Consider the following 54,746-nt stretch of genomic DNA (forward strand, 5'->3'; position numbering starts at 1 on the left):
GGGCCACTCAGCGCGGAGGGCCGATTCGAACTTCTTGAGCAGCACCGGGATGCCCTCCGCGCGGCGCTTGCGATGGCCGATCGGGAAGTCGATGGACACTTTTTCGGTCGACGAGCCATCCTTGAAGAACACCTGGATGGCATTGCCGATGTAGCGCTTTTCGGGGTCGAAATAGTCCTTGGTGAACTGCGGATTTTCGACCACGGTCATTTTGTCGCGCAGGGCATCGATGCGCGGGTCGGCCGCGACGGAATCGTTGTAGTCGTCGGCCGTGAGGCGACCGAAAATGAGGGGCACGGCCACCATGTACTGGATGCAATGGTCGCGGTCGGCGTAGTTCGCCAGGGGGCCGGTCTTGTCGATGATCCGGCAGCCCGCTTCCTGGGTCTCGATGACCACCCTCTCGACCTCGTCGAGGCGGCCACCAACCTGGGCGTGCAGCTGCATGGCGCACTCGACGGCCGTCTGGGCGTGGAACTCGGCCGGGAAGCTGATCTTGAACAGCACGTTTTCCATCACGTAGCTGCCGAAGGGGCGCTCGAACTCGAACGCGTTGCCCTTGAAGGCGACATCGTAAAAGCCCCAGGTCTTCGCCGAAAGCGCGGACGGGTAGCCGACGACATTGCGGTAGACGGCGTTGATGGCATGGGTGACGGCGCGGCGGCAGGCGTCGCCGGCGGCCCAGCTCTTGCGCGGACCCGTGTTCGGGGCGTGGCGGTAGGTGCGCAGGGCGCCGTTGTCGATCCAGCTGTGCGAGACGGCCGTGGTGATCTGCTCCTTGTCGCCCCCCAGCATGGCCGTGGTGACGGCGGTCGAGGCGAGGCGAACGAGGATCACGTGGTCCTGGCCGACGCGGTTGAAGCTGTTCTTGAGCGCATAGCAGCCCTGGATCTCGTGCGCCTTGATGGCGTACCCCAGCACGTCGCGCACGGTGAGCGGCTTGCCCCCCTCCTTCACCGCCTTGCGGGACAGGTAGTCGGCCACCGAGAGGATGGCGCCGAGGTTGTCCGACGGGTGGCCCCACTCGGCCGCCAGCCAGGTGTCGTTGAAGTCGAGGTAGCGGATCTGCGTGCCGATGGCGAAGGCGGCCTGGACCGGATCCAGTTCGTGCGAGGTGAACGGCACGCGGGAGCCACCAGGGAGGACCGCGCCCGGCACGACAGGGCCGAGGTGCTTCACGCAGTCCGGGAATTTCATCGCGAGTGCCGAGCAGGCCAGCGAGTCCAGGAGCATGTAGCGCGCGGTGTCGTAGGCCTCCTGCGAGTCGATGGCGTAGTCGGCCACGTAGTTGGCGATGTCCACCAGCGGCTGGTCCGGATCGGGACGCGTGGCGGAACGGATGTCGTGTGCGCTCATGGACTTCACTCGCGGGGGGTTGGGAAAGCCGGCGATTTTAACCGGTGACCCCCGGTCGATGTCTTGCCGCGCTGCATCCCAACGGCGACAATGCGCCCCACTACCACCCGAAGGGGAGTAGTTCCGCGGGCCTCCCCGGCCCGCGCACGACGATCGTCAGGACGGGCGCCCCACGCGCCCCGGTCGTCGCGGCGGCTTCGCGCCGGGAACGAGACTTTTGCGGTGACGACGGGCGCGCGTACCCGTCGCCGCCGCATGGGTCCACCCGCGCGCAAAGGCCTACGTACCGCATGGATTTCCTGACTCCCGAGTTCTTTTCCGGCCTCGCCGCCATCATCCTGCTCGACCTCGTGCTGGCGGGCGACAACGCCATCGTCATTGCGCTGGCGGCCCGTAACCTGCCGCGTCACTTGCAGAAGAAGGCCGTCTTCTGGGGCACCTTCGGCGCCATCGCGATTCGCATCGCCCTCACCTTCGCCGTCATCTGGCTGCTCAAGCTGCCCGGTCTGATGCTCGCGGGCGGCATCCTGTTGCTGCCGATCGCCTGGAAACTACTGAAGCCAGGCGAGCACGATCCGAACATCGCCCCCGCCGCCGGCTTCTGGGCGGCCATCCGCACGATCGTCGTGGCCGATGCGCTGATGGGCCTGGACAACGTCCTCGCCATCGCCGGCGCGGCCAAGGGCCACATGGGACTCGTGGTGCTCGGCCTGGCCATCAGCGTGCCGCTCGTGGTCTGGGGTTCGACGCTGATCCTGAGACTCATCGAGCGCTTCCCCATCATCGTCTACGTCGGCGCGGGCGCCATCGCCTGGACGGCCGCGAGGATGATCGCCCACGACGGCCTCGTCGCTCCCTGGTTCCAGGCGCGCCCGTGGGCTCCCTGGCTGCTCGACGCGGTACTGGTGCTGGGCATCTGCGTGGGTGGCTGGCTGTGGGCGCGCAGGGCGCAACCAAGGAGCGCCTGACCGCTCCAAAAAAAGGCCGCCTTGCGGCGGCCTTGGGCTCCCCGGAACGGGAGAGACCTCAGAAACGGAAGCGAACGTACGCCGCCGGCCCGTGGACCTTCATGTCGAGGTTCAGGTCGTAGTTGCGCTTGTCCTGGTGCAACGCGATGCGGGTGTATGCGTATTCGGCACCGAAGCCGACGTTCTCCCACGGGAACCATTCGACACCGACCGCGGCGTCCCAGATGTGCCCGTTGAGCCGGCCGCCGTTCTTCTTCACGCCGTTGGCGTTCACGTACATGCGCCACTGGTCGTTGAAAGCATGGCGCCAGCCCAGCTGCAGGTTCGGTGCCCAGGCATTGGTGCTGGTGCTCGACCCGTCGGAGAAGGTCTGGCCGTTCACCGTGGCCGATCCGTAGATGCTCGCGTGTACCTTGTAGTACGCCGCGCCCAGGCCAACGCCGAAGACGTCGTCGCCGGTGCCGAACCACCACTTGTACGCGGCGCTGCCGAAGGTGAACTTCAGGTCGCCCTTGACCCGGGCGGAAGCATCGATCGGGTTGCCCAGGAAGTTGATCTGCTCGGAGAGCGACTTCGAGTGCGAGCGATCCACCTGGTAATAGTCGAACGCGAAGCCCTGGTGTTCCCCGATGAGGAAGTCGAGACGAACGCGCGGCTCCAGCTTGTGCTTCTTGAAGTCGAGGTCATCCTCGAGGTTCACGTCGCCACTGGAATTGAGCACATTGGTGTTGGCACCGATCGTCGTGTCGTTGTTGGTGTAGTAACCGCCGACCCAGACGCTGACGTTGTCCAGCGCGCGCGATTGCGACTTCTTGTCGCTGTCCTGCGCATGCGCGGCAGCACCGAAGGCGGCGAGCGAAGCGATGACCAGGCCCGCGGCGAACTTGGTATTTCGATGTGGACGTGTGCGCATTAAGAGAACTCCCTGCAAGGTTTTTGTTAGTACCCCCGGGGAGAAATCTTAATAAGGCCTTACGTGTGCATTCCGTGCACGGGAACCTTACCGAACGACTGCACGTTCAGTTTGCGTCATGTGAAACAGTGGTGAACGCGGACGGAGCGGGCGCTTACAGCGTGATCGGCACGCGCACCGTGATCGTCGTATCCGGTGTGTCGCGCGTGATGCCGACGCCGAGTGTCACGTTCAGTGTTTCCTTGTCGTTGAAACGGTACGAACCGCCCACCAGCAGCGACGCAAGGGTGGAACGCGCGGACGCCGGCAGCGGGTGGTCGTTCTGCGTGGTACGCCCCACGAAGGCCTGGTCGTAACCGATACTGATCGACGCCTTTTCGTTCAGCGAAAGCCCCATGCCGATGCTGATGTCGGCGATGTCGCCCGCTTTGACGTCGCCAAGGAACTGCTGTCCCGCGCCAAGTACATTGCGGCTGACGTTCTTGCGCTCGAAGTTGTGCAGGTAGCTCAGGTTGCCGAAGAACACTACCGGGTCGGACGGATACAACCAGGTGACGCCGAGCTGGGCGGAGTAAAAACCCGTGCCCGTCGGACTGCGCAGCGGCAGGCCCGTACCCGTGAAGTTTTCCACGCAGCGTGTCACGCAGTCGCTGGTCACTTCGAACGGGTCGCGGCCCGTGCGCGACTTGGCGCGGAACCAACCGATGTAATACGGCTTGTCGGCGCCACCATCGTTGATCTGGTAGCGCAGCGTGGCCTCGATATCGCCGAGCCCCTTGCCGCTGGTCGTGAAGAGGCGATCCTGCGCGGTGCCGGTGAATATCTCGCGACTGATCGTATCCGTGTGCGTGTCCACGTACGGGACGCGCACTTCCAGTTCCATGCGATTGGTCAGGCCATAGCGGAACGCCACCGCGCCCGTCTGTGTCGTGGTCTTCACCTGCCGCACGTCGACCAGGCCGATGAGGATTGCCGGTATCACGGTGTAGCCGACGAGCGCCACACGATCACTCGAGGAGTAGCCGTACTGGTAGGAGGGTTCAAGTATCAGCTTGCCGCGCGGCGTCAGCACGCCGGGCTGGTCGAAGATGGGCGCGACTTCCGGCGGACGTTCGTCCTGCTCGGGCCGCCTTCCGACCGGCTGCGTGGCGACGACCGGCGCCGAACCTGGCGCCTGCGGCGCACCGGGCGGTGGTGCTGGTGGCGGCTCCTGGGCCGGGTTTGCCTGCGCCCGCGGGTCGGACAGGGCCGACGATCCGCCACGTGCCTGTTCCAGTGCGTTCAGGCCGATCGCCTGGCGCAGGTCGTTGTACTGGATTTCCTGTGCGGCCAGTTCGCGCTTCATCTGTTCGAGTTCGGCGAGTTGCTCGGCCATGCGGCTGCGCATCGCATCGATGCGCCTGCCCTGCGCGTCGATTTTTTCGCGAAGCACCGGATCGATGGAGGACTCCTGCGCGAGACAGGCGCCCACCCACATCGGAAGCACGGCGAGCGCCAGCGCGCACGTCCTTGCCTGCATCACCCTGCCATTGCGATACATGCGTTAGTTCCCCCGGAACTGGATCACCGCGTCGTGGACCGACTCCGCCAGCCGCAGGCTTTCCAGCGTGCGTGCCGTGTTCACCGATGCGTCGATCGTGGTGGTGGCCGAAATGGCCTGGTTGTCGAGCGAGTTCTGGACGATCAGGCCCGGGAGCCCGGACGACGACGGAAGCGTTGCCGTGACCGCCTGCGGCAAGGCCTGCATGGGCGTGGGCGTCGACGTGGCCACGGAGGCCGGCGGGGGCGCGGCGGGCGTTCCCGCGTTCGTGGCGGACGGCGGCGTCGCGGCAGGTGTCGTGGGTGCGGCGGTAGCGACGCCGCCGGCACCGTTGGTGATCACCGTGGTCCGCAATGCGTCGCGCAGCGCGGTCGCTTGCTCCGCGCTCATCTTGGCGATGTCGGGGATGCTGATGGTGGTGCGCATCGTCTCCATGCCGTTGATCAGCACGGTGCGCTGCAGCGCGAATGACGCGCGCAGGTTGTCGCCGAAATCGTAGCCGCCGCGGATGCGGTCCAGTCGCGCGTCGGAGACGGCCCGGTTCACGGGGAAGTCGGCCGCTCCAGCCGTGGCGCAGACGCCACTACCGAGCATGACGGCGATGATGAGCAGTCGGGTTTTCATATATCCCCCGGTCCGCGCTTGGGCATGACGAGGGGACCGAGCCCGTTACGCTCGATGCCTTCGCCGATGGGCGCCGCGGGAGCGACTGCCCAATCGCGTGGGCTGTTGAAGATGGCGCGATCGCGCCGGTTGTGGATCACGAAGACCACCTGGTTCGTCCATAGGGCATCGAACCGGCGCTTCGACATGGCACGCGTGCCGCGGGCCGGATCGCCGACCAGCACGCGTCCGTTCTTGTAGCCCTTCACCACCACGAAATGGTGGTAGCCCCGCTCGTTGATCAGGACGATGGCGGGAATGCCTTCGGCATCCAGGCGTTCCAGCGGCACCTCGAATCCGTCGGCATCGAAACCGCGCGAGGCGAGGAAGCGCTTGATGTCGAGCAGGGAGAATCCTTCCTTCCCGATCTTCGCGCGATCGCCATGCGTAAACATGATGTCGAAGGCAGCCTGCTCGTCGACCGGATAGCCGTACTGGAACGTGAGCAGCGTCGCCACGGCGGCGGAGCCGCAACTGAAGTCGTACTGCTGCCGGATGGTGTTCCGGAAGCGTGCCTCCTTGAGGCTCGTCATCTTCATCGGGTACGACGTGCCGGAGCTCGTCTGTACCTCCGCCCTGCCGGCCATGGCGCACGGAACGGCGGCTAGCGATAGCAGGCCAATGGCGAGGGCATGGACGAATCTCACGGATTCATCCGCAGGTTGACGATGGTGTTGTTCTGGATGAGCACGTTGTTGCCCGAGTTCTGGATCACGGTGGGCAGGCCGGCTGAATTGCTGAAGGCCGAATCGCCGACGAAGTTCGAGCCACTGTAGGTACCGTTGGCCTTGTTCTCGCTGACGGTGCCGTTGGATTCCTGCGTGTTGAGGTTGTTGGTGACGTGGGTGTCCGCACCGCCCGTCATGCCCTGCAACTGATCGGCAGGCGTGGGCGCGCCGAAGGACGCGGGTGGCGATTCGCCACGGGACGCTGACTGCGCACCGGCCACGCACGGGGCTGCCAGAAGGGCCAGCGCGACGAGCGCGGCATGGGTTCGGAACATCGGCATGAGTGTTCTCCTGGAGCTGGGGATCCCCGCGGATGCCACGGAGCGCGGCTGCGCCCCGTGGTTTCCTTTCTCGCTACCGTGCCGCGCCGTTACGGCGTGGCGCCGCCCACGCTCAGGTTGGCCTGGACATTCACGCTCTGCTGGATCAACGACGACGCGCCCGAATTGGCCGCGAAGCTGCCGATACCCGCCAGCGTGGAACCCGCGCTGCCCATGTTGTTGGCCATGCTGTAGCTGCCGGTGCCAACCGAGTTGGAACCGCCGCTGCCGCCCGACCCGCCGCTGCCGCCCGTGCCCGATCCGCCGGTGCCGTCACCGCCGGTCGCGCCGGCGCCGCCGTCACCCGACATCGCGGTTGCCGTGCCGCCCGCACCGCCAGTGGAGGTTCCACCAGTGGAGGTCGGCGAGGCATCACCTGACGTGGAGGTCGCGCCCGTGCTGGCGGACGCGCCGCCCGTACCGGCCGTCGATCCGCCGGTTGCCGTGTCGGCACCCCTGCCGCGGCCATTCGCGTTGCCGCCGTCGCCGTTGGAGTTGCCGCCGTCGCCGCTGGTGTCGCCGCCGTAGGCGACGCTTGCGCCGAGGGCATCGCCGCTGCTGGTGCCGGCGTCGCCACCGACCGCGCCGCGAGCACGTGCGTTGCCGCTGTCTCCGCCGTCTCCGCCGGCGCCGCCACGACCGGTTGCGCCGTAGCCGTCACCGCCGGATCCGCCGCGTGCGCCATTGGCGTTGCCGAGGTTCACGGCGATGTTGCCCAGGTTGTAGACGGTATTTCCCGTCACGGTGCCGTTGAGGGTGCTTTCGGCCACTGCCGTGGTCGAGATGGTGTTGAACGAGCTGGTGTTCGTGTTGGTGGTGGTTGAGCTATCTGAATACTGGATGGCGACGGACCGGCGCTGCGCGCTGGCGCCCGCACCTCCGGTCTGGGTGTCATCGGCCATGGCCGGCAGTGCCAATCCGGTGGCGAGGCAGATCGCCGTGGCGATAAGAGTCTTACGCATGGGAGAGTCTCCTGTGAGCGACGCGAAACCCCTGTTTTTCTCGGGATGACCGGGCGCCCTGCCAACGCACCGGGTCCCAACGCAGGAGCAAGTTGCGTGCCTTCCGTCGCGCACTCCGCGAGACGTGCTCCCATGCGGGTTTGGATGCTTTCCTCCAGCTTATGAACGGCGTCCGTTGTAACGGTGCCGATACACGCCGTAACGCCACTGCTGCGTATGGATTCGTGAAGGAGCAGCGCCCCTTGCCGTGGGCGCCGGTTGCGACCATCATTCGAACGATCGTTTGAACGGAGCCTTCCGTGGCCTACCCGCACCTGCTCGCCCCGCTCGACCTCGGCTTCACGACCTTGCCCAACCGCGTGCTCATGGGCTCCATGCACGTGGGCCTGGAGGACAAGGCGAAGGACTTCGACAAGCTCGCGGCGTTCTACGCCGAACGCGCCCGCGGCGGCGTGGGGCTCATCGTGACCGGCGGGATCGCGCCGAACCTCCAGGGTTGGCTGAAGCCGATGTCCGGGACGATGTCGAAGCCCTGGCACGTGGCCCGGCACCGGAAGGTGACCCGTGCCGTGCACGCGGAGGGCGGGAAGATCTGCATGCAGATCCTCCATGCGGGCCGCTACGGCTACCAGCCGTTCTCCGTCGCCCCCTCGCGGGTGAAGTCGCCGATCACGCCGTTCACACCCCGCGCGCTATCCGCCCGCGGCGTGGAACGCACCATCGACGCCTTCGTGCACAGCGCGAAGCTGGCCCGGGACGCCGGCTACGACGGCGTGGAGGTGATGGGCTCGGAAGGCTACCTGATCAACCAGTTCCTCACGGCGCGTACCAACCGGCGCATCGATCGCTGGGGCGGCTCCGCGGAAAACCGCATGCGCTTCCCCATCGAAATCGTGCGCCGGATGCGGGAAACGGTCGGCAAGGACTTCATCATCGTCTACCGTCTCTCGATGCTCGACCTCGTCGACGACGCCCAGGCGTGGACGGACATCGTGTCACTCGGTAAAGGCATCGAAGCAGCGGGCGCGACGATCATCAACACGGGCATCGGCTGGCACGAGGCGCGCGTTCCGACCATCGTCACCAGCGTGCCCCGCGGCGCCTTCTCCTGGGTCACGCGGCGGATGAAGGGCGAGGTGAGCATCCCGCTGGTGACCACCAACCGCATCAACATGCCGGACGTGGCCGAGCAGATCCTCGCCCGCGGCGATGCCGACATGGTTTCCATGGCGCGCCCCTTCCTTGCCGACCCCGAGTGGGTGAACAAGACACGGGCGGCGCAACCGGAATCCATCAATACCTGCATCGCCTGCAACCAGGCCTGCCTCGACCACGTCTTCATGAACCGGCGTGCCTCCTGCCTCGTGAACCCCCGCGCGTGCCATGAGACCGAGCTGGTCATCGCTCCCACCGCTGCACCGAAGCGCATCGCGGTCGTCGGTGCCGGCCCCGCCGGACTTGCCGCGGCGAGCACCCTCGCCGAGCGCGGCCACGCGGTGACCCTGTTCGATCGCGCGGATCGCGTCGGCGGCCAGTTCAACATGGCGAAGCGGATCCCGGGCAAGGAGGAATTCCACGAGACGCTGCGCTACTTCGACCACCGGCTCGATACCGCCGGTGTGCTGCGCCACCTGGGCAGCGAAGTCAGCGCGGAGACGCTCGCCGCCGGCGGATACGACACCGTCGTGCTCGCCACCGGCGTGCTGCCGCGCCTGCTCGACCTGCCGGGTGCCGACCATCCGAAGGTCCTGAGTTATCTCGACGTCCTCCAGGGCAACGCGCCTGTCGGAAGGAAGGTCGCCGTCATCGGGGCGGGCGGCATCGGTTTCGATGTGGCCGAATTCCTTACCGAGGCCGCACCTTCGCCCAGCACCGACGTCGCACGCTGGACGAAGGAATGGGGCGTGGACATGACGATGGCGACGCCCGGTGGGCTGATGCCCGCGCAGCCGGAAAAACCGGAGCGCCAGGTCTGGCTGCTCCAACGGACGGCCGGACGTCCGGGCGGGCGCCTCAACAAGACCTCCGGCTGGGTGCATCGCGCCACGCTGAAGAACAAGCGCGTGCAGATGCTGGGTGGCGTCGGCTACGAGCGTATCGACGATGCCGGATTGCACGTCGTCGTGGACGGGGCGCCGCAGGTGCTCGAGGTGGATAACGTCATCGTCTGCGCGGGCCAGGAGCCGAACCGCGAACTGCACGACACGTTGCTGGCCATGGGCGTCGACGTGCGCCTTGTCGGCGGCGCGGACGTGGCGGCGGAACTCGATGCGAAGCGGGCCATCGATCAGGCGACACGCCTGGCGGCGGCGCTTTGAGCTCGTCGCCAGACGGGTGAGGCCTCAAGAAGGGCTCGGTGGGAGAACGGCTCCCACCGAGCAAAGACGTCGTTACCGCTTCTCGATCGGCGTGTAGGCCTGGTCTTCCGGGCCGGTGTAGTTCGCGCTCGGGCGGATGATCTTGCCGTCCTGGCGCTGCTCGATGACATGGGCACTCCAGCCGGAGGTGCGCGCGATGACGAAGAGCGGCGTGAACATCGCCGTCGGCACGCCCATCATGTGGTACGCGGACGCCGAGTACCAGTCGAGGTTGGGGAACATCTTCTTCAGTTCCCACATCAGCTTCTCGATCTTCTCCGACACTTCGAACAGGCGCGGATTGCCGCCGTCGGTGCAGAGCTTGCGCGAGATCTCCTTGATGATCTCGTTGCGCGGATCGGACACCGTATACACCGGATGGCCGAAGCCGATGATGATTTCCTTGCGCTCGACGCGCGCACGGATGTCGGCTTCCGCATCGGCCGCATCGCGATAGCGCGCGATGATCTCCATCGCCACTTCGTTGGCGCCGCCATGCTTCGGGCCGCGCAGCGCGCCGATCGCGCCGGTGATGGCCGAGTACATGTCCGAACCGGTACCGGCGATGACGCGCGCCGCGAACGTACTGGCGTTGAACTCGTGCTCGGCGTAAAGCACCAGCGAGCGGTCGAGCGCGTGCGAATGCAGGTCGCTCGGCTTGCGGCCGTGCAGGAGGTGCAGGAAGTGCCCGGCGATCGAGTCGTCCTCGGTTTCGGTCTCGATGCGCTTGCCGTTGTGGCTGTAGTGGTACCAGTAGAGCAGCATCGAGCCGAAGCTCGCCATCAGCCGATCGGCGATGTCACGCGCGCCGGTGAGGTTGTGGTCGTCCTTCTCGGGAAGCACGGTGCCGAGCACCGACGCGCCGGTGCGCATCACGTCCATGGGATGCGTGGCGGCCGGCAGCAGCTCCAGCGCACCCTTCACCGGCGCGGGCAGGCCACGCAGGCGTTTCAGCTTGGCGCGATACGCGTTCAGCTCCATCCAGTTCGGGAGGACGCCGTGGACCAGCAGGTACGCCACTTCCTCGAACGAGCCCTTGGCCGCCAGGTCGTGGATGTCGTAACCGCGGTAGTGCAAGTCGTTGCCGCTACGGCCGACCGTGCACAGCGCTGTGTTGCCGGCGGTCACGCCGGAAAGGGCGACCGACTTCTTCGCCTTCGGTGCAGTCGGGGTGGTGGTGGTGTCGCTCATTGCGTGACTCCTTAACCCTTCTTCGAAAACAGTTCGTCGAGGTGACGTTCGTAGGCGTGGTAGCCGATGCGGTCGTACAGTTCCTCGCGCGTCTGCATCGTGTCGATGACGTTGCGCTGGTGACCGTCGCGACGGATGGCGGTGTAGACGTTTTCCGCGGCCTTGTTCATGGCACGGAACGCGGAGAGCGGGTAGAGCACGATGCCGACGCCCACGCTGCCGAGTTCCTCGGTGCTGAACAACGGCGTCTGGCCGAACTCGGTGATGTTGGCGAGGATCGGCGCCTTCACCGCGTCGACGAAGCGCTTGTACGTCGGCAGGTCATAGGCCGCTTCGGCGAAGATCGCGTCGGCGCCGGCTTCGACGCAGGCGATGGCACGCTCGATGGCGGCATCCACGCCGTCCACGGCAATGGCGTCGGTGCGGGCGATGAGGAAGAAGTCCGGGTCGGTCTTCGCGTCGGCGGCGGCCTTCACCCGATCGGCCATCTCGCTGGCCGTGACGATTTCCTTGCCTGGTCGGTGCCCGCAGCGCTTGGCCCCGACCTGGTCCTCGATGTGGCAGGCGGCGGCGCCGAACTTGATGAGGCTCTTCACCGTGCGCGCGATGTTGAACGCGCTGGGACCGAAGCCGGTATCGATGTCGACCATCAGTGGCAGGTCGCAGACATCGGTGATGCGGCGGACGTCGGTGAGGACGTCGTCGAGGGTGTTGATGCCCAGGTCCGGAAGGCCCAGCGAACCGGCGGCCACACCGCCGCCGGAAAGGTAAATGGCGCGGAAGCCCGCCCGCTTCGCCAGGAGGGCATGATTCGCGTTGATCGCTCCGATGACTTGCAGCGGCTGTTCGTCTGCGAGCGCGGCGCGGAAGCGGGCGCCGGCCGAGGAGTGCTGTGCCATCGATGTCTCCACGTAAAGGGAGGCATTTTAGCGCACCGGGGTGCGAGTAGGCCTTGCTGCGCCGCAGCGGAGACGCGGCGCCCCTGTTCGGAGGGCGTCCGTTACCGGTGCATGGGCCCCTGGCACAGGCATTCGCCGTCTTCGTTCGCGTGGCCGAGCAAGGCATCGAGCAGGCTCGCGGTCGGTGTCCACTCGCCGATCGCCGGGTGGATCAGCATGGCCTTGCGCGCGCCCGGGCGACTGTCTTCCAGCACCGAGGCGATCGCGGCGCGCTCATACGCCTTCACCGAACGCACCAGCCCCGCCACGGCGTCGGGCAGCGGCGCGAGCTTGCGCGGCTCGATGCTGTCGAGCGAGATGTCGCACATCGTCTCCACCACATCGGCATCCGGCAAGTCCGGGACGGCACCGCGGTTCCGCGTATTGACCACGATCGGCGCGGGCTTCGCCCCGGTCAGCGCGCTCATGACGTCGATGGCGATACGGTGGTAACCGGTGGCCACGCGGAAGGGGTCGACATCCAGGCTGACGCCGTGGTCGAACGCCGAGCCGCCTTCCGCCTCGAGCTTCATGTACGAGCCCGAGCGCTGGTTGAGGTAAGCCGCGTAAATAGCCACGGCCTCGTCGCCCTGCCCCGCCGCCAGCCGCGAACGCAACGCGGCGAACAGCTCATCGTTCAGCGTCGCGATTTCGGCACCGCGGCTACCGCCCTGGCGACGCTGGTTGGCCAGCGCGCGCTGGCGTTCGTAGTAGAAGAAAAGGTACTCGGTGGGGATGAGCCGAAGCGTGCGGATCATGTCCGTATCGAACAGCGGCGCGAGGTACAGGCTGCGCAGCCGCTCGTCGCTGTCGATCAGCGTGTCGATCCTCTCCTCGCCACGCACGCGCACGCCGCGTACCCAGCCAAGGTGGTTGAGGCCGACGTAATCGCACTCCACGGCGTCGAATGGCTCGTCGAGCGCGCGGGCGATATTGTGGAAAAGCTCGGTGGGCGTGTCGCAGATGCCGACGATGCGCGCCTTGCTGTGGTCGCTCACCGCCTGGGTGATCAGGCCCGCGGGATTGGTGAAGTTCACCAACCACGCGTCCGGCGAAAGGCGTTCGACCAGGCGCGCTTGCTCGATCGCTATGGGAATGGTGCGAAGGCCCATCGCCACGCCGGCGGGGCCGGTGGTTTCCTGGCCGGAATAGCCATGCTCGATCGCCACCCGTTCGTCGGCGGCACGGCCGGCGATGCCGCCGATGCGGATGCTGTTGAGGACGAAATCGGCGCCCTCGATCGTGTCCTCGATCGACGTGGCGCCGCGCAGCCGCAGTTGGCCGCCGCCGCGGCGGACGATCGCCGTGCCGAGATCCACCATGACCTTCAAGCGTGCAGGGTCCGGATCGTAAAGCACCATCTCGGCGGCGCCGAGCGCCTCCGCGGCTTCGTTCACGCCAAACACGACCAGGGGCGAGCGGACGCTGCCGCCTCCCACCAGGGCGATTTTACGATCCGTACGTCTGTTCACGAAGGGTCCTCAACTGGGATGAATGGGGTAGCGCCGCCAAGGCGCCGGCGGCCGTACTACACAGGGCGCCGCAAACGCAGGCGCGCTCCAGTGCGGGGCCAAGGGACTCGTCATCGAGCCAGGCGTCTATCAGGCCGGCATTGAACGCGTCGCCGGCTCCGGTGGTATCCACCACCTCGATCGGCGGCGGTGCCACGCTGCTGAGCGCGCCACCGGCCAACGCGATGGCACCCTGTGCACCGCGCTTCAGCACCGCACGGGACAGGCGGTTGTCCAGCGCCCACGCGATGTATGCCTCGGGGCTGGCTTCGCCACAGAGCAGCTCGGCTTCGGCGGCATTGGGCAGGAACAGGTCGACCTCGCGGCAGGTCGGGATGTTCGACGGATCGCGCAACCAGCTGGGCGAATGCCCCACATCCAGGGATGTAGTGCAGCCGGCGGCACGCAGCAACGGCAGCACGGCCGATGCCAGCTCACGCGACAGCGGCATCGCGAAATGCACATGGCGCGCCGCTGCGAGGTCGGCGACGACCTCCGGGACCGTCAACCACTCCTCGAGCCCTCGATTGGCACCGGGGTAGGTGAAAAAGGTGCGGTCGTCGCGCATCGAAACGCTGACGGTGATGCCGGTCCCGTCGTCCGCCAGCCGAATGCCGTCCATGCCGACGTCGAACTCGCCCAGGCGGCGCTCGAACCAATCGAAGTCGGCGTCGCCGACCAGGCCGACGAGGTGTACCCGGCGACCAAGGCGCGAGAGCCCGCAGGCCGTGTTGACACTGCCGCCACCGAGCTCGCGCAGGTAATCCGTCGCAATCGCCTCTTCGCCGGGGCGAGGCCAACGGGGAAAACCGGTGAAGACGTGGTCGGCGAATATCTCCCCGACGACCGCGACATCCCAGGACCTCAACGGGGAAACGGCCACGTGCGGGTTCTCCGTGCTTGCCAAAGGAAAAGGAGGCTGCCCACCGCGATGGCGACGACCGCGGTGAGCATGGTCGGGACGCCGCTGGTGGCGACGAGGTAAAGCCAGCCAGCGACACTGATGGCGATGGGTAATGGATAAAGCGGCATGCGGAACGCATCCACGATGCGCGGGCGGCGACGCAAGGCCACCACGGCGAAACACTGCGCGATGTACTGGAACAGGATTTGCACCACCATCAGCATGCCGATCAGCTTCTCCAGCGAAAGGAAACAGGCGAACGCCGAGGTGATACCGACGAACAACAGCGACACCGTGGGGAACCCGTCGCGTGGGTGCAGCCGGGCGAACGCCTTGAAGAACTGGCCGTCCGCGGCGGCGGCGTAGGGTACACGCGAATAACCGAGCAGCACGACGAGCGCGGACCCCCAACTGGCGACGAGGATCAGCACCACGGCGATCGTGCCGCCCCAGGCGCCGTGGACGGCCTGCATCATATCGGCCACGACCGCCGTGGAATGCGCCGCCTTCTCCCACGGCAGTACGCCAAGGATGCTGACGTTGAGTCCCAGGTAGAGCACGGCCACCACCGGGATCGAGACGAGCACGGCCATCGGGATGGTGCGCCGCGGTTGTTTCACCTCGCCGCCAAGCATGCACACGTTGTTGTAGCCGCCGTAGTCATACACCGCGATGAGCGATACCGCACCAAGGCCCAGCCAGAAACCCTTGCCCGACGACACCGGCGCATCCATGAAATGTCGCGCCGTCGCCACGTCGAAATGGGTGACGCCGGTGAGGACGATCCATACCGCGGCGACCACGACGGCGAAGGTCACCACCAGGGACAGCTTCTGGATATCGCCGACCTTGCGATAGAGGATCGCCGTATTCAGCAGGCAGAGCGTGGCGGCGATGCATACCCGGCCGCCATCGCCCAGTGTGGGCACGAGGTACCCCGCGTACTGCGCAAAACCCACCGCCGCGGAGCCGATCGACAGCGGGGCCGTGAGCAGCGTCTGCCACAGGTACAGGAACCCGAACAATCGCCCTGCCCGCTCGCGCCCATAGGCCTCTCGCAAATAGTGGTACGGGCCGCCCGATTCCGGAATCGTGGACCCAAGCTCCGCCCACACCAGTCCGTCGCACAGGCAGAGCAAGGCACCGGCGATCCAACCCAGCAAGACCGCCGGCCCGGCCAGCGCGGAAAGCGCAAGCGGAATGGTGACGAACGGCCCGATGCCGATCATGTTCAGCACGTTGGCCGAAAGACCGCCCCAGAACCCGATCGCCCGTGGCGGCGCAGCGTTCGCCAACACGTGCGTATCGCCTCCTCCACGCCATCCCGTCATCCATCCGCTCCCGCTCAGAACGAGTACTTTACGGTGACCAGGGCCGTGCGGCCCGCATCGACGATATCGGAATTGGCCAGGCTGTAGCGTCCGATGTGCGACCAATACTGGTATTGCCTGGTCAGGTTGCTGACCTGCAGGTCGAACTGCAATCCGTTATCCATGGCGTACCCGACATGCAGGTCGACGCGGCGGATTGGCCGCAGCCACAGGTCGTCCCACGGCGCGCCTTGGTTGAGGAAATCGTACGTGGAGATGAACGAGCCGGTGTAGTGGTAGCTCAGGTTCACCGAGAATCCGTACTTCTCATAGAACAGTTCCGCATTGGCCATGGTGCGCGGAGCCTGCTGCAGGCGCTCGTTCTCGAATCCCTCGCGCCCCAGGTCCACGCGCGAATTCTGCTTCGTCGCGTTGACGCTGAAGCCAAGGCCGTTCCAGGCACCCGGCAGGTTCTCGAACTTCTGCCGCACGGTGGCCTCGATGCCGTACACGCGCCCGTCGCCACCGTTCGTCGGCGTTTTCGTCAGCACGGTACCGACGCCCGACGTGTTTGGATTGGCCTGCCCGCCGCCGCTGTCGTAGATGTAGTCGCGCAGCTTCTTGTAATAGCTGGTGAGCGAGAAGAAGCCGCCGTTGCTGGTGGTCCATTCCGCACCCAGGTCCACGTTCGTGGCCTTGATGGGGTCCAGGTCCGGGTTGCCGCGGGTAATCGTGGTCACGCCGTTGGAGACGCTGATCTGCTCGCCGCCGCCCAGTTGGACGAATGCCGGACGCGTATAGCTCTGCCAGATCGACCCGCGGAACACCACGTTGCCACCCGGGCGGTAATTGACGAACAGGCTGCCGAGCGGTTCGTTGTAGAGGGTCCGGTTGTTCGAGAAGTGACCTGGCAGCTCGTTACCGTCCGCGTCCTGCGGCGTCGTCCAGAACGTGTTGTGGATGGAGGTGTGCTCGAAACGCACCCCCGGGATGATCTCCAGCGGGCCCTGCTCGATGGTCGCCATGGCATAGGCCGCGGATACCGCTTCGGTACCGCGCATGGTGTCGCAGTTGAAATTGTTGAAGTCGAGCTGGCTGCAGGTGTCCAGGTCGGACGGCTGCACATGCGCGTCGATCAACGCGGCGACCGCAGCGCGGCTCACGTCCGGCGTCCGCCACGCGTACTTGCCCGGGAAGATCTGGTTGTAATACCCCTTGAAGATGCCGAGGTCGTCCAGCGTGGTCGTGCCATCGTTGATGCCGCCGGTACTCCAATCCCGGTTGGTGAACTCGCGCGAGCTGTCGCTGTACTTCACGCCGAACTTCACCGACTGCACCGGGCCGTCCTCAAAGTCGTAACGCAGGTCGACCTTCGCGCCGCCACGCTTCTGGCCGGAGCGGATACGGGTGACCTCGCCGTAATCGTTGGCCCACATGTTCTGGATGTTGTTGACCGACTCCTGCAGTGCCGGGGTCAGCGCCGGGTACGGGAAATGGCTGCCGCCGTAGGTGAGCAGGGAACTCCGGTTGTACGCGAAGTTGTCCTGCGAGTACTTGTCCTCGCGGCCGTCGATCTCGACGTGTTCGGGACGATCGTTGCGGCCGATGCTCCAGAACACGTTCGGCGAGATCGTCCAGCCACCCGCCGTCTTGTCCGCGCCGAACTGGATGGTGGCGAGATCGGCCCGCTCGGGGTTCGTTTCGAACCAGAAGCGGTTGGCGATGCGCCCGATGTTCGGCGAATACACGCCAGGGGTCGCCGTGGGTACGTAGGTCACGTCCTGCGGCAGCAACTGGTTGTACGTGGTGTTCTGCTCGGTAAGCGCATACGCGTAGGACAGCTTGGCGTAGGCATGGAGCGTGGGATCGACGTTCCAGTCGAACGACATGTTGCCGCCATAGCGGCGCTCGAAGCCCGACGCGATGCCCACGTTGGTGCCGATGCTGGTGAGGTTGTGCTGCGGGTCGTAACCCGGTGCGCTGTCGCCTTCGGCGGTGGCATGCAGGAACGCCCACGACCCGTCGTTGCCGGCACTTTCCGCCGCACCGACTTCGCTGTTCGCGATATTCCGGTAGTCGTAGTACGCGCTGACATAGACACCGAACTGCTTCTCTGCCCCGAACTTGCTCTGCAGTTCACCCGCGATTCCGCCGCCCAGGCCACTGCCACCGTAATCGCGGGCGCGGCTTTCGCTACGACCGCTGGCCGTCACGCTACCGCTGAAATCCTTCTTGAAATCGAAGGCGCTCGGCGTGCGGAAATCGATGGTGCCGCCAATGGCGTCGCCATCCATGTCGGCCGTAGACGTCTTGTTGAGCACGATAGTCTGCAGACCCGAGGGCGGCAACAGGCTGAGCTGCACGCTGCGGCTGTACGGCATGCCCTGGGCGACGTTGCTGCCATTCACGAGGTTCACGTTGTACTCCGACGGCAGACCGCGCACCGAAGCGAACATGCCCTCGCCGCGCGCGGCGCCGTCCACGCCGCCGAAGTAGCCCGTTCCTGTCGTGGTCACGTTCACGCCGGACATGAGGCCCAGCGCCTCGGCCACGTTATGCACGGCGGTGTGCTGCAGGTCGCTGGCCGAAAGCACGTCCACGGTGTTCACCGAGTCCATGCGGATGCTCGTCGCTTCGTAGCGGTTGGCCACGACGCTGAGCGCCTTCATCTGTACCGCCTTGTCCTTCTCGCTCTTGTCTTTCCCCTTCTTGTCCGTGGCCGCATTCGCCGATGGATCCCCGCTTCGTGCCGCCTGCTGCGCGAACGCCGATCCGCCAAGGACACCAAAGGCCGTACATACGGCAAGGACAAGCGCCTTCTTTGTCAGAACATGGTTGTTACGCACAATGCACCCCACCCCGAAAGTGTCGCCGAAGACAGCACGAAGCCCTCCGCCACGTGCTGCGGATATGCCGACCAGCGACCTTCGACGTGCACGAACGGCCTGCCTGCGGTGAGGGCCGCGATCAGGCGAACGTCATGTCATGCCGCGCGCGAACGCGGGACTATCAGGAAAGGTGGCCGATCAGGAGAGCGGATCAGCGGGTATGGCGCGGCGGCGAATAACCGGCGAGGGACTTGCCCCGCGAACGCAGGGCGCTGAGCTTGGCGCGGGAGAGGATCCGCTGGCCGTCGGCATGCACGAAGGGGAACGACGGTTCCGCCATGGCGCAACCCGGGTGTGCTGGATTGTGACTGCGGTGTCGCATGGTCACACCTCGCGGAAGACGCTGCATGCAGTGGCACACGGCGCGTCGGCAACATATAGCTCACCGTAAAATCCGCGTCAACAGGCGGTTTTCCAGCGATTTTCGTGCTGCGGAGCAGCAAACGCCAATGCCCGGGAGGGTGGTGGTTTCAGGTGGGCGGTCGCTGGCCGCAATGCGGACCGTGGGCGATCGCCTTGCGGATCTCCTCCAGCGAACCCGGATCGTCCAGCGTCGACAGGTCGCCGGGTTCGGTGCCCTGCATCAGCGCCTGCAGCGACCGACGTAGCAGCTTGCCCGAACGCGTCTTGGGCAAGGCTCCGACGACGTACACGCACGCAGGGCGCGCAAGCGCGCCGAGCAGCTCCACCACACGTCGCTCCATCGCGTGCGCCACGTCACGCGGATCATCGGTAACACCTTGCTTCAGCGTCGCGAACACAGCTGGCACCTGCCCCTTCAGCTCGTCGGCAATGCCCACCACGGCCACTTCGGCCACCGCTCCGAGCGTTGCCACGGATTCCTCCACCTCGCGCGTGCCGAGACGGTGGCCCGCGACGTTGATGACGTCGTCGGTACGGCCGAGGATGAAGAAGTAGCCTTCGTCGTCGCGTACCGCCCAGTCGAGCGAGCTGTACAGCAGTTCCTTGAAGTGTCCGAAGTAGCTTCGTCGATACCGCTCGTCGTCACGCCAGATCGTGGTGAGGCAACCCGGCGGTAGCGGAGGCTCGATCACCAGCACGCCTTTTTCGCCGGGCGCCTTCTCCTCCCCCGTGCCTTCGTCGATCACGCGCATGCGATAGCCGAACGTGGGAAAGCCAGGCGATCCGGGTTTCACCGGTTTGAGGTCCAGGCCGGGCATCAACGACAGGGCGGGCCAGCCCGTCTCCGTCTGCCAATAGTTGTCGATCACCGTCTTGCCCGTGCCTTCCGTGAGCCAGTCGTACGTGGGACGGTCAAGCGGCTCCCCCGCCAGGAAGATCCATTTCAATGCGGACAAATCGTACTTCCGCAACCATGATGCGTCCTGCTTCTTCAGCATGCGCACCGCGGTAGGCGACGAGAACATCGTTCGCGCACCGTACGTCTCGCACAGCCGCCACCAGATGCCCGGATCCGGTCCCGTGGGAAGTCCTTCGTAAAGGATGGCCGTGCAGCCGCCCATGAGGGGACCGTACACGTTGTACGAATGTCCCACGGCCCAACCCACGTCGGAGGTACAGAGGATCGTCTGGCCCGGTCGCACGTCGAAGATGGCCGTCATGGACACCGCGAGCGCCACCGCGTAACCGCCCACGTCGCGCTGCACCCCCTTCGGCCTGCCTGTGGTACCCGAGGTATAGAGGAGGTAGCTCGGCTCGTTGGATTCCAGCCAGACGACTGGAACGTCAGCGGCGGCGTGCTCATCGCGCAAGGTGGCGTAATCGACGTCGCGACCTTCGGTCCATGCCATGTCGGCATCGAGGCCCCGATTCACCACGAGCACATGGGGCGGTGCCGATGTCGCTTCGCGCAACGCGGCATCCACAAGGGGCTTGTACGGGATCACTTTGCCGCCGCGCATGCCGGCGTCGGCGCAGACCAGCAGCGCCGGTTCCGCGTCGTCGATGCGCAGCGCGAGGTTGTGGGCGGCGAATCCACCGAAGACTACGGAGTGGATGGCCCCGAGGCGTGCGCAAGCGAGCATCGCGAACACGGCTTCGGCGATGTTGGGCATGTAGATGACGACCCGATCGCCCCTCCCCACGCCCAGCGCCACCATCGCGGCGGCGAGTATGTTCACTTCGCGATGCAACTCGCGATAGGTGATCTCGCGGGTGACGCCGGTCTCGGTCGACACGGCGACGATCGCCAGCTGGTCCGGCCGCGCGTCGAGGTGGCGATCGACCGCGTTATGGCAAAGGTTGGTCGTGCCGCCGACGAACCAGCGGCGGAACGGCGGATTCGATGCGTCGAGGATCCGCTGCGGCGGCGTTTCCCAGTGGATCAGCCGCGCCTGATCGCCCCAGAACACCTCGGGCTCGTCGACCGAGCGCCGCCAGGCAGTGTCGTAGTCCACGTTCATACCTCCGGTGAAGCTCCTCCGAGGGTAAGACAGGCACTCCGGTCGTGCCTCTGGACCATGGTCGAAGAGCACCGCCGACAGGGTCGGCGGCGCTTCGGGGTCGCGCCTACTTCTCCTGCCCCGGCCTCGCGACGCCGTACATCTCCCAGGCGATTTTCTTCAACAGCGCCTGGCTGTCGTCGCCTTCCTTGTAGAGGTCGAAATGCGTCTTGCCGGGAAGGAAGCGGATATCGCTCTTCGCGTGCAGGCCGTCCAACGTCTGCTTGAGTAATTTCGCAGAGCCATCGAGGTAGAACGTGTCGGCCGTGCCCACGATCACGTGGATCTTCCCGTCCAGATCGGGCTTCAGCGCCGGCCACTGCGTGCGCAGGCGCTGGGCGATGTCGTAGTGCGCGCGCCAATAGGCGGCGACGTCCGGATCGACGGCGCCCGTGTCGCGGTTGAACATCGGCTCAGGACGACCGTCCTTGCCGCGCGGTGAAAAGACCCACTCGAACGAGGCGAGCTGGCCACCGTACCCACCGAGGACGCGTTCCAGCTTCGCGAAGGTCTCGAAGGTGGCGATCACCTGCCCCTTGTCGCGGACGAGCGGATTCTCGCTGCCATCGGCTTTGCGGTAGGCATTCGCCCCCGGCGCGGTGAGGTCGATGCCGGTGAAATCGCGGAAGTCGCTCGGATCGGGGGACGTCGACCAGGTGCCGCCGAACACCTTCGGATAGCGCGTCTGCAGCCACAGCGTCGCCCAGCCGCCGGACGAATGACCGTTGAGGAACCGGCCTGTCGCCTTGGCGTCCATGCGGTAACGGCCTTCCAGCCACGGGATGTACTCCGTCGTCAGGGCCTGGCCCCAGGGTCCGTTGTTCACCGAATCCGCGAATTCGTGCGTGCCCGTCGGGCCGGACTCGTCGAGCAGCACCCAGATCATCGGCGGCATGTCCTTGTTCGACATGGCGATCCACAGGTTGGCGATGGTGCCCGCGTAGTGATCGAAGCTTCCACCGAAGCCGTGCGTGAGATAGACCGTGGGATACCGCGCGATGCCTTTCGGATCATAGCCAGGCGGCGTGACCACCCAGGCGCGGATCGACTGCGAGTGTCCGGCGAAGGCCGTCAGCAGCGGGCTTTCCAGCACCTCGGCATGGGCGTGCTTGCGCGCCTCGGGCAACGCGTCGCGCACGGCCTGCGGTGCCTTGGGCGAAAGGACCCATGGATCCTTCGCCGGCACGGTCTGGGTCAGCTTCAGCACTGGCAGGCTGCCACCCGGCGTCAGCTTCACCGCCGTGACGTCGCTGACCAGATCGCCGGTGTGGCGCCCGTTGTAGTTGTAGTCATGGCCGACGTCGAGCACCGCCTGGAAAAAGTAGTCGCCGGGCGGCAGCTTGGAAAAACCCGCAGGGAACGCTTCGCCGTCCGTGTCGAGGTCCACCGACTGGCCGGGCGCGATCCAGCTGACTTCCCGCGCCGCGACCGATACCGCCTTCGGCTGGAAAGGATTGGTGTCGACAGCCTCCGGCTTTCCATCCTTCGACGCGGGCGCCGCGAACAGGATCAATCGGCCGGATACCCCTTTGTCGCCGACGCCGTCGAGCGTGACACGGACGATGCGGTGCGCCAGCGGCGCCTCGTCCGCGTGGGCGGCGATGGCGCCGCCGGACAATAGCGCTAGCGCGAGGATCGCACGGGCGGGCAAGCTCTTCATCGGTGGATCCCCTTCTCGGGCCGCGGACGCGCGGCGTGGCAACATGCCCGATCCTGCCACGGGACGAGGAGAGAACGGAATGGACCCGGAGTGGATCAGCCGCCATGCCCTCTCGCTATGGGCGGTGCTGCTCGCGATCGCGCTGGGTGGTGCCGATGTCGCCTGGCGGCGCGCCGTGCGCCGCCGCGAGGGTCTCGACGACGCCGCCCGCAGCCACCTGCGGCCCACCACGGTCGTCGCCGTCGTGGTGGCGATGCTGACGATCGCCTCGGCGATCGCCGTGGAAGTCCGGGAGGCCGCCGGCCTCACCGTCTTCGACGCGGCCTTGGCCAATGATCTGCGCGCGAACACGCCGCGCTCCGTCCTGCAGGTGATCGCCCTGGTTACCCACGCCGGCGATCCGGTCGTCGTCGGCGTCGCCACGTTGTGCGTCTTCGTCGCGCTGCTCTGGCGTCGGCATGTCCGTCTTGCCGGCGCGTGGCTCGCCACGCTCATGGGTACCGCGATCATCAACAGCGCGCTCAAGGCATGGTTCCAGCGCGAGCGCCCGCTGCACGACCACGGCTTCATCGTCGAGCACAGCTACAGCTTCCCGAGTGGCCACGCGTCCGGGGCGATGGTCTTTTACGGCATGCTGGCCTACGTGCTGCTCGTGCTGTGCCCGCCACGTTGGCACCGGACGACCGTGGTCGCGGCGGTGGCCATGATCACCCTCGTGGGCATCAGCCGCATCCTCCTGCAGGTGCACTATTTCAGCGACGTGATGGCGGGCTATGCGACCGGGCTGGCATGGGTCACGCTGTGTGCCGGCAGCGCCGAATACTTCCGCCTGCGGGCCGGCTGGCGCGCCCGGACGTAATTTCATGCGGCGATGACGGAGCGGATGGTTCTTTGTCCCGATGCCGAACCCGTCCAAACCCCTCCCCTTCGCGATCGTCCTCAATGCAGGCTCCGGCCACGGCGAGGCGGACGAGGCGCGCGAGACCATCGCCGCGGTCCTCGATGCCGCCGGGCGGCCCTACCGCTTCTTTCCCATCGATGGCGAGCGCGACATCAAGAAAGTCGTGCGGGAAGCCGCGGCACACGCCAAGGCCAACGGCGGCGCGCTCGTGGCCGCGGGTGGCGACGGCACCATCAATTGCGTGGCGGGCACGGCGTGGGAGGAAGACCTCCTCATGGGCGTGTTGCCGCAGGGCACCTTCAACTTCTTCGGCCGCACGCACGGCATTCCCAGCGGCACGCGGGAAGCCACGGAAGCCCTGCTGCGCGCGACGCCGTGCGACGCGCAGATCGGCATGGTCAACGACCACGTCTTCCTGGTGAACGCGAGCCTCGGTCTTTATCCCCAGGTGCTGGAGGATCGCGAGGCCTGGAAGCAACGCTTCGGCCGCCATCGCATCGTGGCCTTGTGGTCGGGCCTCGCCACGATGATGCGCGGTTACCGCCCCCTGCGCATCGACGTCAGCGACGGCGAGCGTGAACGGTCGCTGCGGACCCCCACGCTTTTCGTGGGCAACAACGCGTTGCAGCTCGAAAAGATCGGACTTCCCGAGGCCGAGGCCGTGCACCGCAACGAAGGACTGCTCGCCGGCCTCGTGCTGAAGCCGATCAGCCGGCTCACCATGCTCGGCATCATCATGCGCGGCGCGCTCGGCAAGCTCGGCGAGGAAGACAACGCGGTGAGTTTCGCCTTCCGCGAGATCACCGTTTCGCCGAAGCATCACCGCCATGCGATGAAGGTAGCGGTCGACGGCGAAATCGTCTGGGTCCGCCCGCCGATCGTCTTCCGCGCCGCGCCGCGCCCATTACGCCTGCTGATCGACGGGGTGCGCCAACCGGGGGAGGACCCGGGTTGAGCCTGATCGTCCAGATCTCCGACCCGCACTTCGGCACCGAGCGGCCCGATGTGGTGGAGGCGCTCCATGCGTCGGTCGTCTCTCTCCAGCCCGACCTGGTGATCCTCTCGGGTGACGTGACCCAGCGCGCCCGCCGGTCTCAGTTCGCCGCGGCACGGCGCTTCGTCGATGGGTATGCCCGACCCACGCTGGTCGTGCCCGGCAACCATGACGTTCCTCTTTTGAACGTGTTTGCGCGCATCTTCGACCCCTTCGGGAACTACCGACGGGCCTTCGGTGACGACCTGGAGCCCGTCTTCGACGGCGGCGACGTGCTGGCCATCGGCGTGAACACCGTACGCCCCGCCCGGCACAAGAACGGCGAAGTGTCGGACGTACAAATCGCTCGGGTGGCGACGCGCCTGCGCCGCGCGGGCGACGGGCAGCTGCGCATCGTGGTCACGCACCAGCCGGTGCACGTGATACGCGAGAAGGACATCGCGAACCTGCTGATCAACTGCGAGCGCGCCGTCGCCGCATGGGCCGAAGCCGGCGCGGACCTGGTCCTCGGTGGGCACATCCACCTGCCCTACGTGCGGCCGCTCGACGGCGAGCCGCGAAAACTTGCGAGGCCGCTCTGGTCGGTCCAGGCGGGCACCGCGTTATCCACGCGCATCCGCGAAGGCATCAGCAACTCGTTCCACGTCATCCGGCGCGACACGACGGACGCGTGTGTCGTGGAGCAATGGGATTACGACGAGGCGGCGCGACAGTTCAAGCCCGGTGGCCGCACGGTCATTCCGCTGTGGCGCTGAACGCCCCGACCATGGGTGCGGCCGACGCCGCGCTGTCATAAAAGCCGTCCATACAAGTTATCGACACGGCAGGGGTCTAGTATCGCGGTCGTCCACCCAAGGGGCCCGCCCATGAGCCACCCATACGCACCACGTCGTTCCGCCGTGGCCAATGCCGTCTATGGCCTGTTCAATCCCATTCCCTTCGGCTTCTTCGTCGCTGCGCTCATCTTCGACGTAATCTACGCGAAGACCGGCACCATCCTCTGGGCGAAGGGCGCCGCGTGGCTTATCGTCTTTGGCCTGTTGTTGGCCATCATTCCGCGCCTGGTCAACCTGACGCAGGTATGGATCACCTCGCGGCGTATCAGCAACAGCGCCGACCATGTGGACTTCTGGCTGAATGTCGTCGCCATCGTCGCGGCTCTGCTCAATGCCTTCGTCCATAGCCGCGACGCCTACGCGATCATGCCGGCCGGTGTCTGGCTTTCCGCTGTCACCGTGCTGTTGATCGCCATCGGCCACGTCATCATCGCCGTGAGCTACTCGACGGACCGGGAGATTCGCCATGACTAACACGCTCTTTCGCAGCGCGCTCGCCCTCACCTGCATCGCGCTGCTGGGCGGGTGCGACGAGAAAGCCTCGCAAAGCGCCACCGAGCAGTCCGGCAGCGATCCGTCGCTGCCCAAGGCACGGAATTTCCTCGTGCCGCCGATGCAGGTGCCTGAGTTCGCCGGTTGGAAGGAAGGCGCCGCACCCACGGTGGCGCCGGGCCTGAAGATCGAGAAGATCGCGAGCGGGCTCAAGCACCCGCGCCAGCTGCTTACGCTCCCGAACGGCGACGTGCTCGTTGTCGAGGCCAACGGTCCCGGCGAAGAAGCGGTCACGACGCCCAAGCAACTGATCGCCGGCATGGTGAAGAACACCTCCGGCAAGGGCGCCAAGGGCGGCAACCAGATCACCCTGCTGCGCAGGGGCGGCGCGGGTGAATGGGAGAAGCACACCTATATCGAGCACCTGCATTCGCCGTTCGGCGTACAGCTGATCGGCAACACACTTTACGTGGCCAACACCGACGCCATCGTGACCTTTCCCTATACGGAAGGCGCGACCGAGGTTCGCACGCCTGGCGTGGAGTTCACCGACCTGCCTTCGACGGTCAATCACCACTGGACGAAGACACTGCAGGCCAACGGCGACGGCACCAAGCTTTACGTCGGCGTGGGCTCGAACAGCAACATCACCGAGAACGGCCTGGAAGTGGAATACCGGCGCGCCAACGTGCTGGAGGTGGATGTCGCCACCCGTGGCAGCCGCATCTATGCGTCGGGCATTCGCAATCCGACGGGCCTGCAATGGGATACCACGACGAACCGGTTGTGGGCCATCGCGAACGAGCGCGACGAGATCGGCGCCGACCTCGTTCCGGATTACATGACGTCGGTGACGGAGGGGGCGTTCTACGGCTGGCCGTACAGCTACTACGGCCAGCACGTGGACACCCGCGTGAAGCCGCAGCGGCCCGACATGGTGCAGAAGGCGATCAAGCCGGACTATGCGCTCGGCTCCCATGTCGCCGCCCTCGGTTTCCTGCTCAGCCAGCGGAACGCCCTGCCCGCGACGTACCAGAACGGCGCCTTCGTCAGCGAGCACGGCAGTTGGGACCGGTCGCCCCTCAGCGGCTACGCCGTCGTCTTCATTCCTTTCCAGGACGGGAAACCCGTGGGCAAACCGCAGACACTCGTGAGCGGCTTCTACTCGAAGGACGAGAAGGAGCTGTACGGCGCGCCGGTCGGCATCGTGTTCGACAAGGACGGCGCGCTGCTCATCGCCGACGACGTCGGCAACGCGGTGTGGCGCGTCTCGGCAGCGACGCCGTAATCCGCCTCGGCGTGTAGGAGCCGCTATGGCGGCTCCTACACGTACTGCATCTTCCGGCTCATGCCGCCGTCCACGGTGAAATTCTCGCCCGTGACGAAACCGGCCTGCGATGAAAGCAGGAACACGGCGAGCCCACCGATGTCCGGGGGCAGTCCCACGCGGCCGACGGGGTGTTGCGTGTGGTCGGCGGCGGATAGCTTTGGCTTGCGCCGCTGCGACGGCTTCTTCCAGTCGTCCACCGCGATCCATCCGGGATTGATGGCGTTGACGCGGACGGGGCCCGCGCTGATCGCCAGCGCGTGCGTGAAGGCCACCATGCCGCCCTTGCTCGCGGCGTAAGCCTCGGTATCCGGTTCGGACTGGTGCGCGCGTGACGAGGAGATGTTCACGATGGCGCCGTTGCTCGCCTTGAGCGCCGGCAACGCATGTTTGCAGCAAAGGAAGGTGCCGCCGAGGTTGGTATCGATACGGCGCTTCCACTCGCTCCATGCGAGCTGCTCCAGCGGACCGGTCACGGGGTCCGCGATACCCGCGTTGTTCACCAGTCCGTCGATGCGTCCGAAGCGACGCAGCGCGGTATCGACGAAACGACGCACGCTCGCTTCCTTCGCCACGTCGAGCACCACGAACGCGGCGCGGTCGCCGACGTCCCACTGATCGAGGCAGGCCTTGCCCGCCTCCGCATCGAGGTCTCCAATGACCACGCTGCCGCCGGCTTCCAGGACGGCCTCGGCGATGCCCTTGCCGATACCCTGCGCGCCGCCGGTGACGAGCACGACCTTGCCCGGCCATTCGGTCGCGGCGGGCGTCGGCGACGGTGACGCATGTTTCAGGCTTGGCATCGGTAGCGTTTCCTTGCGGCAGCGCTTGGATCGTCCGCGCGACGCCGTGGAGGAAACGTCATGCCGATCGGTAATAGTCGACTTCGCGATAACGGCGAGCGTACAAGCCAAAGGCGAGGGCCGCCACGGCGGCGAAGGCCGCGAAGAAAAACATCTGGAACGCCGTGACGCCGAGGCCGGTGCCGGCGATGCCGGTGAGGACCGCGTCGTTGCGGACACCCGCGTTCGCCAGCAACACCCATAGGTTGCCCACGGTGACGCTGAGGGTCCAGAAGCTCATCAGCGTCCCCTTCATCGAGGGCGGCGCCTGGCTGTAGGCGAACTCGAGCCCCGTGGCCGACACCAGCACTTCGCCCATCGTGAGGAACACATAAGGCAGGAGCTGCCAGGCGACGGAGACGGCATCGCCACCGTCGATGGCGAGCTGGATCATGCCGACGATCACCCACGCGATGGCGGAGAACACGATGCCGGCCGTCATCCGGCGCAGGGCCGTCGGCTCGATACCCATGCGGCGTAGCAGGGGGAATAGCGCGAGGTTGTTGAAGGGAATCAGCAAGAGCACGAGTGCGGGATTCACCGCCTGCATCTGCGCCGGGTGTAACCAGTCCGGCACGCTCATCGCGTTGGCCTGCAGCACCCAGGTGGAGGCCTTCTGGTCGAACAGGGACCAGAACGGCGTGACGAGCGCGAAAACCAGCAAGACGCGCAGTACGGCCGCGACGGCGTCCACCGCCTCATCGGGATGCCTGCCGCGTGCGCGCTCCAATTGGAGCCTCGTGCCGATGCCGACGCCACCGAGGACCAGGACGAAAGCGAGGCAGAGCGCGGCCACGATGCCGAGCGTGGGCATGAGGGCGAGCACGGCGACCGCCATGGCGAAGGTCGCGGCGGCCACGGCGAGGCCCGGCCTCCCCTGCCCCGGCGCGCGCGCCAGCAACGCCGTGCGCACGACCCGGGTGAAACTGTCCGGGTCGTTACCGGACGGCGGCAGCATCACGTAGTGCCTGCGACCGCTCCAGAAAACGATCGTCGCCACCAGCATCAAGGCGCCGGGGATGCCGAAGGCGACGGCAGCGCCGTAATGGCGGAGGAAGTACGGCATCAGCAACGAGGCCAGGAAGGAGCCCACGTTGATCATCCAGTAGAAGGCATCGAACACGACCTTCGCGAGCCGCCGATTGCTTTCGTCGAACTGGTCGCCGACGAAGGCCGCGACGCAGGGCTTGATCCCGCCCGCGCCGAGCGCGATCAGTGCGAGGCCGGTGTAGAACCCGGGCACGCTATGTTCGAAGACGGCAAGGCACAGGTGCCCCAGGCAATACAGCAGGCTCAGCCACAGCACCGTGCGGTACTTGCCCAGCCAGCGATCGGCCAGCCAGCCGCCGAGCAGCGGGAAAAAGTAAACGCCGATGACGAAAGTGTGGAAGACGTCTTTCGCCGCGCCAGGCCGCTCCGCCTCCGGCAGGTACATCAGCAGGGACGTGACGAGGAAGGGGGTGAGGATGTTGCGCATCCCGTAGAAGCTGAAGCGCTCGCAACCCTCGTTCCCGACGATGTAGGGAATCTGCCGGGGCAGGCGCGCGCCCGGAGCGGCGACGTCGGCGTCGAGGGTGGTCATGGCGGTCCCGGTGAAGTGAGCAGCCGCGGGATCCTAAACGAAACGCTCAGGCGCGCCGCGTTACGCTTCCGCCCATGACCAGCCCCGGAGCCACCATGCAGCCCATACCCACCGGCCTCATCGGCTATGGCACCGCGGGCGCCGTCTTCCATGCGCCGCTCATCGCGGCCGCCACGGGATTGCGTCTGGCCGCCATCGGCAGCCGACGCGCGGACGACATCCTTCGGGATTTTCCTGAAGCCAAGGCTTACGAAAATCCTCAATCCCTCTTGGCCGACCCCGCCATCGAACTGGTCGTGATCGCCACGCCGAACGCGTCCCACGCGGCCTTGGCACGCGCCGCCCTGGAAGCGGGCAAGCACGTGGTGGTGGACAAGCCGTTCACGCTCGAGGCCGCCGAGGCCGAGGCGTTGATCGCGCTCGCCGATGTATCGGGACGAAAGCTGTCGGTTTTCCAGAACCGCCGCTGGGACAACGATTTCCTCACCGTGCGACGCCTCGTCGACGATGGCCGGCTGGGCGACGTGATGTATTACGAGGCCCACTTCGACCGCTTTCGGCCGGAGATCAAGCAAGGCTGGCGCGAGACCGACGTGCCGGGCTCCGGCCTGCTCTACGACCTCGGCGCGCACCTCATCGACCAGGCCCTCGTCCTGTTCGGCATGCCCCGATCCGTGACCGCCGACGTGACGCGGCAGCGCGCGTCCGCGAAGGCCGACGACTATTTCCACGTGGTGCTCGACTATGGACGGCGGCGCGCGGTGCTGCACGCGTCGGTCCTCGTGCGCGATCCCGGCCCGCGCTACCTCGTGCACGGCGACGGCGGCAGCTTCGTGAAATACGGCATCGACGGACAGGAGGCGGCGCTGCGCGAAGGACGTCGTCCTGGCGGCGAGGGCTGGGGCGAGGACGATCCTTCCCTCTTCGGCCGCTTCACCGATGCCGATGGCACCGTGGCAACGATCGACACCTTGCCCGGGCGTTATATGGCGTTCTACGACGGCATCGCCGCCGCCCTACGCGACGGCGCGCCGCTACCGGTGGAGGCGCGCGAGGCGCGCGACGTCATCCGCGTTATCGAGGCGGCACAGGTGAGCGCGCGCGAACGCCGCACCGTCTCGCTCTGACCATCGCCTTGGTGCTCAGACCGACGCGTCACGCGTCGCCCGTGGCCACGGCACGCGACGGATCGCTTACCCAGCCGCTCCACGACGGCGCGAACAACCGTGAGCCACACAGGCCCGCGTAGTCCATCGCCAGCAGGTTGTGGCACGCGGTGACGCCCGAGCCGCACATGTGCACGACATCTTCCGGCGGATGCGGGCCGATGATCGCCGTGAACGCGCGACGCAGTTCCTCCGGCGCGCGAAAGCAGCCGTCCGCGTCGAGGTTGTCCTGGAACGGACGGTTGCGCGCGCCTGGCACATGCCCCGCCACGGGATCCAGCGGCTCCACCTCACCGCGAAAGCGTGGCGTGGCGCGCGCGTCGAGCAGGAGGAGTCGCCCGCTGGCGAGGCCTTCGCTCAATTCATCCACGCCCACCGCTTCGTGGAACGTCACGTGCACCGCGGTGGGTGCGCGCACGGGCAGCGCGTTGTCGGTCGGCAGCGCCGCCCTCAACCATGCCGGCCAGCCGCCATCGAGGACCGCCACGTTGTCGATCCCCGCCAGCCGCGCCAGCCACCAGAAGCGCGCAGCGGCCAGCGAACCGCCGGCGGCGTCGTAGACGACCACCTGCAGGTCCGGACGCCATCCCGCGCGCGACAGCCACGAGGAAAAGGTCTCGGCGGACGGCAAGGGGTGCCGGCCGCGACCGTTCGACGGCGTCGCCATGTCGGCAAGGTCGCGATCGAGGTCGACGCGCACGGCGCCGGGCACGTGCGACAGGGCGTAATCCTGGTCACCCTTGCCCGGGTCGCGACCGCCCGGTTGGTTGAGGTCGAACCGCGCGTCGACGAACAGCACGTCGTGCGCCGGCAAGGTCGCGGCCGTGGCCGCGTCGACGAGCGTTCGCGAGATCAGCATGGGTGTCCCATCCGCTTGAGCAGGTTGAACAGGATGGCCGCCGTCACGCCCCAGATGCGGTAACCCGCATGGAGGAACTCGACCATGTCGCGCCGGTGACCACGGAAGTCCATCGTGTAGCGGCGCAGGTTAGCCGGGTCGAGGAAAAAGGCGAACGGTACCTCGAACACTTCCGCCACTTCGCCCGGATCCGGCTTCAGCTTCGCGTCCGCGGCGACGCGCGCGACCACCGGCGTCACCGAATACCCGCTGATCGTCTCGAAGGACTCGAGGAAACCCAGTGGCGTGACCATGCTGGCCTCCAGGCCGATTTCCTCATGACTCTCGCGCAGCGCCGCGGCGACGACATCGGCATCCGTCGGCTCGACTCGCCCCCCGGGGAAGGCCACTTGGCCCGCGTGCTGCTGCAAGGTGTCGGTGCGCAAGGTCAGCAACAGGTTCTGCTCACGGTCGTCGCGTATGCCGATCAGGACGGCCGCGGCGCGCCGCGGGGCGTCGCCGATCAGGTCGGCCATGTCGTCGTGGTTCCATCCGCGCGGACCCGGCGGCGCTTCCAGCGGAAGCAGCGCGCCCTGGAGCCGGGCGAGCACGTCGTCCATCAGGCACCCTGCCGGTGCGGAAGGACCTCGTCCATGAGCCGGATCTTTTCCGCGTCGCTCATCCGCGTCCACCGCGCGATCTCGTCGCCCGTGCGCAGGCAACCCATGCACAGGCCGCGGGCGTCGAGGCGACATACCCCCGTGCAGGGGCTGAGGGGAAGCGTGGAAGAGGCAATGACCATACCGTCGGCCATTCTAGCGTCTTGGCCGCTACGGGACGATGTCCATCAGCTCGATCTCGAACACCAGGGCCTCGTTCGGCCCGATGCGCGGCAGCTCGCCTCTCTCACCGTACGCGAGCGCGGGCGGGATCACGACCTTCCAGCGATCGCCGACGCGCATGCGCGGGATCACATCCTGCCAGCCCTGGATGACCCGGTTCACCGTGAAGGTGACCGGCTTGCCGTGCGCGTAGGAACTGTCGAATTCGGTGCCGTCGATCAGAGCACCTCGATAGTTGACCACCACGGTACTGCTCACCTTCGCCTGCGCGCCGTTGCCCTTGGCCAGCACGGAGTACTGGATGCCGGACGGCAAGGTGACCACGCCGGGCCGCGTGCGGTTGCGTGCGAGGAAATCGGCGCTGCGCTTCGCATTCGCCGCCGCGACGCGGCGGAATTCCACGAGCGAATCGCGCTGCACCTTGGCATCGAAACCCACCAGCTGTTGCTGCATCACGTCGATAGGCACGCCCGGCGGCCGCTTCGCGTAACCGTCCTGCAAGGCCTTCACGAGCACGGCGATGTCGACGTCGGGCTGTGCGCTGTTCGCGAACTGCGTGCCGATCTGGTAGCCGATGGCATAGGACAGTTTGGTCTTGTCGATCGTGGGCGCGCCCGACGCGGGTAACGTCGGTGCCGACTGCGCGCAGGCGACACCGCCTGCCAGCGACAGCGCGACGAACACGACCAGGAAACGCAAGGGTGACATCCCGTTCTCCGTGAATCCGGAACCTTTGGCGTGCGTGGAGGATAGTCCATCGGCAGTCGCCCCGCCCGTTGGCACTCAGACGCTGGCGAGGGGTAAAGGTTCCCCTGCCTGCTACCATCCGCCCCTTCACGTCGACCCGAACCACCTGCCAGGAGCCGTCATGGCCTTTCGCACCCTCGCCACCGCCGATCGCGGCGCCGTCCGCACGATCACCGTCAATCGCCCCGATAAGCTCAACGCGCTGAACCGCGAAACCATCGGGGAACTGACCCTGGCATTCCGTCAGACGGCCCAGGACGACGCGGTGCGCGTCGTGGTGCTGACCGGTGCCGGCGAGAAGGCGTTCGTGGCCGGTGCGGACATCTCGGAAATGACCGCGTGGTCCCCGGTCCAGGCGCAGGCCGCGTCGCGAGCGGGGCAGGACCTGATGCTCACCATCGAGCGCCTCGGCAAGCCGGTGATCGCCAGGATCCCCGGGTACGCGTTGGGCGGCGGGATGGAATTGGCGATGGCGTGCCATTTGCGTATCGCCAGCGACAAGGCCCGCTTTGGTCAGCCGGAGATCGGCCTCGGCTTGATTCCTGGCTTCGGCGGCACGCAGCGGCTCACGCGCCTCACCGGCCGTGGCGCGGCGCTGGAGCTTTGCCTGCTCGGCCAGCAGGTGGACGCGGCACGCGCGGAGCGTCTCGGTCTCGTCACCCGGGTCGTCGCCGCGGAAGAACTCGACGCGACGGTGGACGCCATGGCCGACCAACTCGCCGCCGCGGCACCGCTGGCGCTGAAAGGCATTCTCGACACCGTCATCGAAGGCGGCGAATGCGCCATCGACCAGGGCCTCGCGTTCGAGACACAGGGCTTCGCCATCGCCTTCTCGACCGAGGACATGCGCGAGGGCACGACGGCGTTCCTCGAACGGCGCAAGGCGGCGTTCAAGGGCGTCTGAAACCTGACGCCTGAAGAACGGCTATAGCCCCGGGTGTCCGTCCCATGTAGGAGCCGCTATAGCGGCTCCTACATCCCAGGCACTTCAGTGGCCGCCGCGGTACTTCAGCTCACCCGCCTCCACCCGCACGTCCAGGCGGTTTTCCGGCGGCGCGAGTTGGCAGGTGGCGTACGGCGTGAACGAACACGGCGGGTTGCGCGCTTCGTTGAAGTCGATGACCAGCTTTCCGTCCACCGGTAGCCCGGTGTCGAGGAAGCGGCCCGCACCGTACGTCTCCTTTCCGGACGTCAGGTCGCCGAAGACGAAGAACAATGCCTCGGGCACTTCCTGGATCGGATAGAGCTCGAACGTGCGCCCATCGCGGGTGAACACGGCCTTGCCCGGAACCTTCTCCTTCTCGATGGTGCCGAGCACCGTGCCGAGTTCAAGCTCGTACGGCGGGTCGAACGGCACCCAGTCGGCAACGATTCGCCACGACGGGTCGATGGGAAAGTACTCCAGCCCGAGGAATCCGAGGCGCGACGGCGCCTGCTCGTCCTTCACGCGCACCGCCTTGCGGCCATCGCGCTCGATGACGTAGAGGCGGACCGAACCGAAGCGCACTTCGCTGGGTACCTGTCCGTTCGCGTCGTCACGCAGCGTTGTCCGCTGCACCGCTTCACTGTCGACGGTGGCACCGCTGTCCGGCGCCAGTTCGATGGAGGCGGTTCCGTCGGCCGCAACCGCAATCGTGCCGAGGTGTGCCGGACCGGCATTCAGCACGATGTCGTTATCGCTCGCGCTGCCGAGGCGATTCGCCCCTTCCTGCAACCATTCGAAGCCGATCAGGCTGAGCCAGCCACCGGGGGCCGTGAGCAATTCCAGTCGTCGCGCACGTGCTTGCGCGACATGGTTTCCGTGGGAGGTCATGGCAATCTCGCTAGTCAACGGCCGCGCAGGAACAGTTTGTCCAACTCGCCCAGCGACAGCTGGACCCAGGTCGGACGTCCGTGGTTGCACTGGCCCGAGCGCTCGGTGGCTTCCATCTCGCGCAATAGCGCGTTCATCTCGGGGATGCCGAGGCGTCGGCCCGCGCGTACCGAGCCGTGGCAGGCCATCGTGGAGAGGAGTTCGTTTTCCAGTTCCTCCAGCCGCCGCGAACTTCCCTGCTGCGCGAGCTCGCCCAGCACGTCGCGCGTGAGCTGCGCGACGTCGGCACCTTCGAGCAAGGAGGGAATGCGCCGTACGACCACGGCGCCCGGACCGCTCCGGGACAACTCGAGCCCCCACTCGCCGAGCGCATCGGCGTGCTCCTCCGCGGCGGCCGCCTCCTTGGCGCTGACCGCGATCGACAGCGGCACGAGCAGCATCTGCGAGCGCAGGTTGGCGGTGACGCGGCCGTTCTTGAGTTTCTCGTACGTAATGCGTTCGTGCGCCGCGTGCATGTCGACGAGGACGAGACCGTGCGCGTTCTCCGCCAGCACGTAGATGTTCTTCAGCTGCGCGATCGCGTAGCCGAGCGGCGGCACGCCGCCCTCCTCCGCCTCATGGGCCAAGGGAGGCGACCAGGACGAGGCCGAGGACCCCGGCGACGATGCCGCGCCGAAAAGCGTCGCGTAGTCAGCCAACGGTTCGTCGCGAACACCGAGGTTCAGGCGCGACTGGCTCGACGACTGCGGCCATGCCTGCATCGGCGATTGCGCGGCCACCGAGCGATGCTCGCCGAATGCCGCGCCCGCGGCGACCGGCATGGGCACGGCCGTGTCGGCCGAGGGCATCGCCGCACCCGCGCGTGTCGTGGCCAGCGCCTCGTGCAACGTGCGGAAAAGGAAATCGTGGATCAGGCGCTGCTCGCGAAAACGCACCTCGTTCTTCGCGGGATGCACGTTGACGTCGACGCCGGCCGGATCGAGTTGCAGGAACAATACGAAGACCGGATGACGACCGTGGAACAGGACGTCCGCATAGGCTTGGCGCACGGCGTGCGCCACGATGCGATCGCGTACGAGACGCCCGTTGACGTAGAAATACTGCTGGTCGGCCTGCGAGCGCGACGCGGTCGGCAACCCGACCCAGCCGGAGAGGCGCATGCCCGCGGCCTCGTGCTCCACGCGCAATGCCTGGCCCGGAAACTCGGGCCCGAGCACCTCGGCAACGCGCGCGAGGGCGGCGTTCTCGTCGCGAGCGGGCTTGAGCAGGCGCACCGGCTTGCCGTTGTGGCTGAGACGGATGTCGACGCCTTCGCGCGCCAGCGCGAGCGACTTCAACAAGTCGTCGATATGGGCGAACTCCGTGCGTTCCGCGCGGAGGAACTTGCGCCGCGCGGGCACGTTGTAGAAGAGGTCGCGCACCTCGATTGTCGTGCCCTGCGGATGTTGCGCGGGGCGGACGTCCTGCATGCGACCACCGTCCACCTCGATGCGCCACGCGGACTCGTCGCCTTCCTGCCGGGAGGTGAGCGAGAAGCGCGCGACCGAGGAAACCGACGCGAGCGCCTCACCGCGAAAGCCCATGCTCGCGACGCGCTCGAGATCGTCGAAACTGCCGATCTTGCTCGTGGCATGCGAGGCCACCGCGAGGGACAATTCATCGCGGGGGATGCCACCGCCGTCGTCGCGTACGCGGATGAGCCGGACGCCGCCTTGCTCGATGTCGACTTCGATGCGACGCGCACCGGCGTCGATGCTGTTCTCGACGAGTTCCTTCACCACCGAGGCGGGCCGCTCGATGACTTCGCCGGCCGCGATCTGGTTGATCAGCTCCGGCGGCAGGGGACGGATTGGCATGTCGGCACGACCTGACGGGCTTGCAAGCCTCGAAGGATAGCCGAAGGCGGTCAGCCCGAGGGAATCACCATGATCGTGCCGATGCGCACATTGTTGTCGGTCATCTTGTTGGCGAGCTTCAAGGCACCCACCGACACGCCGTACTGCTGCGCGATGCCGGTCAGGGTTTCACCGCGATTCACCCGATGCACGTCGCGGACGTTGTCGTCGGCGCGTCCGCTCGATTTCCTGGCCGGCGCGGGGGTCTCCGCCCTGGCGATGACCTTGGCGGCGGCGGGCTTCGCCGGCGCGGCGCTGTCGTCGTCACCGTCATTGCGATCAGGGCGTGCCGACGCGACGACCGTGCCGTTGCGTCGCGCCGCCTGGGCGGCGAACCAGGTTCCCGGCGGCGGCATCGATTCGAAATAGTTACGCACGCCACCGAGCACGGCCGTTGCCAACTGGCGACGATGGTCCTCGTCGCGGAGGCGCTTTTCCTCGGAAGGGTTAGTGATGAACGCCGTTTCGACCAGGATCGAGGGCACGTCCGGCGAGCGCAGCACCACGAAGTTGGCGCGCTCCACGTAGCCGCGATGCGTGGGACCGAGGCGCCCCAGCGCCTTCAGCACGTTGCCTGCGATGGATTCGCTGGCCTGCATGGCGTAGCCCTGCTGCAGGTCGAGCAGCACCGCCGCCAGGGTGTCGTCCTTGTCGTCGAGCGAAACGCCGCCGACCAGGTCGGCGCGGTTTTCGCGATCGGCCAGCCAGCGAGCCGCTTCCGAGGTCTTGCCGCGCGGCGACAACACCCACACCGAGGAGCCCTTGGCGTCGCTGTTCTTGAAGGCGTCGGCGTGGATCGACACGAACATGTCGGCGTTGTGCTCGCGGGCGATCTGGTAGCGGCGCTTCAACGGAATGAAATAGTCGCCGTTGCGGGTGAGCACGGCCTGCATGCCCGGCTGGCGGTTGATCTGGTCGGCCAGTTCGCGCGCCACCTGTAGGGTCACGTCTTTCTCGCGCAGGCCCGTCGCGCCACGCGCACCGGGATCTTCACCACCGTGGCCGGCGTCGATCGCGACCACCACCTTGCGCTCGCTGGCGAGCATCGGCGGCTTGCCGGGCGGCACGGTCTTGGCGGGGACACCCCGCGAGCGGGAGGCGCTGGGCGCGACGATGGACGGTGTGTCGTCGTCGACGGGATTGTCGCCCGGATCGCTTTGGCCGCCCGGGTAGAGGTCCAGCACCAGGCGATAGCCGTAGTCGCCGGCTGGCTTCAAGAGGAAGCTCTTGGGCTTGGCGGTGGGATCGACCTTCGCGACCAGGCGCGCGCCGCCACCCTGGCGGGCCGTGCTGAGGGTCTTGAAGAGCCCCTGCCCGCCGGGCGCCGCGAAATCGCCGGACACCGAGCTGCCGGCGACATCCAGCACCACGCTTCCGGGCGTGTCGCCCTGGGACATCTTGTAGGTCGCGGGACCGGAAAGGTCGAACACCACACGCGTGTATTCGGGGCCGGCCCAGACGCGCGCGGCCTTGACGTCGGCGGCTGTGGAAACGGCAGGCGAGAGCGTCGCGACGGCGGTCACGCACGCGAGAAGGCCAAGTTTGACGATGATTCCCCTCATACGGCCCGGATTGAACTGCAAGCGCTCGTTGAATGCAAGATCTTTTCCCTTGTTAATCCATAACCTGCGAACACTTCGTCAACGTCCATACAGGAATGGCCCGCAAATCGTCATGAAACACCGTCGCGCGCAGAGGCAGGATCGGACTCGAAGGACGCCGAGCGTAAGTCCGCGACGCGGCTCACTATCGGGGGAGGAGGACAGTTCAGGCGAGGTCGTCGACCAAGCGGCGGCCGACATCGGAGGCGGGGTCGAAACGCGCCGTGCGCCCGCTTCCTTCGTGCCCGATGTGGATGGCCAGGTCCGCCGGCGGCAACGCACCGACGCCTCGCTCAGGCCATTCGACCAGCACGACGGCACCCGGTTCGGCCAGACTGTCCAGGCCAAGCCATTCCAGTTCGCCCGGGTCCGCGATGCGATAGAGGTCGAGGTGGAAGGCGCGGCGGTTGCCGACGTCGTAGCCCTCGACGAGGCTGTACGTCGGACTCTTCACCCGTTCGCCCACGCCCAGCGCACGCAGGAAGGCGCGCGCAAAGGTCGTCTTGCCCGCGCCGAGGTCGCCGTGCAGGTAGATCACCAGTCCACCGTGCAAGAGGGCTGCCAGACGTTGCCCCAGGGCGATGGTCGCCTCCTCGTCGGGAAGGTGCCAGTCGCGCGCGCTCATGCGTCGCCTCCGTTGACGAGCCGGCGGAGCGGATCGAGCAGGTCGCCGGCCAGCATGCCCCGCTGCCCTGCCCGCGCGGCGATGTCGGCGGCTCGTGCGTGCAGCCCCACGCCGAGGCAGGCAGCCTCATAGGGATCGCAGCCCTGCCCCAGCAACCCGGCGACGATGCCGGTGAGCGTGTCGCCCATGCCTCCACTAGCCATGCCTGGATTGCCCCAGGGGCAGACGGAGACTTCGCCCTTCGGCGATGCGATCAGGCTGCCATGCCCTTTGAGGACGACGACGGCGCGGTGGCGTCGGGCGAGTTCCCGGGCGGCGGCGAAGCGATCCGCCTGGACGTCCGGGGTCGCCACGCCGAGCAGCCGGGCCGCCTCGCCCGGATGCGGCGTAAGTACCGTCCTCGCCGGAAGCTCGCGGGATTCCGCCGTCAGCAGGTTCAGGCCATCCGCGTCGAGGACCGTCGGCAGGCCCGCATCGAGGGCCGTGGTCCACAACGCGTGTCCCCAGGCGCCTTGCCCTAGGCCAGGCCCGAGGGCCAGGACCGAGGCTTTGTCGAGCATCGGCTGCAAGGCCTGTGGGCCGTTGACCCCTCGTGCCATCAGCTCGGGGCGCGCCGCATTCATCGCCAAGACGTTCTCCTCGCGGGTGGCGACGCTGACCAGGCCGGCGCCCGTGCGCAACGCGGCTTCCGCCGCCATGCGTATCGCGCCACCCGTGCCATGGTCGCCACCGATGGCCAGGATGTGGCCATTCGCGCCCTTGTGCGAGTCCAGTGGCCGCGGCGGCAGCCCGCCGGGCACGAGGAGCCGGGCGTCCGGCAACTCGAGGATCCCGTACGGCAAGTCGAGGGTATGCAGCTCGATGTCGCCCGCGACCTCGGACTCGTATGTGTACAGACCGCGCTTGCGCACGATGAACGTCGCCGTCGCCTCCGCGCGAACCGCCACGCCGGGGCGAGCCCCCGTGTCGGCCGACAGTCCGGAAGGAACGTCCAGCGCGAGGACCGGTGCGCCGAGCGCATGGATGGCCTCGATCGCTTCCCGCGCCTCGCCCTCGGGGGCGCGGTTCAGCCCGATGCCATAGATCGCGTCGACGACGAGGTCCGCAGCCGGCAATTCCCGCCATGCGGACAGCGACCCGACACTCCCGCTCACGGCCTCGAAGGCGTCACGGGCCCGACGGGCATCGTCGCCGGTCGGCGTGCCCAGCGCGACCACGTCGACCGCCAGGCCGCTCGCGAGGGCGTCGCGCGCGACCAGATAGCCGTCGCCGCCGTTGTTGCCCGCGCCGCAGACCACCCGCAACCGATGCGCCGACGGCCAGCGACGGCGCAGCATGGCGAAGGCGGCAGCGGCAGCGCGGGTCATCAGCTCGAAGCCGGGGAGGCCCAGCTCGTCGATGGCCCGTCGATCGATCGCGCGCGCCTGGGACGATGTGAAGAGGGCGATATCCGGATCGAAGGCGGTCATCGGCCGATTATAAGAGCCCCGGTAGAATGACGGCATGTCCGCTTCCACCTCCATCGACTACGCCTCCCTCGCCACCGACATCAAGCGCTGGGCGCGCGAACTCGGTTTTGCCGATGCCGGTATCGCTGGCACCGAACTCGGCGACGACGAGGCGCACCTCGAGAGCTGGCTGGCGGAAGGACATCACGGCGAGATGGATTACATGGCCCGCCATGGCACCCGCCGCAGCCGGCCGGCGGAACTCGAGCCGGGCACCCTCCGGGTGATCTCCCTGCGCATGGATTACGTTCCGCCCGGCATGCCTAATGCCTGGGACGTGCTGCGCGACGGCGAAAAAGGTTACGTGGCCCGCTACGCGCTGGGCCGCGACTACCACAAGCTCATGCGCAACCGGCTGCAGAAGCTCGCGACGCGGATCCAGGAACGCGTCGGCGACTTCAAGTACCGCGCCTACGTCGATTCCGCCCCGGTGCTGGAAAAAGCCATCGCGCGCAACGCGGGCCTTGGGTGGATCGGCAAGCACACCGTGCTGATCAACAAGCGCGCCGGCTCATATTTCTTCCTCGGCGAGTTGTACACCGACCTGCCGTTGCCCTTGGACGCCCCCGCCACTGCGCACTGTGGCAGCTGTCGGCGCTGCATCGATATCTGCCCGACGCAGGCGATCGTCGGGCCGTATCGCCTCGATGCCCGCCGCTGCATCTCGTACCTGACGATCGAGCTGAAAGGGAGCATCCCTGTCGAACTCCGCGAGCCGATGGGCAACCGCGTCTTCGGCTGTGACGACTGCCAGCTGATCTGTCCGTGGAACAAGTTCGCCCAGGAAGCGACCGAGCCCGACTTCGCGCCACGCCACAGCCTGGACGGCGCGAAACTCGTGGAGCTGTTCGCGTGGAGCGAGGAGGAATTCCTCTCCCGCACGGAGGGCATGGCGATTCGACGCACGGGCTACGAAGGATGGCTGCGGAACCTCGCCGTCGGACTAGGCAACGCGCCGCGAAGCGATGGCATCGTCAGCGCGCTGCAAGCACGCGCGGATCACCCGTCGGATGTGGTGCGTGAGCATGTCCGGTGGGCGCTCGCGCGGCATGGACGCTAGCGACTGGGTTTTCCCAGCGGTCGGCCGTCAGGCCATGCCGCCTGACTTGCGTACGATCAGCATCGCCAGTTCCAGCGACTGCTCGTAGTTGAGGCGCGGGTCGACCATCGACTTGTAGGCCCGATCGAGGTCACGTTCGACCAGACCGCGGGCGCCACCCAGGCACTCGGTGACGTTCTCGCCGGTCAGTTCCAGGTGCACTCCACCCAGGCGCGTGCCCGCGGCGGCGTGGATGTCGAATGCCTGGTCGAGCTCGCCCGCGATGTTGGCAAAGCGGCGGGTCTTGTACCCGTTGCTCGTGCTCTCCGTATTCCCGTGCATCGGATCCGCCACCCACAGGACGCGGCGGCCGTCGCGCTTCACCGCCTCGAGCAGCGGCTGGAGCTGGGTGGCGATCTTGTCGTTACCCATGCGGTGGATCAGCGTCAGGCGACCGGGCTCGTCGTGCGGATTGAGCACGTCGATCAGGCGCAGCAGGTCGTCGGGCTGGACGGTCGGCCCCACTTTCACCGCGATCGGATTGCGGATGCCGCGGAAGTACTCGGTGTGCGCGCCATCGAGGGCTGCAGTGCGCATGCCGATCCACGGGAAATGCGTGGACAGGTTGAACCAGCCATCCTGGCGGGGAACCTGGCGCGTGAGCGCTTCTTCGTAATGCAGCAGCAGTGCTTCGTGCGAGGTGTAGAAGTCCACGCGCGAGTAACTGGAGATCGACTGCCCGGCGAGGGTCTCCATGAAGCGCAACGAGTCGCCGATGCTAGCGACCATGCGCCTGTACTCGGCCGCCAGGGGCGAATGCTCGACCCACGCCAGGTCCCAGTATTCCGGATGGTGCAGGTCGGCAAAGCCGCCGTCGATCAAGGCGCGGACGAAGTTCATTGTCATCGCCGAGCGGGCATGCGCCTTGATGAGGCGCTGCGGGTCGGCACGACGTGCCGCCGCGGTGAACTCGGGACTGTTGACCAGGTCGCCGCGGAAGGCCGGCAAGGTCACGCCGTCACGGGTTTCTGTGTCCGCCGAGCGCGGCTTGGCGTATTGTCCGGCGAAGCGGCCCACGCGCAGCACGGGCTTCTTCAGACCGTGCACGAGCACGAGGCTCATCTGCAGCAGCACTTTCAGGCGGTTGGAAATGATCGGGCTGGAGCAATCCGCGAAGCTCTCGGCACAGTCGCCGCCCTGGAGCAGGAAACGCTCGCCCTCCTGTGCCTCGGCGATCCGCTGCTTCAGCGCCAGGATCTCCCACGAGGTCACCAGCGGCGGCAACTCGCCCAACTGGCCCAGCGCATGCCCGAGCTCGGCGGCGTCTTCGTAGGTGGGTTGCTGGAGGGCGGTCCTCGTCCGCCACGAGCCCGGCGTCCAGTCGATGGACGGGGAAGTTACGGCCTGGAGGGAGTGTTGCATGACGGTACTGCCTGCGTGGATGCGCCTGGGACGGCGCGGAGGTCAACGAACGGAACGGCGGATGGCGAGGAAGGCCCACACGATGAGGACGACGAACCAGAACAGCGTCCAGCCTGGCATGGGCAGGCCGAGGATCGGCTCGACCTTGGCGCATTCGCCCGAGCCAGTGAAGGCGAGCTTCAGCATCTTGGTGAACGGAAAGGCGTCGAACAGGTAGCCGAGGCCGGGCCCGCACGCCGGCACCTGGTCGGGCGACAGCGACTGCAACCATAGATGGCGCCCCGCCGTGGCGATGCCCCAGAGTCCGCCTAGCGCGATGAGCAGGGCGTAGACGACCCGGCCGCCCGTACCGCGCGGTGCATGCAGCGCACCGATCAGAAAGAAGAGACCCATGAAGCAGATCGCAATGCGCTGGAAGATGCACAGCGGGCACGGATCGAGGTGCATGACGTACTGCGCATACAGCGCGAAGGCCATGAGCCCGGCGCAGACGACGAAGGCGGCAAGGTAACGCGTTCGGTAAGACCAGGTGCGGAGGAGGCTCATGCGATGGATGCTGCGCTGCGGGACACCCACGTTAACGCTTTGTGGAGGGAGTTGTAAGTCCTTGGCGGCAGTTTCGTTTGTAACCGAACGCCCTGATCGCGGCATAAAAAAACCCGGCAGGTTGCCCTGCCGGGTTTCTCGATCGATCTGACCGGGTCGACTTATTCGGCGTCGACGGCGTCGGTCTTGGCCGGGCGATCAACCAGTTCGACGTAAGCCATCGGAGCGTTGTCGCCCGGACGGAAGCCGCACTTAAGGATGCGCAGGTAGCCGCCGGGACGCTCGCGGTAGCGAGGACCCAGCTCGACGAAGAGCTTGCCGACAGCCTGCTTGTCGCGCAGACGCGAGAAAGCGAGGCGGCGGTTGGCGACGCCGTCGGTCTTCGCGAGCGTGATGAGCGGCTCGGCGACGCGACGGAGTTCCTTCGCCTTGGGAAGGGTGGTGCGGATGAGCTCGTGCTTGATCAGCGACGAGGCCATGTTCTTGAACATGGCTTCGCGGTGGCTGCTCGTGCGGTTGAGCTTGCGACCGGATTTCTGGTGGCGCATGGCGTTTACTCTCTAAGGTCTGTTGTTATGAAAAGCCGGACAGGATGTGCCGACTTCCCGCGGTTACCCGCTTTTCGAGGCTCTAAGAACGCCCCGTTATAAGAGCACGGCCTCTATGGACCGCTGTGTTACTCCGGAGGAAATGCATGCTGCATCCACCGGGTGGCGCAAAGGATCGGGGCGATCGAAAAACGATCGCCCCGTGGACATCAGCCGAGCTGCATGCCGTGGGACAAGCCCGGCGGCGGCCAGTTCTCGAGCTTCATGCCGAGTGCGAGACCACGCCCACCCAGCACGTCCTTGATTTCCGTCAGCGACTTCTTGCCCAGGTTCGGCGTCTTCAACAGCTCGACCTCGGTCTTCTGGACCAGGTCGCCGATGTAGTAGATGCTTTCGGCCTTCAGGCAGTTCGCCGAACGGACGGTCAGTTCGAGGTCGTCGATCGGACGAAGCAGCAGCGGATCGAAACCGCCCTTCTCCGCCTTGGTCGAGTCGCTCTCGCGGCGCGAGAAATCACCGAAGACCGACAGCTGGTCGTTGATGATCTCCGCGGCCTTGCGGACGGCGTCTTCAGCGCCGATGGTGCCGTTCGTCTCGATATCGAGCACGAGCTTGTCGAGGTTGGTGCGCTGCTCGACACGAGCGGCGTCCACTTCGTAAGCCACGCGCAGGACCGGCGCGAACGACGCATCGAGCTGCAGGCGACCGATCGGACGCGTCTCATCGTCCGGATGCTGGCGCGCGCTGGCCGGCTGGTAGCCGACGCCGCGACGCACCTTCAGGCGCATGTTCAATGCCACGTCCTTGGTGAGGTGGCAGATCACGTGCTCGGGATTGACGATCTCGACGGAGTGGTCGACCGCGATGTCGCCAGCGGTGACCACGCCCTTGCCCTTCTTGGCCAGCGTAAGGGTGACTTCGTCACCGGTATGCTGACGGATGGCAACGTCCTTCAGGTTCAGCAGGACTTCGATCACGTCCTCCTGCAGGCCTTCCAGGGTGGTGTACTCGTGCAGCACGCCGTCGATTTCGACCTCGACGATCGCGCTGCCCGGAATCGAAGAGAGCAGCACGCGACGCAGCGCGTTGCCCAGGGTGTGACCGAAGCCACGCTCGAGCGGCTCGACCACCACCTTCGCGCGGTTCGCTCCAAGCTGCTCGACGCTGAGGCCACGAGGCCGCAGCACACTAGTTGACGAAACTGCCATGCAAGGCTCCGGTGGATTACTTCGAGTAAAGCTCGACGATCAGGGCTTCATTGATATCGGCCGGCAGATCGCCACGATCCGGGACGGCCTTGAACGTGCCCGCGAACTTCTTGCTGTCGACCTCGACCCACGACGGACGCAGGTCCATCGTGTCGTAGATCGTCGCCGCTTCCTGCACGCGCAGCTGCGTACGGGCCTTCTCGGTCAGCGAGACCTCGTCGCCCGGACGGACGTGGTACGAAGGCACGTTGACCTTCTTACCGTTGACCGTGACGGACTTGTGGGCCACGAGCTGGCGAGCCTGGGCGCGGGTGACCGCGAAACCCATGCGGTAGACGACATTGTCGAGACGGCTTTCCAGGAGGCGAAGCAGGTTTTCACCCGTGTTGCCCTTCTGGGTCGAAGCCTTGGTGTAGTAGTTGCTGAACTGACGCTCGAGCACGCCGTAGATGCGCTTGACCTTCTGCTTCTCGCGCAACTGGACGGCGTAGTCGGACAGACGGGCGCGCTTGTTGGCGCCATGCTGACCGGGCTTGTTTTCGAGCTTGCACTTGGAGTCAAGCGCGCGAGCCGGGCTCTTCAGACCGAGGTCGGCACCTTCACGACGCGCCAGCTTGCAGGTAGCTCCACGATAACGGGCCATGGTTATGCTCCTTAGACGCGACGCTTCTTGGGGGGACGGCAGCCGTTATGCGGAATCGGCGTGACGTCGATAATGTTGAGCACCTTGTAGCCCAACGCGTTCAGAGAGCGCACCGCCGACTCGCGGCCCGGGCCGGGGCCCTTGATGCGCACTTCCACGGTCTTCACACCGTAGTCGCCCGCAGCGCGGCCGGCCTTCTCGGCGGCGACCTGTGCAGCGAACGGGGTCGACTTGCGGGAGCCGCGGAAACCCGCGCCGCCTGCGGTCGCCCACGACAGGGCGTTGCCCTGGCGGTCGGTGATCGTGACGATGGTGTTGTTGAAAGAAGCCTGCACGTGGGCCACGGCATCCGTGACGACGCGCTTGATCTTCTTTTTGGTCTTAACAGGCTTAGCCATGTTCGGTATCCGTTACTTCTTGATCGGACGACGCGGACCCTTGCGGGTACGGGCGTTGGTACGCGTGCGCTGGCCGCGCACCGGCAGGCCGCGACGATGGCGCAGGCCACGGTAGCAACCAAGGTCCATGAGACGCTTGACCGCCATGCCGATTTCGCGGCGAAGGTCGCCTTCGACCGTGTACTTCGCGATTTCAGCGCGGATCTTCTCGACCTCGCCCTCGCTCAGCGACTTGATCGGGGTGGTCGCAACCACGCCCGCGTCGACGCAGACCTTCTTGGCCCGCGACCGGCCGATACCATAAATGCTCTGCAGGCCAACCCAGACATGCTTCTGGACCGGCAAATTGACACCCGCGATGCGCGCCATGATGTACTGTCTCCGATGCGTTTCGTGCGCGGTAAACGCGCAATTCTAACCGTAATTAACCTAAACGGGAAGTCCTGCGGTACCAGGGCACCGCGGCCTCCCCTACTTGGGGATCTTCGTCGCGTCTCAGCTGCGGCGGAGATTGGACTTCTTAAGCAGACTCTCGTACTGGTGGCTGACGAGATGGGCCTGGACCTGAGCCGTGAAGTCCATCACCACCACCACCACGATCAGCAGCGAAGTGCCGCCGAAATAGAACGGGACGTGCCAGGCGTTCTGCATGAACGTAGGCACCAGGCAGACCAGTACGATGTAGATCGCGCCGACACCCGTGAGCCGGGTCATGACGCCATCGATGTAGTCTGCCGTCGCGCGACCCGGACGGATGCCCGGAATCAACGCACCCGAACGCTTGAGGTTATCGGCCGTTTCCTGCGAATTGAACACGATCGCCGTATAGAAGAAGGCGAAACCGATCACCAGCACCGCGAACACGATGTCGTGGACCGGCTCACCCGGGCTCAGCGCCGTGGTCAGCCATTGCAGCCAGCGGGACTGGTGGGCAGAGCCGAACCAGGTCGCCGCGGTCGCGGGGAAGAGCAGCAAGCTGGTCGCGAAGATCGGCGGGATCACGCCCGACATGTTGATCTTCAGCGGCAGGTGCGAGGTCTGGCGCTGGAACTGACGCTGGCTGCCCTGCTTCGCGTAGTTCACGGTAATGCGCCGCTGGGCGCGTTCCATGAACACCACGAACGCCGTGACCGCCAGGATCACCACCGCGACCATCAGGAGCTTCAGGACCGACAGCTCGCCGTTGTTCGCCATGCTCAGCGTGTGGACGATCGCCGCGGGAAGCCCCGCCACGATACCGGCGAAGATCAGCATCGAAATGCCGTTGCCGATGCCACGCTCCGTGATCTGCTCGCCCAGCCACATCAGGAACATCGTGCCGGCGGTGAGGCCGACGACCGACGCCAGGATGAAGCCCGCGCCCGGCATGTAGACGACCGGACCGCTGCTGCCGACCTGCTTCTGCAGGGCTACCGCGATGCCGAAAGCCTGGAATGCCGCCAGTCCGACCGTGCCGAAACGCGTATACGTGGTCATCTTGCGACGACCCGCCTCGCCTTCCTTGCGCAGCGCCTGGAGCGACGGAATGACCGAGCCCATCATCTGCACCACGATCGACGCCGAGATATACGGCACCACACCGAGAGCGAATACCGAGAAGCGGGAAAGCGAACCACCCGAGAACATGTTGACCATGTTCAGCAGGCCGCCACCACCCTCGACCAGGCTCGTCATCGCCTCGGGGTTCACGCCCGGGACGGGAATGAACGAACCGAGGCGGAAGACGATCAGCGCACCGATAAGGAAAAAGATGCGCTGACGCAGTTCCGTCAGTTTGCCCAGCGAGCCGAGCGTTGTGCCCTGCGCTGCAGCCACCTGATTACTCCACGCTGCCGCCGGCGGCTTCGATAGCCGCCTTGGCGCCGGCCGTCGCAAGCACGCCCTGGAGCTTCACGGCGCGATTGATCTCGCCCTTCAGCACCACCTTGACCTTCTTGGCGCGGCTGGTCACGAGACCGGCAGCGTGCAGCGCGATCAGGTCGATCGTGTCGGCCTGGATCGAAGCCAGCTGGTAAAGCATGACCTGCTCCGTGTCGGCCTTCTTCAGCGAGCGGAAGCCCACCTTGGGCAGGCGACGCTGCAGCGGCATCTGGCCGCCTTCGAAGCCGACGCGGTGCGTGTTACCGGCACGCGCGTGCTGACCCTTATGGCCGCGGCCGGCGGTCTTGCCAAGGCCGGAGCCGATACCGCGAGCGACGCGGGTGCGGGTCTTGCGGGCGCCCTTGCCGGGCTTGATGTCGTTAAGACGCATGATGCTTACTCCTCGACCCGGACCAGGTAGTAGACCGTGTTGATGAGGCCACGGACCTGGGGGCTATCCTTCAGTTCGCGCACATCGTTGAGCTTGTTCAGGCCCAGGGCCTTGACGCTCAGACGATGACGACCCTGTACGCCGCGCAGGCCCTTGACCAGGCGGACGCGGACGGTGCCGGCGGCTGCGGCGGTTTCGTTCTTCTTAGCCATTGCCCAGCACCTCTTCGATCGTCTTGCCACGCTTGGCGGCGATGCGCTTCGGCGAGGCGACGGCCTGCAGACCCTTGATCGTCGCGCGGACGAGGTTGATCGGGTTGCGCGAGCCGACGGCCTTCGCAAGCACGTCCTTCACGCCGACCACTTCGAGGACGGCGCGCATGGCACCGCCGGCGATGACGCCGGTACCCTGCGAGGCGGGCTGCATGAAGACGCGAGCGGCGCCGTGGTTGGCCTTGATGGCGTACCACAGCGTGCCATTGTTCAGTTCGATGCTCACCATGTTGCGACGGGCGCGTTCCATGGCCTTGGAAATGGCGACCGGCACTTCACGGGCCTTGCCATAACCGAAACCGACGCGACCCTCGCCATCGCCGACAACGGTCAGCGCGGTGAAGCTCATCTGGCGGCCACCCTTGACGGTCTTGGCCACGCGGTTGACGGCGATAAGCTTTTCAAGCATGCCGTCCGAATTTTCGCGATCTGTCGAGGACATCTCTTTTCCTGTCTGCCCGGACGTACCGGGACTTCTGTTTACGGCTCGGTCGCCGCTTGGAGTTGTAGTTGCAGCGGGCGGCACCGGCCCCGAGGGACCGATGCCGTGGCCTGACGCCTCTTAGAACTTGAGGCCGGCCTCACGCGCCGCATCGGCCAGAGCCTTGATGCGACCGTGATAACGGAAACCCGAGCGATCGAACGCGACGGCTTCGATGCCGGCGGCCTTGGCGCGCTCGGCGACGATGCGACCCACCGTGGTGGCGGCTTCGACGTTCTTCTTGCTCTTGAGGCCTTCGGCCACCGACTTCTGCACGGTCGAGGCGGCTGCCACGACGGTGCCGTTCGGCGCGAAGACCTGGGCGTAGATGTGCTGACCGGTGCGGTGCACGCTCAGGCGGGCGACTGCGAGCTCACGGATGTGGGCGCGGGTCGACTTGGCGCGGCGCAGGCGGGATTCGTTCTTGTTCATCGTCTCGTCTCCAGGAAGCGGATAGGCCGATTAGGCCTTCTTGGCTTCCTTCAGGATGATCGTCTCGCCCGCGTAGCGGACACCCTTGCCCTTGTAGGGCTCCGGCGAACGGAACGCGCGGATCTTCGCTGCCACCTGCCCCACGAGCTGCTTGTCGGCGCCCTTGATCAGGACTTCCGTCTGCGTCGGGACTTCGATGGTGATGCCTTCCGGCGCATCGAAGACGACCGGGTGCGAATAACCCAGCGACAGGTTGATGGACTTACCGGTGAGCTGGGCGCGGTAACCCACGCCGACGAGCTCGAGCTTCTTTTCGAAACCGCTGGTGACACCCTGGACCATGTTGGCCACGATGGCGCGGGCGGTACCGCCGAACTTGTCGTCGGCGCCGTCGGCGAGGACGATCGTCGCCACGCCATTGTCCTGCTGGAACGAAACGCCCGGCAGTTCATGGGTGGTCAGGGCGCCCTTCGGGCCCTTGACGGTGACGGTGCCGTTGGCGACCGAGAGTTCGACGCCCTTCGGGAGGGTGATGGGCTTCTTGGCTACACGTGACATGTCGGGACTCCTTACGCCACCTGGCCGATGACTTCGCCGCCCAGACCCTTGGCACGGGCCTGCGCATCGGTCAGCAGACCGGCGGAAGTCGAGATGATCGAGATACCCAGGCCACCGAGGACCTTCGGCAGCTCGTCCTTGCCGCGGTAGACGCGGAGACCGGAACGGCTGACACGGGAAATGGTCTCGATGGCGGGACGGCCTTCGAAATACTTCAGCTTGATCTCGAGGACCGGCTTGCCCGCTTCGTCAGCGGTACGGGCGTCGAGGACATAGCCTTCGTTCTGCAGAAGCTTGGCCAGGGCCAGCTTCATCTTCGACGACGGCATACGGACAACCGACTTGCCAGAGGCCTGGCCATTACGGATGCGCGTAAACAGATCGGCGATGGGATCAGTCATGCTCATAAGAAAAACCCTTGAGAGTGCACCGATATCCGAATTACCGGAAATCTTGAATTGTAAAGCCGACAGACGTCGGTCTGCATTGCGCAGACCGACGACTATAACAGCTTGACCCGCCGTTGGCGAGTTTTTTACCAGCTAGCCTTGCGCAGGCCCGGCACGTCACCACGCATGGTGGCTTCGCGGAGCTTGTTGCGACCCAGGCCGAACTTGCTGTAGACGCCGCGCGGGCGGCCGGTCAGGGCGCAGCGATTACGCTGGCGCGCCGGGCTGGCATCACGCGGGAGCTTCTGCAGCTTGGTCTGGGCTTCCATCTTCTCGTCGTACGAGGCGGTGGCGCTCAGGACGATCGCCTTCAGTTCGGCGCGCTTGGCGGCGTACTTCTTGACGAGCTTGGAGCGCTTGAGGTCGCGCTCGATCATCGAGGTCTTGGCCATGTTCTACCTATCAGTTGCGGAACGGGAAGCTGAAGGCTTCCAGCAGCGCCTTGGCTTCTTCGTCGGTCTTGGCGGTGGTGGTGATGGAGATATCCATGCCACGCAGCGCGTCAACCTGATCGAAGTCGATTTCCGGGAAAATGATCTGTTCCTTGATGCCGAAGTTGTAGTTACCACGGCCATCGAAGGCACGGCCCGAGACACCACGGAAGTCGCGCGTACGCGGCAGCGAGATGTTGATCAGGCGGTCCAGGAATTCCCACATCTGGGCACGACGGAGCGTGACCTTGCAACCGATCGGCCAACCGTCGCGGATCTTGAAGGAGGCGACCGACACGCGGGCCTTCGTCGTGATCGGCTTCTGGCCGGCGATCTTGGTCATGTCGGCGACCGCGTTCTCGAGGATCTTCTTGTTACCGGCGGCTTCGCCGACGCCCATGTTGAGCGTGATCTTCGTGATGCGCGGGACTTCCATGACGTTCTGGTAACCGAAGCGCTCAGTGAGCTTCTGCATTACCGACTCTTTGTAAAACGATTCAAGGCGGGTCATGACTTCGATTCCTTACGCGTCGACCACTTCGCCCGAACGGAACGCACGCACCTTGCGCCCGTCCTCGAGCTTCTTGGTGCCAACGCGCTCGCCCTTGTTCGTGGCGGAGTTGAAGAGCTGGACATTGGAAATATGGATCGAGGCCTCACGCTCGACGATCCCGCCCGGCTGGTTGGCCTGGGGGTTCGGCTTGGTGTGGCGCTTGACGAGGTTCACGTTCGAGACGACCACGCGGTCGCCATCGACGCGCAGCACGTCACCGCGCTGGCCCTTGTTCTTGCCGGTGATGACGACGACGTTATCACCCTTGCGGATACGGTTCATGGTCTGGCCTCCGCTCAGAGCACTTCGGGCGCGAGCGAGACGATCTTCATGAACTTCTCGCTGCGCAGCTCGCGAGTGACCGGCCCGAAGATACGGGTTCCGATCGGCTCGAGCTTGTTGTTGAGGAGCACGGCCGCGTTACCGTCGAAACGGATCAGCGAACCATCGGAGCGGCGCACGCCCTTGGCGGTGCGAACCACCACGGCGTTGTACACCTCACCCTTCTTCACCTTGCCGCGGGGAATGGCATCCTTGACGGTCACCTTGATGACATCGCCGACGCTGGCATAACGGCGCTTCGAGCCGCCCAGCACCTTGATGCACATCAGTTCCTTCGCGCCGCTGTTGTCCGCCGCGGAAAGCGTGCTTTGCATCTGGATCATCGCAGCTCTCCTTAGACTTCAGCGCGCGTGACGATTTCGACCACGCGGTGATGTTTGGTCTTCGACAGCGGACGGCACTCCGCGATGCGGACGAGGTCACCCTCGTTCGCGCCGGTTTCGTCGTGCGCGTGAAGCTTGGTGGAGCGACGGATGATCTTGCCGAGCAGCGGATGCTGCACCTGGCGTTCGATCAGGACCGTCACCGTGTTGGCCATCTTGTTGCTGATGACGCGGCCCTCGAGGGTGCGCGCCGTCTTCGTGTTATCGCTCATGTCCGCCGTCCTTACTTCTTAACGCCGAGCACGAACTTCGTGCGGGCGATGTCACGCCGAACGCGGCGCAGCTGGTGCGGCTGAGTGAGCTGTCCGGAGCCCTTCTGCATGCGCAGATTGAACTGCTCCTTGCGAAGGTCCAGCAGATCCTGCTTCAGCTCTTCCGCCGACTTCTGGTTGATTTCTTTGCTGGCCATTACATCACCGCCCTGGAGACGAACTGGGTCTGCACGGAGAGCTTGGCTGCCGCCAGACGGAACGCTTCGCGTGCCGTCGCCTCGTCGACACCTTCGATTTCATAAAGCATGCGACCGGGCTGGATCAGAGCGACCCAGAACTCGACGCCACCCTTACCGGCACCCATTCGAACTTCGATGGGCTTGCGGGTGATCGGCTTGTCCGGGAACACGCGGATCCACAGCTTGCCGCCACGCTTCACGTAGCGCGTGATGCAACGACGGGCCGCTTCGATCTGGCGCGCGGTCAGCTGACCGTGCGTCGTCGCCTTCAGGCCGTACTCGCCAAAGCTCACGAGGTTGGAATTGAATGCCAGGCCGTCGTTACGGCCCTTATGCATCTTGCGGTACTTGGTACGCTTCGGTTGCAACATGGCAACGCTCCTTACTTGGCAGCGCGCTCACGCTCGCGGCGGTTTTCACCACCCTCGCGGCGCGACGACTGCTGAGGCTGCTGTTCTTCCTTCGACTCGGCCGTAGCGGCCGCCAGATCGAAGATCTCGCCCTTGTAGACCCATACCTTGACACCGATGATGCCGTACTGGGTCTTGGCCTCGGCGGTGCCGTAGTCGATGTCCGCACGCAGGGTATGCAGCGGAACGCGACCTTCGCGAGCCCACTCGGAGCGCGCGATCTCGGCGCCGTTCAGACGGCCGGAAACGTTGATCTTGATGCCGAGGGCACCGAGGCGCATCGCGTTGCCGACCGAGCGCTTCATGGCGCGGCGGAACATGATGCGACGCTCGAGCTGCTGAGCGATGGACTCCGCGACGAGCTGGGCGTCGAGTTCCGGCTTACGGACTTCACTGACGTTGATGTGCGTCGGAACGCCCATCATGTCGGTGACTTCCTTGCGCAGCTTCTCGATGTCCTCACCCTTCTTGCCGATCACCACGCCCGGACGGGCGGTGTGGATCGTCACGCGGGCGGTCTTGGCCGGGCGCTCGATCTGGATCTTCGAGATACCGGCGGCGGCGAGCTTCTTGCGCAGCATCTCGCGGACCTTGAGGTCGGCAGCGAGGTACTGGGCGTACTCACCCTTGTTGGCGTACCACTTCGAGTTCCAGTCCTTGGCAATGCCGAGGCGGATACCGGTGGGATGAACTTTATGACCCATCGTTTCTTACCCCAGTCAGTTGCCGACAACCACAGTGATGTGGCTGGTGCGCTTCAGGATGCGCGAACCCCGGCCTTTGGCACGGGCGTACATGCGCTTCATCGCCGGACCTTCGTCGACGAAGATGCGGGCCACCTTGAGCTCGTCGACGTCGGCGCCGAGGTTGTTCTCGGCATTGGCGACGGCGGAGAGCAGCACCTTGCGGACAAGGTGGGCGGCCTTCTTGTTGGTAAAGGCGAGCACGTCGCTGGCTCGGCCCACGGGCATGCCGCGGACCAGGTCAGCCACCAGGCGTGCCTTCTGCGCCGAAATGCGGGCGCTGCGCAGGATCGCTTTGGCTTCAGTGCTCATCACTTGCCCTTCTTGTCGCCGGCGTGGCCCTTGTACGTGCGGGTCACCGCGAACTCGCCGAGCTTGTGCCCGACCATGTTCTCGTTGATCAACACAGGCACGTGCTGGCGGCCGTTGTGGATGGCGATGGTCAGGCCGACCATCTCCGGCAGGATCATCGAGCGACGCGACCAGGTCTTGATCGGACGCTTGTTGTTGGCGGAAACGGCGGCTTCCACCTTCTTTACGAGGTG

General features: G+C 66.1%; 59 protein-coding genes and 1 pseudogene (2 of these 60 cut by a window edge). 10 read left to right on the top strand and 50 right to left on the bottom strand.

All coding sequences use genetic code 11. The features are described 5' to 3' along the window. Nucleotides 1–1,356: the 5' portion of a bifunctional 2-methylcitrate dehydratase/aconitate hydratase gene (locus ACQKIE_RS12555; RefSeq protein ID WP_427459558.1), read on the bottom strand. It extends 96 nt beyond the left edge of the window; 1,356 of the gene's 1,452 nt are visible here — the first part of the coding sequence; its start codon is at nucleotides 1,354–1,356; the stop codon falls past the left edge of the window. 290 nt (nucleotides 1,357–1,646) lie between these two features. On the opposite strand from ACQKIE_RS12555, the gene ACQKIE_RS12560 reads away from it, so the two are divergent. Beyond that, on the top strand, nucleotides 1,647–2,324 hold the full coding sequence (locus ACQKIE_RS12560; RefSeq protein ID WP_427459560.1) for a TerC family protein: 678 nt from the start codon (nucleotides 1,647–1,649) through the stop codon (nucleotides 2,322–2,324). Between the two features lie 58 nt (nucleotides 2,325–2,382). On the opposite strand, the gene ACQKIE_RS12565 is transcribed toward ACQKIE_RS12560, so the two are convergent. The 6 genes from ACQKIE_RS12565 to ACQKIE_RS12590 form a co-directional block, all read right to left on the bottom strand. After that, on the bottom strand, nucleotides 2,383–3,237 hold the full coding sequence (locus ACQKIE_RS12565; protein ID WP_427459562.1) for an outer membrane protein: 855 nt from the start codon (nucleotides 3,235–3,237) through the stop codon (nucleotides 2,383–2,385). A 154-nt stretch (nucleotides 3,238–3,391) separates the two neighbouring features. Then, nucleotides 3,392–4,777, bottom strand: coding sequence for an acetate kinase (locus ACQKIE_RS12570; RefSeq protein WP_427459564.1), 1,386 nt, complete (start codon nucleotides 4,775–4,777; stop codon nucleotides 3,392–3,394). A 3-nt stretch (nucleotides 4,778–4,780) separates the two neighbouring features. Beyond that, the gene (locus ACQKIE_RS12575; protein WP_427459566.1) at nucleotides 4,781–5,401 is read right to left on the bottom strand and encodes a hypothetical protein; all 621 of its coding nucleotides are present in this window, start codon (nucleotides 5,399–5,401) and stop codon (nucleotides 4,781–4,783) included. Next, entirely contained in the window at nucleotides 5,398–6,087 is a 690-nt protein-coding gene (locus tag ACQKIE_RS12580; RefSeq protein ID WP_427459568.1) for a C39 family peptidase, read from the bottom strand. Before ACQKIE_RS12580 ends, ACQKIE_RS12575 begins: the two co-directional genes overlap by 4 nt. Continuing rightward, nucleotides 6,084–6,449 (bottom strand): hypothetical protein, encoded by a 366-nt coding sequence (locus tag ACQKIE_RS12585; protein ID WP_427459570.1) that lies wholly within the window; start codon nucleotides 6,447–6,449, stop codon nucleotides 6,084–6,086. The genes ACQKIE_RS12580 and ACQKIE_RS12585 overlap by 4 nt, the downstream gene beginning before the upstream one ends. An 89-nt stretch (nucleotides 6,450–6,538) precedes the next feature. Beyond that, nucleotides 6,539–7,450 (bottom strand): hypothetical protein, encoded by a 912-nt coding sequence (locus ACQKIE_RS12590; protein WP_427459572.1) that lies wholly within the window; start codon nucleotides 7,448–7,450, stop codon nucleotides 6,539–6,541. Nucleotides 7,451–7,749: 299 nt separating this feature from the next. Between ACQKIE_RS12590 and ACQKIE_RS12595 the strand changes: the two genes are divergently transcribed. After that, a complete protein-coding gene (locus ACQKIE_RS12595) occupies nucleotides 7,750–9,768 on the top strand; it encodes an FAD-dependent oxidoreductase (RefSeq protein ID WP_427459574.1) in 2,019 nt (672 codons plus the stop codon). Nucleotides 9,769–9,840: 72 nt separating this feature from the next. Here ACQKIE_RS12595 and prpC read toward each other — a convergent pair whose 3' ends face one another. From prpC to ACQKIE_RS12640, 9 genes are all read right to left on the bottom strand, one after another. Beyond that, on the bottom strand, nucleotides 9,841–10,998 hold the full coding sequence (gene prpC, locus ACQKIE_RS12600) for a bifunctional 2-methylcitrate synthase/citrate synthase (protein ID WP_427459576.1): 1,158 nt from the start codon (nucleotides 10,996–10,998) through the stop codon (nucleotides 9,841–9,843). An 11-nt stretch (nucleotides 10,999–11,009) separates the two neighbouring features. Further along, nucleotides 11,010–11,897 carry a methylisocitrate lyase gene (gene prpB, locus ACQKIE_RS12605; RefSeq protein ID WP_427459578.1) on the bottom strand — a complete coding sequence of 296 codons (888 nt, stop codon included), beginning with the start codon at nucleotides 11,895–11,897 and terminating at the stop codon, nucleotides 11,010–11,012. 101 nt (nucleotides 11,898–11,998) lie between these two features. Beyond that, a complete protein-coding gene (locus ACQKIE_RS12610) occupies nucleotides 11,999–13,408 on the bottom strand; it encodes a 6-phospho-beta-glucosidase (protein ID WP_427459580.1) in 1,410 nt (469 codons plus the stop codon). Further along, complete coding sequence (locus ACQKIE_RS12615) at nucleotides 13,386–14,330, bottom strand: carbohydrate kinase family protein (protein ID WP_427459582.1); 945 nt, start codon at nucleotides 14,328–14,330, stop codon at nucleotides 13,386–13,388. Before ACQKIE_RS12615 ends, ACQKIE_RS12610 begins: the two co-directional genes overlap by 23 nt. Then, a complete protein-coding gene (locus ACQKIE_RS12620) occupies nucleotides 14,312–15,682 on the bottom strand; it encodes an APC family permease (RefSeq protein WP_427459584.1) in 1,371 nt (456 codons plus the stop codon). The genes ACQKIE_RS12615 and ACQKIE_RS12620 overlap by 19 nt, the downstream gene beginning before the upstream one ends. A gap of 14 nt (nucleotides 15,683–15,696) precedes the next feature. Beyond that, entirely contained in the window at nucleotides 15,697–18,510 is a 2,814-nt protein-coding gene (locus tag ACQKIE_RS12625; protein ID WP_427459957.1) for a TonB-dependent receptor, read from the bottom strand. A gap of 190 nt (nucleotides 18,511–18,700) precedes the next feature. Further along, the gene (locus ACQKIE_RS12630; protein ID WP_427459586.1) at nucleotides 18,701–18,871 is read right to left on the bottom strand and encodes a hypothetical protein; all 171 of its coding nucleotides are present in this window, start codon (nucleotides 18,869–18,871) and stop codon (nucleotides 18,701–18,703) included. A gap of 148 nt (nucleotides 18,872–19,019) precedes the next feature. Next, nucleotides 19,020–20,927: a propionate--CoA ligase gene (gene prpE, locus ACQKIE_RS12635; protein ID WP_427459588.1), complete on the bottom strand. Its 1,908-nt coding sequence runs from the start codon at nucleotides 20,925–20,927 to the stop codon at nucleotides 19,020–19,022. Nucleotides 20,928–21,039: 112 nt separating this feature from the next. Beyond that, nucleotides 21,040–22,632, bottom strand: a complete 1,593-nt coding sequence (locus tag ACQKIE_RS12640; RefSeq protein WP_427459590.1) for an alpha/beta hydrolase — start codon at nucleotides 22,630–22,632, stop codon at nucleotides 21,040–21,042. A gap of 43 nt (nucleotides 22,633–22,675) precedes the next feature. On the opposite strand from ACQKIE_RS12640, the gene ACQKIE_RS12645 reads away from it, so the two are divergent. From ACQKIE_RS12645 to ACQKIE_RS12665, 5 genes are all read left to right on the top strand, one after another. Then, nucleotides 22,676–23,491: a phosphatase PAP2 family protein gene (locus ACQKIE_RS12645; RefSeq protein WP_427459592.1), complete on the top strand. Its 816-nt coding sequence runs from the start codon at nucleotides 22,676–22,678 to the stop codon at nucleotides 23,489–23,491. A 40-nt stretch (nucleotides 23,492–23,531) separates the two neighbouring features. Continuing rightward, entirely contained in the window at nucleotides 23,532–24,488 is a 957-nt protein-coding gene (locus ACQKIE_RS12650; protein ID WP_427459594.1) for a diacylglycerol/lipid kinase family protein, read from the top strand. Next, nucleotides 24,485–25,282 (top strand): metallophosphoesterase family protein, encoded by a 798-nt coding sequence (locus ACQKIE_RS12655; RefSeq protein WP_427459596.1) that lies wholly within the window; start codon nucleotides 24,485–24,487, stop codon nucleotides 25,280–25,282. Before ACQKIE_RS12650 ends, ACQKIE_RS12655 begins: the two co-directional genes overlap by 4 nt. 111 nt (nucleotides 25,283–25,393) lie before the next feature. Beyond that, the gene (locus tag ACQKIE_RS12660) at nucleotides 25,394–25,837 is read left to right on the top strand and encodes a DUF2231 domain-containing protein (protein ID WP_427459598.1); all 444 of its coding nucleotides are present in this window, start codon (nucleotides 25,394–25,396) and stop codon (nucleotides 25,835–25,837) included. Then, nucleotides 25,830–27,143: a PQQ-dependent sugar dehydrogenase gene (locus ACQKIE_RS12665; RefSeq protein WP_427459600.1), complete on the top strand. Its 1,314-nt coding sequence runs from the start codon at nucleotides 25,830–25,832 to the stop codon at nucleotides 27,141–27,143. Before ACQKIE_RS12660 ends, ACQKIE_RS12665 begins: the two co-directional genes overlap by 8 nt. A gap of 35 nt (nucleotides 27,144–27,178) precedes the next feature. Here ACQKIE_RS12665 and ACQKIE_RS12670 read toward each other — a convergent pair whose 3' ends face one another. After that, the gene (locus ACQKIE_RS12670) at nucleotides 27,179–27,985 is read right to left on the bottom strand and encodes an SDR family oxidoreductase (RefSeq protein ID WP_427459602.1); all 807 of its coding nucleotides are present in this window, start codon (nucleotides 27,983–27,985) and stop codon (nucleotides 27,179–27,181) included. A 58-nt stretch (nucleotides 27,986–28,043) separates the two neighbouring features. Continuing rightward, nucleotides 28,044–29,606, bottom strand: a complete 1,563-nt coding sequence (locus ACQKIE_RS12675) for an oligopeptide:H+ symporter (RefSeq protein WP_427459604.1) — start codon at nucleotides 29,604–29,606, stop codon at nucleotides 28,044–28,046. A 95-nt stretch (nucleotides 29,607–29,701) separates the two neighbouring features. Between ACQKIE_RS12675 and ACQKIE_RS12680 the strand changes: the two genes are divergently transcribed. After that, nucleotides 29,702–30,733, top strand: a complete 1,032-nt coding sequence (locus ACQKIE_RS12680) for an oxidoreductase (RefSeq protein ID WP_427459606.1) — start codon at nucleotides 29,702–29,704, stop codon at nucleotides 30,731–30,733. Between the two features lie 28 nt (nucleotides 30,734–30,761). Here the strand turns inward: ACQKIE_RS12680 and ACQKIE_RS12685 are convergent, their stop codons facing one another. The 3 genes and pseudogenes from ACQKIE_RS12685 to ACQKIE_RS12695 form a co-directional block, all read right to left on the bottom strand. Next, on the bottom strand, nucleotides 30,762–31,631 hold the full coding sequence (locus tag ACQKIE_RS12685; RefSeq protein WP_427459608.1) for a sulfurtransferase: 870 nt from the start codon (nucleotides 31,629–31,631) through the stop codon (nucleotides 30,762–30,764). Beyond that, a pseudogene (locus tag ACQKIE_RS12690) lies at nucleotides 31,625–32,412 on the bottom strand (CoA pyrophosphatase). The gene ACQKIE_RS12685 and the pseudogene ACQKIE_RS12690 overlap by 7 nt, the downstream one beginning before the upstream one ends. Before the next feature lie 28 nt (nucleotides 32,413–32,440). After that, the gene (locus ACQKIE_RS12695) at nucleotides 32,441–33,160 is read right to left on the bottom strand and encodes an FKBP-type peptidyl-prolyl cis-trans isomerase (RefSeq protein ID WP_427459610.1); all 720 of its coding nucleotides are present in this window, start codon (nucleotides 33,158–33,160) and stop codon (nucleotides 32,441–32,443) included. Between the two features lie 160 nt (nucleotides 33,161–33,320). On the opposite strand from ACQKIE_RS12695, the gene ACQKIE_RS12700 reads away from it, so the two are divergent. Beyond that, nucleotides 33,321–34,103 (top strand): enoyl-CoA hydratase/isomerase family protein, encoded by a 783-nt coding sequence (locus ACQKIE_RS12700; protein ID WP_427459612.1) that lies wholly within the window; start codon nucleotides 33,321–33,323, stop codon nucleotides 34,101–34,103. Nucleotides 34,104–34,187: 84 nt separating this feature from the next. Here the strand turns inward: ACQKIE_RS12700 and ACQKIE_RS12705 are convergent, their stop codons facing one another. From ACQKIE_RS12705 to ACQKIE_RS12725, 5 genes are all read right to left on the bottom strand, one after another. Further along, the gene (locus tag ACQKIE_RS12705) at nucleotides 34,188–35,012 is read right to left on the bottom strand and encodes a DUF1684 domain-containing protein (RefSeq protein WP_427459614.1); all 825 of its coding nucleotides are present in this window, start codon (nucleotides 35,010–35,012) and stop codon (nucleotides 34,188–34,190) included. 14 nt (nucleotides 35,013–35,026) lie between these two features. Next, nucleotides 35,027–36,868 carry a DNA mismatch repair endonuclease MutL gene (mutL, locus tag ACQKIE_RS12710; protein WP_427459616.1) on the bottom strand — a complete coding sequence of 614 codons (1,842 nt, stop codon included), beginning with the start codon at nucleotides 36,866–36,868 and terminating at the stop codon, nucleotides 35,027–35,029. A gap of 50 nt (nucleotides 36,869–36,918) precedes the next feature. Continuing rightward, nucleotides 36,919–38,430 (bottom strand): N-acetylmuramoyl-L-alanine amidase, encoded by a 1,512-nt coding sequence (locus ACQKIE_RS12715; protein WP_427459618.1) that lies wholly within the window; start codon nucleotides 38,428–38,430, stop codon nucleotides 36,919–36,921. Between the two features lie 244 nt (nucleotides 38,431–38,674). After that, nucleotides 38,675–39,133, bottom strand: coding sequence for a tRNA (adenosine(37)-N6)-threonylcarbamoyltransferase complex ATPase subunit type 1 TsaE (tsaE, locus tag ACQKIE_RS12720; RefSeq protein ID WP_427459620.1), 459 nt, complete (start codon nucleotides 39,131–39,133; stop codon nucleotides 38,675–38,677). Next, nucleotides 39,130–40,602 carry an NAD(P)H-hydrate dehydratase gene (locus tag ACQKIE_RS12725; RefSeq protein ID WP_427459622.1) on the bottom strand — a complete coding sequence of 491 codons (1,473 nt, stop codon included), beginning with the start codon at nucleotides 40,600–40,602 and terminating at the stop codon, nucleotides 39,130–39,132. Before ACQKIE_RS12725 ends, tsaE begins: the two co-directional genes overlap by 4 nt. 34 nt (nucleotides 40,603–40,636) lie before the next feature. On the opposite strand from ACQKIE_RS12725, the gene queG reads away from it, so the two are divergent. After that, the gene (gene queG / locus ACQKIE_RS12730; RefSeq protein ID WP_427459624.1) at nucleotides 40,637–41,701 is read left to right on the top strand and encodes a tRNA epoxyqueuosine(34) reductase QueG; all 1,065 of its coding nucleotides are present in this window, start codon (nucleotides 40,637–40,639) and stop codon (nucleotides 41,699–41,701) included. Nucleotides 41,702–41,728: 27 nt separating this feature from the next. On the opposite strand, the gene ACQKIE_RS12735 is transcribed toward queG, so the two are convergent. The 24 genes from ACQKIE_RS12735 to rpsS form a co-directional block, all read right to left on the bottom strand. Next, nucleotides 41,729–43,102: a class II 3-deoxy-7-phosphoheptulonate synthase gene (locus ACQKIE_RS12735; protein ID WP_427459626.1), complete on the bottom strand. Its 1,374-nt coding sequence runs from the start codon at nucleotides 43,100–43,102 to the stop codon at nucleotides 41,729–41,731. Between the two features lie 42 nt (nucleotides 43,103–43,144). Continuing rightward, nucleotides 43,145–43,648 carry a disulfide bond formation protein B gene (locus ACQKIE_RS12740; RefSeq protein WP_427459627.1) on the bottom strand — a complete coding sequence of 168 codons (504 nt, stop codon included), beginning with the start codon at nucleotides 43,646–43,648 and terminating at the stop codon, nucleotides 43,145–43,147. Nucleotides 43,649–43,809: 161 nt separating this feature from the next. Further along, nucleotides 43,810–44,196, bottom strand: coding sequence for a 50S ribosomal protein L17 (gene rplQ / locus ACQKIE_RS12745; protein WP_427459629.1), 387 nt, complete (start codon nucleotides 44,194–44,196; stop codon nucleotides 43,810–43,812). Nucleotides 44,197–44,405: 209 nt separating this feature from the next. Continuing rightward, nucleotides 44,406–45,404, bottom strand: coding sequence for a DNA-directed RNA polymerase subunit alpha (locus tag ACQKIE_RS12750; RefSeq protein ID WP_029213872.1), 999 nt, complete (start codon nucleotides 45,402–45,404; stop codon nucleotides 44,406–44,408). A gap of 16 nt (nucleotides 45,405–45,420) precedes the next feature. Beyond that, entirely contained in the window at nucleotides 45,421–46,047 is a 627-nt protein-coding gene (gene rpsD, locus ACQKIE_RS12755; RefSeq protein WP_029213873.1) for a 30S ribosomal protein S4, read from the bottom strand. A gap of 11 nt (nucleotides 46,048–46,058) precedes the next feature. After that, nucleotides 46,059–46,445, bottom strand: a complete 387-nt coding sequence (gene rpsK, locus ACQKIE_RS12760) for a 30S ribosomal protein S11 (protein ID WP_007513384.1) — start codon at nucleotides 46,443–46,445, stop codon at nucleotides 46,059–46,061. 12 nt (nucleotides 46,446–46,457) lie between these two features. After that, entirely contained in the window at nucleotides 46,458–46,814 is a 357-nt protein-coding gene (gene rpsM, locus ACQKIE_RS12765; protein ID WP_427459633.1) for a 30S ribosomal protein S13, read from the bottom strand. Nucleotides 46,815–46,940: 126 nt separating this feature from the next. Beyond that, nucleotides 46,941–48,260 (bottom strand): preprotein translocase subunit SecY, encoded by a 1,320-nt coding sequence (secY, locus tag ACQKIE_RS12770; protein ID WP_427459635.1) that lies wholly within the window; start codon nucleotides 48,258–48,260, stop codon nucleotides 46,941–46,943. Nucleotides 48,261–48,264: 4 nt separating this feature from the next. Beyond that, nucleotides 48,265–48,696 (bottom strand): 50S ribosomal protein L15, encoded by a 432-nt coding sequence (gene rplO, locus ACQKIE_RS12775; RefSeq protein WP_427459636.1) that lies wholly within the window; start codon nucleotides 48,694–48,696, stop codon nucleotides 48,265–48,267. 5 nt (nucleotides 48,697–48,701) lie between these two features. Beyond that, nucleotides 48,702–48,908 (bottom strand): 50S ribosomal protein L30, encoded by a 207-nt coding sequence (gene rpmD / locus ACQKIE_RS12780; protein WP_427459638.1) that lies wholly within the window; start codon nucleotides 48,906–48,908, stop codon nucleotides 48,702–48,704. Then, nucleotides 48,901–49,410, bottom strand: coding sequence for a 30S ribosomal protein S5 (gene rpsE / locus ACQKIE_RS12785; RefSeq protein WP_306849894.1), 510 nt, complete (start codon nucleotides 49,408–49,410; stop codon nucleotides 48,901–48,903). The genes rpmD and rpsE overlap by 8 nt, the downstream gene beginning before the upstream one ends. Before the next feature lie 120 nt (nucleotides 49,411–49,530). Further along, nucleotides 49,531–49,881, bottom strand: a complete 351-nt coding sequence (rplR, locus tag ACQKIE_RS12790; protein WP_029213880.1) for a 50S ribosomal protein L18 — start codon at nucleotides 49,879–49,881, stop codon at nucleotides 49,531–49,533. A gap of 30 nt (nucleotides 49,882–49,911) precedes the next feature. Further along, nucleotides 49,912–50,439: a 50S ribosomal protein L6 gene (rplF, locus tag ACQKIE_RS12795; RefSeq protein ID WP_427459641.1), complete on the bottom strand. Its 528-nt coding sequence runs from the start codon at nucleotides 50,437–50,439 to the stop codon at nucleotides 49,912–49,914. A gap of 11 nt (nucleotides 50,440–50,450) precedes the next feature. Next, on the bottom strand, nucleotides 50,451–50,846 hold the full coding sequence (gene rpsH, locus ACQKIE_RS12800) for a 30S ribosomal protein S8 (RefSeq protein WP_427459643.1): 396 nt from the start codon (nucleotides 50,844–50,846) through the stop codon (nucleotides 50,451–50,453). Between the two features lie 128 nt (nucleotides 50,847–50,974). After that, on the bottom strand, nucleotides 50,975–51,280 hold the full coding sequence (gene rpsN / locus ACQKIE_RS12805; RefSeq protein ID WP_167022102.1) for a 30S ribosomal protein S14: 306 nt from the start codon (nucleotides 51,278–51,280) through the stop codon (nucleotides 50,975–50,977). Between the two features lie 10 nt (nucleotides 51,281–51,290). Continuing rightward, nucleotides 51,291–51,830: a 50S ribosomal protein L5 gene (gene rplE, locus ACQKIE_RS12810; RefSeq protein ID WP_306849886.1), complete on the bottom strand. Its 540-nt coding sequence runs from the start codon at nucleotides 51,828–51,830 to the stop codon at nucleotides 51,291–51,293. Nucleotides 51,831–51,842: 12 nt separating this feature from the next. Continuing rightward, nucleotides 51,843–52,154, bottom strand: a complete 312-nt coding sequence (gene rplX / locus ACQKIE_RS12815; protein ID WP_427459646.1) for a 50S ribosomal protein L24 — start codon at nucleotides 52,152–52,154, stop codon at nucleotides 51,843–51,845. Nucleotides 52,155–52,168: 14 nt separating this feature from the next. Then, on the bottom strand, nucleotides 52,169–52,537 hold the full coding sequence (gene rplN, locus ACQKIE_RS12820; protein ID WP_427459648.1) for a 50S ribosomal protein L14: 369 nt from the start codon (nucleotides 52,535–52,537) through the stop codon (nucleotides 52,169–52,171). An 11-nt stretch (nucleotides 52,538–52,548) separates the two neighbouring features. Beyond that, nucleotides 52,549–52,809, bottom strand: a complete 261-nt coding sequence (rpsQ, locus tag ACQKIE_RS12825; RefSeq protein WP_427459650.1) for a 30S ribosomal protein S17 — start codon at nucleotides 52,807–52,809, stop codon at nucleotides 52,549–52,551. Between the two features lie 11 nt (nucleotides 52,810–52,820). Continuing rightward, on the bottom strand, nucleotides 52,821–53,006 hold the full coding sequence (rpmC, locus tag ACQKIE_RS12830; RefSeq protein ID WP_427459652.1) for a 50S ribosomal protein L29: 186 nt from the start codon (nucleotides 53,004–53,006) through the stop codon (nucleotides 52,821–52,823). After that, on the bottom strand, nucleotides 53,006–53,419 hold the full coding sequence (gene rplP / locus ACQKIE_RS12835; protein WP_072322774.1) for a 50S ribosomal protein L16: 414 nt from the start codon (nucleotides 53,417–53,419) through the stop codon (nucleotides 53,006–53,008). Before rplP ends, rpmC begins: the two co-directional genes overlap by 1 nt. Nucleotides 53,420–53,430: 11 nt before the next feature. Beyond that, complete coding sequence (gene rpsC, locus ACQKIE_RS12840; protein ID WP_029213890.1) at nucleotides 53,431–54,162, bottom strand: 30S ribosomal protein S3; 732 nt, start codon at nucleotides 54,160–54,162, stop codon at nucleotides 53,431–53,433. A gap of 15 nt (nucleotides 54,163–54,177) precedes the next feature. Continuing rightward, complete coding sequence (gene rplV / locus ACQKIE_RS12845) at nucleotides 54,178–54,513, bottom strand: 50S ribosomal protein L22 (RefSeq protein ID WP_029213891.1); 336 nt, start codon at nucleotides 54,511–54,513, stop codon at nucleotides 54,178–54,180. After that, nucleotides 54,513–54,746 carry the 3' portion of a 30S ribosomal protein S19 gene (rpsS, locus tag ACQKIE_RS12850; protein WP_029213892.1) on the bottom strand. It continues 39 nt past the right edge of the window, so the window shows 234 of its 273 coding nt (coding positions 40–273); its start codon lies beyond the right edge, outside the window — the gene reads right to left on this strand; its stop codon occupies nucleotides 54,513–54,515. The genes rplV and rpsS overlap by 1 nt, the downstream gene beginning before the upstream one ends.

Origin of the sequence: Luteibacter sp. NPDC031894 (assembly GCF_050273135.1) — a bacterium.
Classification (GTDB): Bacteria; Pseudomonadota; Gammaproteobacteria; order Xanthomonadales; family Rhodanobacteraceae; genus Luteibacter.

Bases quoted from the DNA above. Each gene is read 5' to 3' on its own strand.
- ACQKIE_RS12560 (WP_427459560.1), top strand. From the start codon at position 1,647: ATGGATTTCCTGACTCCCGAGTTCTTTTCCGGCCTCGCCGCCATCATC.
- ACQKIE_RS12565 (WP_427459562.1), bottom strand. From the start codon at position 3,237: ATGCGCACACGTCCACATCGAAATACCAAGTTCGCCGCGGGCCTGGTC.
- ACQKIE_RS12570 (WP_427459564.1), bottom strand. From the start codon at position 4,777: ATGTATCGCAATGGCAGGGTGATGCAGGCAAGGACGTGCGCGCTGGCG.
- ACQKIE_RS12575 (WP_427459566.1), bottom strand. From the start codon at position 5,401: ATGAAAACCCGACTGCTCATCATCGCCGTCATGCTCGGTAGTGGCGTC.
- ACQKIE_RS12585 (WP_427459570.1), bottom strand. From the start codon at position 6,449: ATGCCGATGTTCCGAACCCATGCCGCGCTCGTCGCGCTGGCCCTTCTG.
- ACQKIE_RS12590 (WP_427459572.1), bottom strand. From the start codon at position 7,450: ATGCGTAAGACTCTTATCGCCACGGCGATCTGCCTCGCCACCGGATTG.
- prpC (WP_427459576.1), bottom strand. From the start codon at position 10,998: ATGAGCGACACCACCACCACCCCGACTGCACCGAAGGCGAAGAAGTCG.
- prpB (WP_427459578.1), bottom strand. From the start codon at position 11,897: ATGGCACAGCACTCCTCGGCCGGCGCCCGCTTCCGCGCCGCGCTCGCA.
- ACQKIE_RS12620 (WP_427459584.1), bottom strand. From the start codon at position 15,682: ATGACGGGATGGCGTGGAGGAGGCGATACGCACGTGTTGGCGAACGCT.
- ACQKIE_RS12630 (WP_427459586.1), bottom strand. From the start codon at position 18,871: ATGCGACACCGCAGTCACAATCCAGCACACCCGGGTTGCGCCATGGCG.
- ACQKIE_RS12640 (WP_427459590.1), bottom strand. From the start codon at position 22,632: ATGAAGAGCTTGCCCGCCCGTGCGATCCTCGCGCTAGCGCTATTGTCC.
- ACQKIE_RS12645 (WP_427459592.1), top strand. From the start codon at position 22,676: ATGCCCGATCCTGCCACGGGACGAGGAGAGAACGGAATGGACCCGGAG.
- ACQKIE_RS12650 (WP_427459594.1), top strand. From the start codon at position 23,532: ATGCCGAACCCGTCCAAACCCCTCCCCTTCGCGATCGTCCTCAATGCA.
- ACQKIE_RS12660 (WP_427459598.1), top strand. From the start codon at position 25,394: ATGAGCCACCCATACGCACCACGTCGTTCCGCCGTGGCCAATGCCGTC.
- ACQKIE_RS12665 (WP_427459600.1), top strand. From the start codon at position 25,830: ATGACTAACACGCTCTTTCGCAGCGCGCTCGCCCTCACCTGCATCGCG.
- ACQKIE_RS12670 (WP_427459602.1), bottom strand. From the start codon at position 27,985: ATGCCAAGCCTGAAACATGCGTCACCGTCGCCGACGCCCGCCGCGACC.
- ACQKIE_RS12675 (WP_427459604.1), bottom strand. From the start codon at position 29,606: ATGACCACCCTCGACGCCGACGTCGCCGCTCCGGGCGCGCGCCTGCCC.
- ACQKIE_RS12680 (WP_427459606.1), top strand. From the start codon at position 29,702: ATGCAGCCCATACCCACCGGCCTCATCGGCTATGGCACCGCGGGCGCC.
- ACQKIE_RS12685 (WP_427459608.1), bottom strand. From the start codon at position 31,631: ATGCTGATCTCGCGAACGCTCGTCGACGCGGCCACGGCCGCGACCTTG.
- ACQKIE_RS12695 (WP_427459610.1), bottom strand. From the start codon at position 33,160: ATGTCACCCTTGCGTTTCCTGGTCGTGTTCGTCGCGCTGTCGCTGGCA.
- ACQKIE_RS12700 (WP_427459612.1), top strand. From the start codon at position 33,321: ATGGCCTTTCGCACCCTCGCCACCGCCGATCGCGGCGCCGTCCGCACG.
- ACQKIE_RS12705 (WP_427459614.1), bottom strand. From the start codon at position 35,012: ATGACCTCCCACGGAAACCATGTCGCGCAAGCACGTGCGCGACGACTG.
- mutL (WP_427459616.1), bottom strand. From the start codon at position 36,868: ATGCCAATCCGTCCCCTGCCGCCGGAGCTGATCAACCAGATCGCGGCC.
- tsaE (WP_427459620.1), bottom strand. From the start codon at position 39,133: ATGAGCGCGCGCGACTGGCACCTTCCCGACGAGGAGGCGACCATCGCC.
- ACQKIE_RS12725 (WP_427459622.1), bottom strand. From the start codon at position 40,602: ATGACCGCCTTCGATCCGGATATCGCCCTCTTCACATCGTCCCAGGCG.
- queG (WP_427459624.1), top strand. From the start codon at position 40,637: ATGTCCGCTTCCACCTCCATCGACTACGCCTCCCTCGCCACCGACATC.
- ACQKIE_RS12735 (WP_427459626.1), bottom strand. From the start codon at position 43,102: ATGCAACACTCCCTCCAGGCCGTAACTTCCCCGTCCATCGACTGGACG.
- ACQKIE_RS12740 (WP_427459627.1), bottom strand. From the start codon at position 43,648: ATGAGCCTCCTCCGCACCTGGTCTTACCGAACGCGTTACCTTGCCGCC.
- rplQ (WP_427459629.1), bottom strand. From the start codon at position 44,196: ATGCGCCACCAGAAATCCGGTCGCAAGCTCAACCGCACGAGCAGCCAC.
- ACQKIE_RS12750 (WP_029213872.1), bottom strand. From the start codon at position 45,404: ATGGCAGTTTCGTCAACTAGTGTGCTGCGGCCTCGTGGCCTCAGCGTC.
- rpsD (WP_029213873.1), bottom strand. From the start codon at position 46,047: ATGGCCCGTTATCGTGGAGCTACCTGCAAGCTGGCGCGTCGTGAAGGT.
- rpsK (WP_007513384.1), bottom strand. From the start codon at position 46,445: ATGGCTAAGCCTGTTAAGACCAAAAAGAAGATCAAGCGCGTCGTCACG.
- rpsM (WP_427459633.1), bottom strand. From the start codon at position 46,814: ATGGCGCGCATCGCGGGTGTCAATTTGCCGGTCCAGAAGCATGTCTGG.
- rplO (WP_427459636.1), bottom strand. From the start codon at position 48,696: ATGCGTCTTAACGACATCAAGCCCGGCAAGGGCGCCCGCAAGACCCGC.
- rpmD (WP_427459638.1), bottom strand. From the start codon at position 48,908: ATGGCTAAGAAGAACGAAACCGCCGCAGCCGCCGGCACCGTCCGCGTC.
- rpsE (WP_306849894.1), bottom strand. From the start codon at position 49,410: ATGTCCTCGACAGATCGCGAAAATTCGGACGGCATGCTTGAAAAGCTT.
- rplR (WP_029213880.1), bottom strand. From the start codon at position 49,881: ATGAACAAGAACGAATCCCGCCTGCGCCGCGCCAAGTCGACCCGCGCC.
- rplF (WP_427459641.1), bottom strand. From the start codon at position 50,439: ATGTCACGTGTAGCCAAGAAGCCCATCACCCTCCCGAAGGGCGTCGAA.
- rpsH (WP_427459643.1), bottom strand. From the start codon at position 50,846: ATGAGCATGACTGATCCCATCGCCGATCTGTTTACGCGCATCCGTAAT.
- rpsN (WP_167022102.1), bottom strand. From the start codon at position 51,280: ATGGCCAAGACCTCGATGATCGAGCGCGACCTCAAGCGCTCCAAGCTC.
- rplE (WP_306849886.1), bottom strand. From the start codon at position 51,830: ATGACCCGCCTTGAATCGTTTTACAAAGAGTCGGTAATGCAGAAGCTC.
- rplX (WP_427459646.1), bottom strand. From the start codon at position 52,154: ATGAACCGTATCCGCAAGGGTGATAACGTCGTCGTCATCACCGGCAAG.
- rplN (WP_427459648.1), bottom strand. From the start codon at position 52,537: ATGATCCAGATGCAAAGCACGCTTTCCGCGGCGGACAACAGCGGCGCG.
- rpsQ (WP_427459650.1), bottom strand. From the start codon at position 52,809: ATGAGCGATAACACGAAGACGGCGCGCACCCTCGAGGGCCGCGTCATC.
- rpmC (WP_427459652.1), bottom strand. From the start codon at position 53,006: ATGGCCAGCAAAGAAATCAACCAGAAGTCGGCGGAAGAGCTGAAGCAG.
- rplP (WP_072322774.1), bottom strand. From the start codon at position 53,419: ATGTTGCAACCGAAGCGTACCAAGTACCGCAAGATGCATAAGGGCCGT.
- rpsC (WP_029213890.1), bottom strand. From the start codon at position 54,162: ATGGGTCATAAAGTTCATCCCACCGGTATCCGCCTCGGCATTGCCAAG.
- rplV (WP_029213891.1), bottom strand. From the start codon at position 54,513: ATGAGCACTGAAGCCAAAGCGATCCTGCGCAGCGCCCGCATTTCGGCG.